General features: G+C 40.5%; 50 protein-coding genes and 1 pseudogene (1 of these 51 running past the window's edge). 29 read left to right on the top strand and 22 right to left on the bottom strand.

Features of this window, described 5'->3' with window-relative positions:
* From PSH48_RS07175 to PSH48_RS07165, 3 genes are all read right to left on the bottom strand, one after another.
* Positions 1-2,294: the 5' portion of a hypothetical protein gene (locus PSH48_RS07175; RefSeq protein ID WP_273611231.1), read on the bottom strand. 220 nt of this gene lie to the left of the window's left edge; the window shows 2,294 of its 2,514 coding nt (coding positions 1-2,294); its start codon is at positions 2,292-2,294; its stop codon lies beyond the left edge, outside the window.
* 1,195 nt (positions 2,295-3,489) lie between these two features.
* A complete protein-coding gene (locus PSH48_RS07170) occupies positions 3,490-3,681 on the bottom strand; it encodes a hypothetical protein (protein ID WP_273611230.1) in 192 nt (63 codons plus the stop codon).
* Positions 3,682-4,140: 459 nt separating this feature from the next.
* Entirely contained in the window at positions 4,141-4,326 is a 186-nt protein-coding gene (locus PSH48_RS07165; protein ID WP_273611229.1) for a hypothetical protein, read from the bottom strand.
* 311 nt (positions 4,327-4,637) lie between these two features.
* Here PSH48_RS07165 and PSH48_RS07160 point away from each other — a divergent pair, with 311 nt between their 5' ends.
* Positions 4,638-5,456, top strand: coding sequence for an AAA family ATPase (locus PSH48_RS07160; RefSeq protein WP_273611228.1), 819 nt, complete (start codon positions 4,638-4,640; stop codon positions 5,454-5,456).
* A gap of 61 nt (positions 5,457-5,517) precedes the next feature.
* Complete coding sequence (locus tag PSH48_RS07155) at positions 5,518-6,372, top strand: hypothetical protein (RefSeq protein WP_273611227.1); 855 nt, start codon at positions 5,518-5,520, stop codon at positions 6,370-6,372.
* Positions 6,373-6,431: 59 nt separating this feature from the next.
* Here PSH48_RS07155 and PSH48_RS07150 read toward each other — a convergent pair whose 3' ends face one another.
* The 3 genes from PSH48_RS07150 to trhP all read right to left on the bottom strand — a co-directional run bounded on the left by PSH48_RS07150 (position 6,432) and on the right by trhP (position 9,847).
* Positions 6,432-6,665 carry a hypothetical protein gene (locus PSH48_RS07150; protein ID WP_273611226.1) on the bottom strand — a complete coding sequence of 78 codons (234 nt, stop codon included), beginning with the start codon at positions 6,663-6,665 and terminating at the stop codon, positions 6,432-6,434.
* Positions 6,666-7,402: 737 nt separating this feature from the next.
* A complete protein-coding gene (locus PSH48_RS07145) occupies positions 7,403-7,795 on the bottom strand; it encodes a hypothetical protein (protein ID WP_273611225.1) in 393 nt (130 codons plus the stop codon).
* A 660-nt stretch (positions 7,796-8,455) separates the two neighbouring features.
* The gene (gene trhP, locus PSH48_RS07140) at positions 8,456-9,847 is read right to left on the bottom strand and encodes a prephenate-dependent tRNA uridine(34) hydroxylase TrhP (protein WP_273611224.1); all 1,392 of its coding nucleotides are present in this window, start codon (positions 9,845-9,847) and stop codon (positions 8,456-8,458) included.
* A 217-nt stretch (positions 9,848-10,064) separates the two neighbouring features.
* Here trhP and ndk point away from each other — a divergent pair, with 217 nt between their 5' ends.
* From ndk to der, 9 genes are all read left to right on the top strand, one after another.
* Positions 10,065-10,496: a nucleoside-diphosphate kinase gene (ndk, locus tag PSH48_RS07135; RefSeq protein WP_004586996.1), complete on the top strand. Its 432-nt coding sequence runs from the start codon at positions 10,065-10,067 to the stop codon at positions 10,494-10,496.
* Between the two features lie 183 nt (positions 10,497-10,679).
* Positions 10,680-11,810, top strand: a complete 1,131-nt coding sequence (locus PSH48_RS07130; RefSeq protein WP_273611223.1) for a bifunctional tRNA (adenosine(37)-C2)-methyltransferase TrmG/ribosomal RNA large subunit methyltransferase RlmN — start codon at positions 10,680-10,682, stop codon at positions 11,808-11,810.
* Between the two features lie 126 nt (positions 11,811-11,936).
* Positions 11,937-13,802 carry a type IV pilus biogenesis/stability protein PilW gene (pilW, locus tag PSH48_RS07125; protein ID WP_273611222.1) on the top strand — a complete coding sequence of 622 codons (1,866 nt, stop codon included), beginning with the start codon at positions 11,937-11,939 and terminating at the stop codon, positions 13,800-13,802.
* Positions 13,799-14,695, top strand: coding sequence for a RodZ domain-containing protein (locus tag PSH48_RS07120; protein WP_273611221.1), 897 nt, complete (start codon positions 13,799-13,801; stop codon positions 14,693-14,695). The genes pilW and PSH48_RS07120 overlap by 4 nt, the downstream gene beginning before the upstream one ends.
* A gap of 5 nt (positions 14,696-14,700) precedes the next feature.
* Positions 14,701-15,819: a flavodoxin-dependent (E)-4-hydroxy-3-methylbut-2-enyl-diphosphate synthase gene (ispG, locus tag PSH48_RS07115; RefSeq protein WP_138576648.1), complete on the top strand. Its 1,119-nt coding sequence runs from the start codon at positions 14,701-14,703 to the stop codon at positions 15,817-15,819.
* Between the two features lie 281 nt (positions 15,820-16,100).
* Positions 16,101-17,381 (top strand): histidine--tRNA ligase, encoded by a 1,281-nt coding sequence (gene hisS / locus PSH48_RS07110; protein ID WP_004586991.1) that lies wholly within the window; start codon positions 16,101-16,103, stop codon positions 17,379-17,381.
* Between the two features lie 19 nt (positions 17,382-17,400).
* Positions 17,401-18,021, top strand: a complete 621-nt coding sequence (locus tag PSH48_RS07105) for a YfgM family protein (protein WP_273611220.1) — start codon at positions 17,401-17,403, stop codon at positions 18,019-18,021.
* A gap of 10 nt (positions 18,022-18,031) precedes the next feature.
* A complete protein-coding gene (gene bamB, locus PSH48_RS07100) occupies positions 18,032-19,210 on the top strand; it encodes an outer membrane protein assembly factor BamB (RefSeq protein WP_004586989.1) in 1,179 nt (392 codons plus the stop codon).
* Positions 19,211-19,284: 74 nt separating this feature from the next.
* Positions 19,285-20,751 (top strand): ribosome biogenesis GTPase Der, encoded by a 1,467-nt coding sequence (gene der, locus PSH48_RS07095; RefSeq protein WP_004586988.1) that lies wholly within the window; start codon positions 19,285-19,287, stop codon positions 20,749-20,751.
* Between the two features lie 109 nt (positions 20,752-20,860).
* On the opposite strand, the gene PSH48_RS07090 is transcribed toward der, so the two are convergent.
* Positions 20,861-21,361, bottom strand: a complete 501-nt coding sequence (locus tag PSH48_RS07090) for a TFIIB-type zinc ribbon-containing protein (protein ID WP_273611219.1) — start codon at positions 21,359-21,361, stop codon at positions 20,861-20,863.
* A gap of 31 nt (positions 21,362-21,392) precedes the next feature.
* On the bottom strand, positions 21,393-21,980 hold the full coding sequence (locus tag PSH48_RS07085; protein ID WP_273611218.1) for a DUF4202 domain-containing protein: 588 nt from the start codon (positions 21,978-21,980) through the stop codon (positions 21,393-21,395).
* A gap of 217 nt (positions 21,981-22,197) precedes the next feature.
* On the opposite strand from PSH48_RS07085, the gene PSH48_RS07080 reads away from it, so the two are divergent.
* Positions 22,198-23,925 (top strand): DUF885 domain-containing protein, encoded by a 1,728-nt coding sequence (locus tag PSH48_RS07080; RefSeq protein WP_273611217.1) that lies wholly within the window; start codon positions 22,198-22,200, stop codon positions 23,923-23,925.
* Positions 23,926-24,068: 143 nt separating this feature from the next.
* Positions 24,069-25,364, top strand: coding sequence for a DASH family cryptochrome (locus PSH48_RS07075; RefSeq protein ID WP_273611216.1), 1,296 nt, complete (start codon positions 24,069-24,071; stop codon positions 25,362-25,364).
* 26 nt (positions 25,365-25,390) lie between these two features.
* Here the strand turns inward: PSH48_RS07075 and PSH48_RS07070 are convergent, their stop codons facing one another.
* Positions 25,391-26,467, bottom strand: a complete 1,077-nt coding sequence (locus PSH48_RS07070; protein WP_273611215.1) for a YeiH family protein — start codon at positions 26,465-26,467, stop codon at positions 25,391-25,393.
* Between the two features lie 137 nt (positions 26,468-26,604).
* Here PSH48_RS07070 and PSH48_RS07065 point away from each other — a divergent pair, with 137 nt between their 5' ends.
* From PSH48_RS07065 to PSH48_RS07050, 4 genes are all read left to right on the top strand, one after another.
* Complete coding sequence (locus PSH48_RS07065) at positions 26,605-27,483, top strand: LysR family transcriptional regulator (protein WP_273611214.1); 879 nt, start codon at positions 26,605-26,607, stop codon at positions 27,481-27,483.
* 249 nt (positions 27,484-27,732) lie between these two features.
* The gene (locus PSH48_RS07060; protein WP_273611213.1) at positions 27,733-28,623 is read left to right on the top strand and encodes a hypothetical protein; all 891 of its coding nucleotides are present in this window, start codon (positions 27,733-27,735) and stop codon (positions 28,621-28,623) included.
* A 14-nt stretch (positions 28,624-28,637) separates the two neighbouring features.
* Positions 28,638-28,994: an STAS-like domain-containing protein gene (locus PSH48_RS07055; RefSeq protein WP_273611212.1), complete on the top strand. Its 357-nt coding sequence runs from the start codon at positions 28,638-28,640 to the stop codon at positions 28,992-28,994.
* A complete protein-coding gene (locus PSH48_RS07050) occupies positions 28,985-29,584 on the top strand; it encodes a hypothetical protein (RefSeq protein WP_273611211.1) in 600 nt (199 codons plus the stop codon). Before PSH48_RS07055 ends, PSH48_RS07050 begins: the two co-directional genes overlap by 10 nt.
* Before the next feature lie 145 nt (positions 29,585-29,729).
* Here the strand turns inward: PSH48_RS07050 and PSH48_RS07045 are convergent, their stop codons facing one another.
* Positions 29,730-30,188, bottom strand: a complete 459-nt coding sequence (locus PSH48_RS07045; RefSeq protein ID WP_337946966.1) for a TlpA family protein disulfide reductase — start codon at positions 30,186-30,188, stop codon at positions 29,730-29,732.
* Positions 30,189-30,316: 128 nt separating this feature from the next.
* On the opposite strand from PSH48_RS07045, the gene PSH48_RS07040 reads away from it, so the two are divergent.
* The 4 genes from PSH48_RS07040 (at position 30,317) to PSH48_RS07025 (ending at position 35,546) form a co-directional block, all read left to right on the top strand.
* Positions 30,317-32,872: a CotH kinase family protein gene (locus tag PSH48_RS07040; protein ID WP_273611209.1), complete on the top strand. Its 2,556-nt coding sequence runs from the start codon at positions 30,317-30,319 to the stop codon at positions 32,870-32,872.
* A 77-nt stretch (positions 32,873-32,949) separates the two neighbouring features.
* On the top strand, positions 32,950-33,864 hold the full coding sequence (locus PSH48_RS07035; protein ID WP_273611208.1) for a polyphosphate polymerase domain-containing protein: 915 nt from the start codon (positions 32,950-32,952) through the stop codon (positions 33,862-33,864).
* A gap of 1 nt (position 33,865) precedes the next feature.
* On the top strand, positions 33,866-34,453 hold the full coding sequence (locus PSH48_RS07030) for a DUF4956 domain-containing protein (protein ID WP_029772252.1): 588 nt from the start codon (positions 33,866-33,868) through the stop codon (positions 34,451-34,453).
* 1 nt (position 34,454) lies between these two features.
* Positions 34,455-35,546: an OprO/OprP family phosphate-selective porin gene (locus tag PSH48_RS07025; RefSeq protein WP_273611207.1), complete on the top strand. Its 1,092-nt coding sequence runs from the start codon at positions 34,455-34,457 to the stop codon at positions 35,544-35,546.
* 396 nt (positions 35,547-35,942) lie between these two features.
* Here the strand turns inward: PSH48_RS07025 and PSH48_RS07020 are convergent.
* The 6 genes and pseudogenes from PSH48_RS07020 to PSH48_RS06995 all read right to left on the bottom strand — a co-directional run bounded on the left by PSH48_RS07020 (position 35,943) and on the right by PSH48_RS06995 (position 39,554).
* A pseudogene (locus PSH48_RS07020) lies at positions 35,943-36,824 on the bottom strand (NAD-dependent epimerase/dehydratase family protein).
* Positions 36,825-36,955: 131 nt separating this feature from the next.
* Positions 36,956-37,480 (bottom strand): hypothetical protein, encoded by a 525-nt coding sequence (locus tag PSH48_RS07015; RefSeq protein WP_096042694.1) that lies wholly within the window; start codon positions 37,478-37,480, stop codon positions 36,956-36,958.
* Positions 37,481-37,594: 114 nt separating this feature from the next.
* Positions 37,595-38,014: a DUF4262 domain-containing protein gene (locus PSH48_RS07010; RefSeq protein WP_273611206.1), complete on the bottom strand. Its 420-nt coding sequence runs from the start codon at positions 38,012-38,014 to the stop codon at positions 37,595-37,597.
* A 90-nt stretch (positions 38,015-38,104) separates the two neighbouring features.
* On the bottom strand, positions 38,105-38,749 hold the full coding sequence (locus PSH48_RS07005; protein ID WP_096042693.1) for a hypothetical protein: 645 nt from the start codon (positions 38,747-38,749) through the stop codon (positions 38,105-38,107).
* Positions 38,750-38,871: 122 nt separating this feature from the next.
* Positions 38,872-39,207: a hypothetical protein gene (locus PSH48_RS07000; protein WP_096042692.1), complete on the bottom strand. Its 336-nt coding sequence runs from the start codon at positions 39,205-39,207 to the stop codon at positions 38,872-38,874.
* Positions 39,208-39,323: 116 nt separating this feature from the next.
* Positions 39,324-39,554, bottom strand: a complete 231-nt coding sequence (locus tag PSH48_RS06995; protein ID WP_273611205.1) for a hypothetical protein — start codon at positions 39,552-39,554, stop codon at positions 39,324-39,326.
* Positions 39,555-40,262: 708 nt separating this feature from the next.
* Between PSH48_RS06995 and PSH48_RS06990 the strand changes: the two genes are divergently transcribed.
* Positions 40,263-40,748 carry a hypothetical protein gene (locus tag PSH48_RS06990; RefSeq protein WP_024032946.1) on the top strand — a complete coding sequence of 162 codons (486 nt, stop codon included), beginning with the start codon at positions 40,263-40,265 and terminating at the stop codon, positions 40,746-40,748.
* A gap of 27 nt (positions 40,749-40,775) precedes the next feature.
* On the opposite strand, the gene PSH48_RS06985 is transcribed toward PSH48_RS06990, so the two are convergent.
* Positions 40,776-41,981 carry an anhydro-N-acetylmuramic acid kinase gene (locus PSH48_RS06985; RefSeq protein WP_273611204.1) on the bottom strand — a complete coding sequence of 402 codons (1,206 nt, stop codon included), beginning with the start codon at positions 41,979-41,981 and terminating at the stop codon, positions 40,776-40,778.
* 147 nt (positions 41,982-42,128) lie between these two features.
* On the opposite strand from PSH48_RS06985, the gene PSH48_RS06980 reads away from it, so the two are divergent.
* From PSH48_RS06980 to PSH48_RS06970, 3 genes are all read left to right on the top strand, one after another.
* Complete coding sequence (locus PSH48_RS06980) at positions 42,129-42,617, top strand: GNAT family N-acetyltransferase (RefSeq protein ID WP_273611203.1); 489 nt, start codon at positions 42,129-42,131, stop codon at positions 42,615-42,617.
* A 177-nt stretch (positions 42,618-42,794) separates the two neighbouring features.
* Complete coding sequence (locus tag PSH48_RS06975; protein ID WP_273611202.1) at positions 42,795-43,823, top strand: NADP-dependent oxidoreductase; 1,029 nt, start codon at positions 42,795-42,797, stop codon at positions 43,821-43,823.
* Positions 43,824-43,871: 48 nt separating this feature from the next.
* On the top strand, positions 43,872-44,489 hold the full coding sequence (locus PSH48_RS06970) for a glutathione S-transferase family protein (protein ID WP_096042688.1): 618 nt from the start codon (positions 43,872-43,874) through the stop codon (positions 44,487-44,489).
* Positions 44,490-44,553: 64 nt separating this feature from the next.
* On the opposite strand, the gene PSH48_RS06965 is transcribed toward PSH48_RS06970, so the two are convergent.
* Both PSH48_RS06965 and PSH48_RS06960 read right to left on the bottom strand, forming a co-directional pair.
* Entirely contained in the window at positions 44,554-44,862 is a 309-nt protein-coding gene (locus tag PSH48_RS06965) for a YkgJ family cysteine cluster protein (protein ID WP_004586962.1), read from the bottom strand.
* Between the two features lie 45 nt (positions 44,863-44,907).
* Positions 44,908-46,836, bottom strand: coding sequence for a RecQ family ATP-dependent DNA helicase (locus PSH48_RS06960; RefSeq protein ID WP_273611201.1), 1,929 nt, complete (start codon positions 46,834-46,836; stop codon positions 44,908-44,910).
* Between the two features lie 503 nt (positions 46,837-47,339).
* On the opposite strand from PSH48_RS06960, the gene PSH48_RS06955 reads away from it, so the two are divergent.
* From PSH48_RS06955 to PSH48_RS06945, 3 genes are all read left to right on the top strand, one after another.
* A complete protein-coding gene (locus PSH48_RS06955; protein WP_029772829.1) occupies positions 47,340-48,644 on the top strand; it encodes an NAD(P)/FAD-dependent oxidoreductase in 1,305 nt (434 codons plus the stop codon).
* A 135-nt stretch (positions 48,645-48,779) separates the two neighbouring features.
* Complete coding sequence (locus PSH48_RS06950) at positions 48,780-50,870, top strand: cupric reductase (RefSeq protein ID WP_273611200.1); 2,091 nt, start codon at positions 48,780-48,782, stop codon at positions 50,868-50,870.
* A 111-nt stretch (positions 50,871-50,981) separates the two neighbouring features.
* Positions 50,982-52,481 carry a phospholipase effector Tle1 domain-containing protein gene (locus PSH48_RS06945; RefSeq protein WP_273611199.1) on the top strand — a complete coding sequence of 500 codons (1,500 nt, stop codon included), beginning with the start codon at positions 50,982-50,984 and terminating at the stop codon, positions 52,479-52,481.
* Between the two features lie 138 nt (positions 52,482-52,619).
* Here the strand turns inward: PSH48_RS06945 and eat are convergent, their stop codons facing one another.
* The 3 genes from eat to PSH48_RS06930 are packed head-to-tail and all read right to left on the bottom strand — an operon-like array spanning position 52,620 to position 56,325.
* Positions 52,620-54,023, bottom strand: a complete 1,404-nt coding sequence (gene eat, locus PSH48_RS06940; protein WP_273611198.1) for an ethanolamine permease — start codon at positions 54,021-54,023, stop codon at positions 52,620-52,622.
* Between the two features lie 20 nt (positions 54,024-54,043).
* Entirely contained in the window at positions 54,044-54,922 is an 879-nt protein-coding gene (eutC, locus tag PSH48_RS06935) for an ethanolamine ammonia-lyase subunit EutC (protein WP_273611197.1), read from the bottom strand.
* On the bottom strand, positions 54,922-56,325 hold the full coding sequence (locus tag PSH48_RS06930; RefSeq protein WP_273611196.1) for an ethanolamine ammonia-lyase subunit EutB: 1,404 nt from the start codon (positions 56,323-56,325) through the stop codon (positions 54,922-54,924). Before PSH48_RS06930 ends, eutC begins: the two co-directional genes overlap by 1 nt.
* Positions 56,326-56,544: 219 nt before the next feature.
* On the opposite strand from PSH48_RS06930, the gene PSH48_RS06925 reads away from it, so the two are divergent.
* Positions 56,545-57,507, top strand: coding sequence for a helix-turn-helix domain-containing protein (locus PSH48_RS06925; RefSeq protein WP_273611195.1), 963 nt, complete (start codon positions 56,545-56,547; stop codon positions 57,505-57,507).
* Positions 57,508-57,671: the final 164 nt, after the last annotated feature.

Here is a 57,671-nt window from a genome sequence, read left to right as displayed (position 1 = left end):
TCATCTTCATTAAGGTCCTCAAGGAAAAATTCGTTTGTTATTGAGCAAAGCGTAATGCCAAAAAACACTAAAATTTCGTATGTGCTCAAGCTGCAATGAGAAAAAGTTAATGGCTTTAAATTTAAGGTAAATAATAAAGCCTGCCTCATATCATCATATTGCTCTTTCGAAGCAATACTTTCCCAAACATAAATTTCATCAACATTAATAACAACTTGGCAAACATCATCCTCACTTTGGTAGTTTATTTCTAGCGAGTCACCTAATCTAACAATTTCTATTGTGTTACTTTGGTAGCTGATGGTTTGAATTGATTCATCTACATTATTTTTAATTCCCAACACTCTTAATTCTTTGATTGTGTTTGCTAATTGATAATGAAGAACTTCAATAATTTTAAAAAAGTCTTTGGCTAATTGTTTGCCCTTTCTTAGTTCGTAAACGTGAGTAATAACGTCACCCTTCAATAAAAAAACTAATTGAAGAAGGTTGTTTTCATCAAAAATTAAAGCTTTATTTTTGTAAGCCTTGTATTTATATGGCGTTCCTAAAATATTTTCATCAGGAATAATTCCATTACCGTTTTTATTTAAAAAACTATCATCTACATAGTTGTCTTTATGTCGAATGCTATGCTCTGAGTACATATCAGAATAGCTATTCCAGGGGATATTTTGCATCATTAATTCGTATGCTTCAGGGCTATTACCTGGCGCTTGAATTTTAACGTCATGCTTTCTTGCTGATAGCTGCCTGACTAAACAGCCAGCTTTAAGTTTATTGTTATATGTGCAAATTACTTGTTTAGTCTGTAATGTGTCAAGGTAATCATCTACGCCTCTTTCGTATACTTTAATTCGTTGATCTTCTGATTCATCAATTAGTTGCCACCCTTGCTTTGGGTTTAGAACTTTTCCGTTAAAAATAGTAGGAGTAAGGTGTACATTTCCGGTTTGGCTGTGCATCAGATCAGGAAACGCATCAATATGTTTGCAAATAAATTTAAGTTCGCTATTTCGTTGTTCTTTACTTGCATATACTTGAGCAAACCTATTTCTGTTATCCACAACGTGTGAGCCATCTAGGTCATGACTGATTAATTTTTTTACCCACCCACTAGAGTAGCTATACCATAGCTCACCGTCTAACTCTGAAAATACAAAGTTACAATCTGTAGAAAATTTATTTGCTGTTGGGTCTTTCCAATATAAACCACTGCTTGAAAACTCTTGTAATTGGCTAATATCAAACCACTCTGGCGTGATTTTGTTATCGTAAGCTTGAATTAACGCTAAGCAAATTTCATCTATTACCTCAGGGGAAACATCTCTATTTAGTTCATATTCAATATCAAACTGAAGTGAAGGTACTGATCGTTCACAAATAGAGTCTAACTGAAGGGGGATGAGACATTTAAGTAATTTAGAATATATTAACAGTGTCTGTTCTTTTTCATCGAACATGGCATAAGCCGGACTATCGTCGTTATATATTTTTATATCTGTTTGGCCGTGTATTTCCAAAACCTCGATAGCATCTTCAGATATGGCGCTGTAATTATTAAACTTAATAAGCTCAAGTAACTGTTCTCTATATTGAGCTGCATTTTCTAATCGTTCATCGCCATCTTTACCTTTGCTCTCAAAATCCGCTAACTGATTATCCATAAAAGCAGCTACAGCTAGTAAATTTTCAGAACGAGAAAACAGCCCCCAAATTTCAACTTCACCATCTTCAAGCTCATCATGGTAATGGCCATCTGCTAAGCAATTTCCTCCCAATCGCTGGCCCCAACGCTCTATTTCTGAAGTTTGACTTGCAGGTGACCAAAAGTAATCCCCTAGGTCCAAGTCTTTCTTTGCTTCGTTTGTATTTTCTAAAAATACCTTACGGTCAATATTTCTAAACCAATCTTCAGCAAGTTTTAATAAGCTTTTTAAATGGGAGTGTTCAATGGAGCGCATGTTTTTTAGTGCTTTAGTATGCAAACCTCCTCTAGTTTTCTTTTTACTAATTTCAACGAGTTCATTGATAAACCTTGTAATTTTATGAAGGTCTTTTTCTAGTTGCTCATTAGGTTTAAATCGATGTAGTAGCTCTCCATTAGTCAACAATCGTTTTGCCCAATCCGGTAAATGGTCTTTGCTTATATGTGAAGGCTCAGCAAAAGAATTAGTTGTTTTTATATACTTAACAACTTTTGAGATGATTAAGTCACGAAAATCACTTGGTAATTTTTTTAATTTAGTTGCGACATAGCTTTCGATTGCTTCAGGATAGATGTAATTTGGCATGAGAAACATTGCTTCCTTGTTATTTAGTAATACTACATTTATCTCATAAACTTATCCTACTTACACTAATAATTCATGAATTTAAAACAATTTTAATCTATTACTTTGAATACTTAACGAGCCCCTCTCGCTTATCTTTGTTTAAAAATAACTAAATAACACAGTGTAATTTGCTTTAAATGTTCATAAAACGGTTTAACTTATCAGCTTGCAACAAAAAACATCTATTTCCTTCGAAAAAACCATTAAAAACCTACAAATATTGCCGTTCGTGTTATTTTTAAATTAAAAACAACTAAAGGCTTGCATTATAAAACAGGAGCATTTAAAGTTCGAAACATAAGAGGTTAGCAATGTTATTCCTCTGCAGTCTCCGTGGTAAATGGAGAATAATAAAAATATACAATTAGTTCATAAAAAATTAGTTAGCCTGTTGTGCTACTAAGTTGGGTTCCCCGCTTTGGCGGGGGTGAACGGCAAATGCCGTAGTAAAAAATTTAGTTAGACAGTCGTGCTGCTAAATTGGTTTCCCCGCTTTTACGGCGGTGAGCGACAAAACACTGTAGTAAAGAAAATTTAGTTAGAGGGTCGTGCTGCTAAATTGGTTTCCCCGCTTTTGCGGGGTGTGCGACAAAATCACTGTAGTAAAGAAAATTTAGTTAGCAATTGTAACTACTAATTTTTACCCTCCGCGCAAGCAGAGGTATATGAAAACTAACCTGTATATTCCTTGTGGTTGGTAGGTATGTATTTTTACATATCTATCGACTCATTGAACCACTCTACCTCTAAGTTACTTCCTCCTATTAAGTCGTATTTAATAATTTTAAAAACTCATTTTTATATACACCTTAATCTTTTTTATCTGGTGATAGTCTAATTAATGCTTTCAACAAAAAAGCGCCCTAATAAAATCAGGACGCTTTGCGTTTAGGACAAATAAACAAGGATTATACAAATTTAAATAACAAATATTTGAGCGCTACATTCATACTACGCTTATTACTTTGACAATATTTCTCGTAGTTAATTATGCCAATAGCAATTTTAGTGCAAAACAAACTCAGGGCGATAAACCAAGCAAAATTTTGAGTCGATTTATACTGTAAAAATAATATAGTTGAGCCACTAAATGCGATAATCGAATAGACAACTTCTATTCGATACCGACTAATTGCTTTCAAAATTTTGGGCATTAAAAACCATCATCAAAGCAGCCATCATCGTTTAAATCCGCTATCGATTCTTCAATCTCATAAACAGTCATCACTCTATTAGGCTGGCCCACCACATTGCCACCAACATCAACGATGCTAGCGCTCGCATTTGTGATAGGTAATCCTGTTGTTGGATTAATAGCAATATCATTAGCGTCATTATTTTTCATTTTTTAACCTTAGTAGTCATTAATTTATACTTTCAAATTTAATGATTTCGTGATAAAAAACAAACTTGTTTGACTGCGCAGCTCAGCAACAAACAGTTTGAATTAAGTTACTCGCCCTTCCCTTACTCCACCTAATTTTTATTAAGCAAAAATCCTTTCCTCTTTATCTAAAAAGTTCATTAATACGTTTAATTTGAAGGCGTTTTTTGTCTGAAAGACAGGTTTTAAAATGGCATTTTTCGGCACGAAAAACTGCAAAAAAAGCGTCTCAGAATGAGACCAACAAGCGCGTAATGTGGCATAAGCGAAGCTTAGGACACATGGAGTTGCGCGAATGTACAGCTGGTCTGTACTAACCGCGATAATGTTTCGCATCAGCGAAATTCGATTAAAATTTGGCACAAATTGAGATCGAACCATCTATTTTCGTAGAAAATAAAAGCAGATGAAAAATGCAAATTATGGGGCACCCATTGCATTGTAAGGCGCGGCAGTATGGCGGTTAGTACAGAGCGTAGCGAGGTGCATTCGCGCTGGGTCTTCAACGCTAGCGCGGTAGCGCGTTGAGTCAGCTCGTTGCGGAGCAATACCAGAGCTGGCGTGCGTTTTAGGCCCAATGGTTGAGTAGCGAAGCGACGAAGCCATCCGCTGAAAGCGGCTTTTCTCAATGGTTTCATCCCTCGTTTCATTAAAAGAGCAAACGCACAACGTCTTGCAATGAATACCGTAATATTTTTGCCTAATTGAAATAAAGAATAACCTATAAAGTAAAGCCTCCTCTTAAAGAGGAGGCTTTACTTTATAGGTTTAATTCACACAAATTTTCTACGTTTAAAAACACGCTTAATAAAAATAAAAAATAAATTGGATAATTTTACATAAAACGCAATTAGTTCGTTTTCCGACATCCTATTTAGAAATTCCGAAATATCGCAACCTCATAGGAGTTTATAAATATGAATGACCAAAAACATACCCAACAATTTTCAACAAACACACCTAATCCATTACACCAATTAAGAAAATCCGATAGCGTACTTAGTATTGTTCAGGCTGACATTCCTCAACCATGCATCATTGTGCCTTCGATATTAACGGCCGGAGAGGCTACGCTACTTGCTGCCGGAGCCGGCTCTGGAAAAACCTATATTTCTCAGTATATCGCAGCGTGTGTTGCTGCTGGCACTACTAGTTTTGGTAATGAACCGTGCGAAGCTAAAAAAGTTTTGTATATTGATGCTGAACTAGGTTTACACCAGATAAAGCAGCGGTTTGCTTGTATTTTTAGCGCGATAGGCGCTGGGCCTGGTGACCCATTTTTTAGAGTAATTCATAGAAAAAGTATTCCAGGAGGAATGCCCGACCTTGCAACACCTGACGGTTATGATGCACTAGCTAGTGATATTGAATGGGCCGATGTAGTGATTTTCGATAACCTATCAGCACTGTATACATCCGCAGAGGAGCTCAATCAAAACGACTGGAACTATTACAACAAATGCATTGACGCATTGCGAAACGAAGGTAAGGCGATTTTGATACTGCACCATACAGATAAAACAGGCAAAAACTACCGAGGCCATACTGAAATTGCGCGTGCTGTTGATAACGTGCTCATCGCAGCAAAAGATTTAAAACTGAGCACTAACGCAGTGACTGTGGTTGATATAGCGCAGTCTAAATCACGTAACGGCGCCAGTAGTGAAAAGCTTATGAGTATCGCGTTTGGTGATGTATATAACGAGGGACGATTTTTGATGATTCGCGCTAAATAAGCGAGCAATTTTGCATACTCGGGAGTTATATAAATTATGACTCCTGATTTAGTGAACCCGAATGCAAAACGATAACGACTATACTCATCAATACGCCCGCTATTTTGACATTGATATGCGATATAATGTAGGTGCTAACAACTACCAAAAGGGTATAAACCGCGCCGCTCTAACAGTCCTCATTGCGGTCAGGTTTTCTATTGTTGCGCCAGTGATTATTCGCTGGCTGTATAATATTAGTCAACCTCAAGCGCTTGCCCATTTAAATAAGTTAGTAGACGAAAAGCTGTTAACGATGGTCCCTACACATAGAAGCCCTGATGGGCGGGTTTATATTCCAACTTACTCAGGAGCTAAATACGCACAAGAGCAAACCAGCATTGATACTTACTTTCGCTCAAAATCAAACCCAGCACTGCAGGTTAACCACAACCACATAATGCACGACTTAATGAACACATTTATAGCCCTTCGTGGTTTACATAACCATACCTCAGATGGCGTTTATAGGCCGCTATGGGCAGGGTTTTTATCTGAGCCAGAATTCAAAAGATTATATAACCAAAGCAGTGCGCGAATTGTAGACGGTGTGGCCGTATTACCAGATAGAACCGTCGTTGCCATCGAGATTGAAAATTCATTTAAAAGTAAATCGACGCGTCAGACTATTCTGCTCAAGTACCTAGCATCCCTTAAAGCGGGCCATTACCAACAAGTATTTATATTTTCACAATCTACGCAAATATTTGATGATATAAAAAGATTGCACACTCAGTTAATGACAGAGCTCCCAAAGCGTATAAATAAGAAGACCCAACAACCATTTATGACTCACGAAGACGCTGAGTTACTAGAATCTGCGATTGTGTATCGCACAAAATTTTGTGATGAAATTACAGCGCTGTTTTATTCCTAAGTCGAAATATGAACGTGAAATAATATGTTTACCTCATAAAAAAAGCATCGTTTGATGCTTTAGTGTTTTTTATTGCAGTTACAATACAGCGCAATTGTTTTAAATGTTAAATGCCCTATATAGCAAGCTGCTACAGTGAGCGTATAAGATTGAATAGTAGGTAATATTAAATAGGTTTTATTTATTAGCCCATTATAGTAAAGCCAACCGAAGGCAATAAATATAAAGCCAAACATACTAAATATTTCTGCTATAGCGTTAGCGATAAACTCAATCCATTTCATCTTAGTCATAGCTATTGTCCTTTTTGTCCTTGTCACTTTATATAAGTACATAGCAGAGGAATTATTAGCCTTTTCGACTTACTTTAAACACCAATAACAAAAATAAAAGAGAGCGAACTAAGTTCGCTCTCTTTGTTATTTTGTCAGGTTACATTATGCAATTAAGGCAACGCATTCGTGCCCTACCGCCAGGTCAATCGCTATATTGCCCTCCCCCTGCACAACCATCTACTGAGTAGATAGCATGACGAGACTCATTTGATGTGCAGTGAATCACCTTTAAGCTCTTCAGATTATGTAGCTTGTATAGCGACAAGCTGAGTGCAATTTTTTGGGGTAATGGATATGCAGGTATGTTTATGGCTTTACATTAATAATTACATTCGCTGCAGGAGAATTACAAAGAGTACCCAGTAGTTCACTTAGGGTTTGTATATTTTCAATATATTTCAAGCCACTACTTTTCTATTGCGCTAAAGCAACTTTTTAAAAGATAAATTTAATCTTCGATAATATTTTCTTTATTGAAATCAGAAAAAATATCCGTGCTTGCAAAGTACACGTCAAACATTATTATTAATAATAACTTATAGTCGGAGAGTAATTATGACTGAATTTTTAATAATGATTTTTCCAGCGATAGTCCTCACTATTGGCTTTGCATATATCGCGATGAAGCACGACAAAGAAAAGTAAAGTTAAGCTCATTTATAAGCATAAAAAAGCGAGCCCAGGGCTCGCCAGAGTTAAGAGCTTTCAATTAACCGTAACCAACTGTCTTCTGCAGCTGCAAAATATACATCGGGTTTAATCATAAATAGCTGCTTAAATTCTGCACTAAACAAGCTACAGAAGTTTGTTATGTCTTCAATATGTATGAGTAAAAAGGCATACATCTCAACACCTTCCAAATACCGCTCTGAGAACTCAGGATTAGCAGCTAATAACTGTTGAGAAATACTAATACCCAGTACACTCCCCACGCTATCTCGGTGTAAATAAATGTAGTTTGTGAAGCCCAGCTCTAGTGTTTTCTTATCAATAACATCAGCAAATAGCAAAATTGTGGAGCTATCATCCCAAGGCGATTTACTAGCGCGTACATATTGGCGTATAAACGGTGATTTTTGGTCTTTCATGATTTTTCCTCATTAATTTGTCCTACAACTAACTAGGCATAAATCAGGAGAAAAATTGAAAGGTAATAGATAAGAGACGTAAATTTACAAAACACATCAAGAACATTAAGATTAAGAGATTGTTTCAAGTATTGAGGGTTAGAAATGAGTGATTTTATATGGTTATTACCGGCTGCTGTGTTGACGATAATTCTAATTAGACTTGTTAAACAAGCTAAGGAAGTAGATTAAGTAAAAGCAATACTTAACTTTTTTGCTATAACCGCTGGCAGTTAAAGTGACCTATATGTCACTTTAAGGCCCAAAATGCAGCTTAATGATCCCTATAAGGCACTTTAAAGTGAGGATTAAAAAAAGAAAAATCTAAGTTTTACTTTTATTAACTACCAATTATCTTTTCCAAATTAATTCTATAACATACAAAACACAAATATAAGATTCAAAGACTCTACAAGTCTTAAATTTCAACTATTCAGTTAATACAATTTGCCTTTTAAGGCTGTTTTTAAGATACTAGCTAGGTGCTTGTGAATTACTAAAAATCGTAGCACAAACCATAGCACGACAAAGCAACACCTTGTTTTATATGGATTTAATTGAAAGCCTTATAACCATCGCAGTTAATGCATTTATTATTTATAAATAGTGCCATGCTAGCGCTTACTCACTTGCTAATTTTTTATAGGGGTTGCGGGTATCTTGGTGCTCATCTAAATTGCGCATTAATATTGCGTGCTCTAAATTAATGCGTGTATCTAATCGAATTTTAACGTGATGCCCAGAGCCTTTGGCGTCGGTAATACTTTCGCCCTTTTTGTTTTGCATATATTCAAGCTCAAAAGTAATGTTACCTTGTGGTGTCATAAGCTCTAAAGAATGCCCAACGCAGAATTTATTTTTTACCTCTATTTCAACTAAACCATCAGCATAGCGCCCTATTACTTCCCCAACAAATTGCTGCTTAGTAGATACAGAGTGACCGTATTCGTAGTTTTGATAATCTTGATGGGCATGGCGCTTTAAAAAGCCTTCGGTATAACCACGATGTGCTAAGTTCTCAAGTGTTTTAAATAAGTGAGTATCGAATGGTTTACCCGAAGCCGCATCGTCTATGGCTTTACGGTATACTTGCGCGGTGCGCGCTACGTAATAAAACGATTTAGTCCGCCCTTCTATTTTTAAACTATGGACGCCCATTTTTGTAAGCTGTTCAACATACTGCACGGCGCGCAAATCTTTTGAGTTCATAATATAAGTGCCGTGTTCATCCTCAAAGGCTGGCATATACTCACCAGGGCGCCCTTGCTCTTCAAGCATAAATACATCGTTACTTGGCGCACCTTCACCAAGGGTAGGAATAACCTGTTTCGGATCAATTTTATGCACCATCTCACCCGTTTCGTTTTCAACGCCCGGTTTTACATCGTAATTCCAGCGGCAGGCATTCGTGCAGGTGCCTTGGTTTGGGTCGCGCTTGTTAATATAACCCGAGAGCAAACAGCGCCCAGAATACGCCATACATAACGCCCCATGTACAAACACCTCAAGCTCAGTATTTGGGCAAAGCGTGCGTATTTCTTTTATTTCTTCAAGCGAGAGCTCGCGCGATAAAATAACCCGCTCAATACCTTGTTTTGCCCAAAACTGAACACTTGCATAATTAACTACATTTGCTTGCACCGATAGGTGAATAGGCATGGCTGGCCACTTTTCACGTACCAGCATAATTAACCCAGGATCTGACATAATCAGCGCATCGGGCCCCATAGCAATCACAGGTTCTATATCACGTAAATACGATTTAACCTTTGCGTTATGCGGAGCAATATTAGAGACCACATAAAACTTTTTATTTTGCGCATGGGCTTCATTAATCCCTATTTGTAATGTCTCTAAATCAAACTCATTATTACGTACCCGCAAACTGTAGCGAGGCTGGCCGGCGTAAACAGCATCAGCTCCATATGCAAAGGCGTAGCGCATGTTTTTTAAACTCCCCGCAGGGGATAACAGTTCAGGAATAAAAGAGGTTACAGAAGAAACAGCTGGCATATGCGCTCCGTACAGCTAACCGAGTATAAGTCGGTTGCATGATTAATTAATTTACAAGCGCGGCATTATAAATGCGCTAAACATTATGCTTTTGATCAAGATCATAAAACTGCAACCAAACTGGTTTTTAATAAAATTAGGTTTTTTCAATTAAAACGCGTATAATTCGCGCCCGTAAATATTCACACTTTTATTTAAAAATTATTGGAGCATAAAGATGGCTTTAGAGCGTACTTTCTCAATCGTAAAACCTGATGCAGTAGCAAAAAACCACATCGGCGCAATCTACAACCGTTTCGAAACTGCGGGTCTTAAAATCGTTGCAGCTAAAATGGTTCACCTTTCAAAAGAGAAAGCTGAAGGTTTCTACGCAGAGCACAGCGAGCGTCCTTTCTTCGGTGCTTTAGTATCTTTCATGACATCTGGTCCAGTAATGGTTACCGTTCTTGAAGGCGAAAACGCTGTTCTTAAAAACCGTGAAATCATGGGTGCTACTAACCCTGCTGAAGCACTAGCTGGTACTTTACGTGCAGACTACGCTGATAGCATCGACGAAAACGCTGTTCACGGTTCTGACGCTGTTGAATCTGCTGCTCGCGAAATCGCGTACTTCTTCGCTGACGAAGAGCTTTGCCCACGTACTCGTTAATTCGAGTTTTACAGTTAACGCTGTAATGCAAAGTAAGAAAAGGGCTTTCGAGCCCTTTTTTAGTCATTACGTAAAGTATCCTTAAGTGCATTTTGATATTTTACTTAATGATTAAAGTGGGTGAATTGTGTACAATTCGCCCTTGTAAATTTTATCTCCACCGTCACCGATTGAGGTTGTTTCATGACCGAGCAAAAAAAGATTAACTTATTAGATTTAAACCGAGATGCAATGCGCGAGCTATTTGTATCATTCGGTGAAAAGCCATTTCGTGGCGACCAGGTGATGAAATGGATTTATCATTTTGGCGTTGATAACTTTGACGACATGAGCAACGTTAATAAAAAGCTTAAAGAAAAGCTTAAAAACGAATGCGAAATTGTTGCGCCAGAAATCTCTGTTCGCCAGCAAGCAAGCGACGGCACAATTAAGTACGCATTAGTGCTTGATGGCGGCCAAGAAGTTGAAGCTGTATGGATCCCAGAAAAAGACCGCGCCACTTTGTGTGTATCTTCGCAAGTGGGTTGTGCCCTTGAGTGTACGTTTTGTTCAACTGCGCAACAAGGCTTTAACCGTAACCTTAAAGTGTCTGAAATTATTGGCCAAGTTTGGCGTGTAGCTAAAGACATAGGCCTTGATGGCAATAGCGAAAAACGCCCAGTTACCAACGTAGTAATGATGGGTATGGGCGAGCCTCTACTTAATATTAAAAACGTAGTGCCGGCAATGGAACTAATGATGGACGACTGGGGCTTTGGCTTATCTAAGCGCCGCGTAACATTAAGTACCTCAGGGGTTGTACCTGCGCTTGATTTATTAAAAGAAAAAATAGACGTAGCACTTGCTATTTCTCTTCACGCACCCGATAACGCTCTACGTGACGTACTTGTACCAATTAATAAAAAGTACCCAATTGAAGAATTTTTAGCCGCGTGTCGTCGTTATATCGATGGCTCTAAAGCAAATAAAGACGTGACCATTGAATACGTTATGCTAAATGGCGTTAACGACAGCACCGACCAAGCACATGAGCTGGTTAAAACGCTTAAAGGTACACCTTCTAAAGTTAACCTTATTCCGTTTAACCCGTTCCCGGGTAACGAATACACACGCTCTAGCAACAGCCGTATTGACCGTTTTTCTAAGGTTTTACAAGCTGCGGGTATTACGTGTATTGTTCGTCGTACTCGTGGTGACGATATTGACGCCGCCTGTGGGCAATTAGCCGGCGATGTTGTTGACCGTACTAAACGTATGGCGAAAAAGAAAATGCGCGACGATAACGTAATTAGCGTAAATATCCAGCAAGCATAAGCCTGTAACCACCCTGTGTATATTCCCTATGCAGGGTGGTTAAGTTGTTTATTTTTAAATAAATGATGCAACACTAAGGGTTTTAGGTAAGATAGGCGCTATGGATAGAAAAACAGAGACAAGGTAATGCGATCTTTACTTGCTTTAACACTTTCAACACTTGCCCTTACAGGGTGCGTAAGTGAAAGTAGTTATAACGGCAGTGACAAACCCGTCGTCGAAAACAAAATCAATAATGCAGGCGCAGCACGCACTCGTATCGCCCTCGCTTTACAATACTTAGAAACTGGCAACAACTCGCAAGCAAAGTATAACCTTGAGCGAGCTATAGAATTTGCCCCAAATCTACCTGAAGTACATTACTCTCTTGCTTATTATTACCAACAAGTAGGCGAAAAAGAGCGTGCCGATAAAGCCTATCAAAAAGCATTAGCAATTAAGCCTGACGATCCGAACACGCTTAATAACTACGGTGTGTTTTTATGTAGTATTGAAGAGTATGACCGCGCGACCGATCAGTTTTTAAAAGCAATTGATATTCCAAGCTATATTCGCGTTGCCGAAAGCTACGAAAACCTTGCATTATGTGCCATAGAATTTAACGACTTTGAAAATGCAGAGAGTTACTTTAAACAAGCACTTAATCACAGCTCGCAACGTACATCGACCCTAATAAGCTTAGCCGCCCTTTTTTATGCTAAAAGCGATTTACATAAAGCCAGCGAAGTATTAAAGCGCCATGACGACACCGGCCGAGTGTCTGCACGTGCTTTATTGCTTGGTTATTTAATTAAGCAGCGCATGGGCAGAATAGAAGAAGCAGAAAAAATTGCCGCCACCATAATGCAAACTTACCCAACAAGTAAGCAAGCCTATGCTATTCGCGATAATCGTACTAAACAAACTGAGTTTGAAATACTGCGCGAAAAATACCGTAAAGCGCAACTCGAAGAGCTTCAGGAGCAGTATGGCGAAGAGCAAATCAGTGTTGAGCAACCAAAAATTAAAATTATCCGAAAAAAGCGCCCAACTACCGATAATTCGACCAGCTTAATTTCTCCAGGGGTTGAGCCTTCAAGCCCAGTATTAAATGAGACGGCAAAAGCACAGGCAACCATTGCCGCAGCAAACAAACAAAAAACCGTAGCTGAGCAAAATGATGACGCTGCCACTCTCACGCCTGCGGCTCAACCAACGCAGGCTGAAGTAGTTACAACAACAAAAGCAGTAGTGCCAGCTGCGGCAGCGGCTCCAACCGTAACAAATACTGCCCAAGTAGCAACTACAACATCTGCGCCTGCAGAATCTAATACAGATACCGCAGCGGTGCTTTTGGCTTTAACAACGGATCACCAAGCGCAACAAACGTCTACACCCACAGCTGAGCCGCCAAAAGCCGTCGCTAAACAAACACCCAAAGATGATGACGAAGTAAAAATAATTTCATTTGGTGCGCCCAAACAAGCTAACTTTAACACCCCACAAAATACACGCCCTGCTGCAAATGGCCCACAAAATACGGGCTTAAATAATTCGGTAGTATTTTATGAGGCTAAAAAAGACAGTGCGGTATTTAGTAATAACCCATACAGCGACAGTAACGACATTACACTGAAAAACTACCAACCAAGTGTAAAACAAGAGCCCCCCATGCTTAATCCAAAAGTACCCCCTTTAAAGGTGCCTTTTCATATTATTGAGTTTGGTGAAAACCTATTTAGCATTTCAGTGCGATACAATGTTAAACTACAAAAACTCCTGCAGTGGAATGGTCTAAAGGAGTCGGATCGTGTTATCAACGGAAGTAAAATTTACTTAAACGATCCTAATATTTATTACGAGATTAAAGCTGGCGATACCCTTTACGACATAGCTACCCAGCGGCATGTATTAATTGATGAATTAATGCGATGGAATAAATTAAGCCCAGATATAGAACTTACACCTGGGCACAGACTATTACTAGTGGATCCAAATTCGTACCTATTATGACAGAAGAAACTACGCAACAAAGCGATGAGCCAAGTGTTGGGCAACTATTAAAAGCGCACCGAGAGCAGGCTAATGTAAGCTTAGAGTCACTTACTGGCCCACTTAAGCTTTCTATTTCTCAGCTGCAACGCTTAGAAAGCGATCAGTACCAAACGTTAGGCCCTATTACCTTTGTAAAAGGCTACATTAAAAACTATTGCCGTGAACTACACCTCGATAGCGCCCCTATATTAGCTAAATTGCCAGCACCGCCCGAGCCTACAAAGCCGGCTAACATGCAAAGCTTTTCGCGCCGCACAGAAAAAGAAGCCCACGACAGCCGCCTAATGCTGGTGAGCTACATTATTTTAGCCATTGTTATTGGCTCATCTGCCTTATGGTTTTGGCAAAATGCTACGCCTATCGATGAGCAAACAAGCACAATCAATCTTGAAAATTCAATTTTAGATAACCAGCAAAATAACAACGCGCTAAATAACGAAAGCGAGAACACCTCGCAAATGCAAGCAACACAGGCAGTTGAGCGCACACCGGCTGTAATGCCTATAAGCGCTGAACAAGTCCCCTTAAGTGAAGCCGTTAATGCCACGGCGCCTATTGCCGCTAGCACCCAAACAGCCACTAACGAGCCCGACACGCAAAGTAACATCAGTACAATTAACATGGTGTTTAACGATGAGAGCTGGGTAGAAATACACGATGGCGAAGGTGAGCGCATTGCATTTGGCGTAAAAAAAGCAGGCTATAAAATGGCTGTAAGCGGTACCCCGCCTTTTTCAGTTGTGCTAGGTAAGCACGACGTAGTTAGTGTTTCTCTAAACGGCGAACCAGTTGATATTTCTGGTTATCCTAAAAATCGTTTAGCCAAATTTAAATTACCATTAGCAGAGTAGTCGCTATGTTTTCAGAATCTCCAATTAAACGCAGAAAATCAACCCGCATCAATGTAGGCAACGTACCTATTGGTGACGGTGCCCCTATTGCCGTGCAGTCGATGACCAATACCGACACCATGGATATAGATGCCACGGTAGCGCAAATCCAAGCAATACAAGATGCCGGCGCCGATATAGTGCGTGTATCTGTACCAACTATGGATGCAGCAGAAGCGTTTAAAAGTATAAAAGAGCAAGTTAGTATACCGCTTGTAGCCGATATTCACTTTGATTACCGCATAGCGTTAAAAGTGGCAAAATACGGCGTGGATTGCCTACGTATAAACCCAGGAAATATAGGCAGTGAAGAGCGTATTAGAGCCGTTGTAGACTCAGCGCGCGAGCATAATATTCCTATTCGTATTGGTGTAAATGGCGGCTCATTAGAGCGCGACCTACAAGAAAAATACGGCGAGCCAACTCCCGAGGCATTACTTGAATCAGCAATGCGCCATGTAGATATATTACGCCGCCTTGATTTTGACCAATTTAAAATATCGGTAAAAGCATCAGACGTATTTTTAGCTGTAGGCGCTTATCGCTTACTTGCTAAAGAAATAGATCAACCCCTGCATTTAGGGATCACCGAAGCCGGCGGTATGCGCTCAGGCTCGGTTAAATCGGCTGTAGGTTTAGGCATGTTACTTGCCGAAGGTATTGGCGATACGCTACGTGTATCACTTGCTGCCGACCCAGTTCAAGAAATCAAAGTAGGTTTTGATATTTTAAAATCGCTGCGTATACGCTCTCGCGGTATTAACTTTATTGCCTGCCCTAGCTGCTCACGTCAAGAGTTTGATGTAGTGGGCACCATGAACCAGCTTGAAGAGCGCCTAGAAGATGTTGTTGAGCCAATGTCTGTTTCGGTAATTGGCTGTGTAGTTAATGGCCCAGGCGAAGCCCTTGTTAGTGATATTGGCCTTGCCGGTGCAAACCGCCGCTCAGGTTTATACATTAATGGCGAGCGTCAAAAAGCGCGTATTGATAACAACAACATTGTTGACCAGCTTGAAGGCTACGTGCGCGACTTTATTGCTCAAAAAGAGCAGCAAACACCTATCGACATTAAAATAGTCGAATAAATACCGTATAAAGCGCCAAACCACGCTGTTTGGCGTTTACCTTTATAGCTAGAGGATACCCAAACGACCCCAAGATACAGAATTCAGCGATTTATACTGCGTTATTGATTTTAACAATAGAACCACTATTACTTTCAATCAATGCCTTGCCTAAATCGCTTTTAATTCCAACGACGCTCGCATCATGGGGTCATTTGGGTATATAATGACGGGTCAATTTTTAGCATTCTTGTTGTGTAAGCATTTTTTTATTACACATAAACAGTAATTAGGATTTATCAGTGGCAAAACAAATTCAGGCAGTTCGCGGTATGAACGATTGTCTGCCGGGCGACACGCAAGTTTGGCAGAAAGTAGAAAACATTTTACGCGAGACAGTAGCATCGTTCGGTTATCAAGAAATTCGTTTTCCTATTGTAGAATCAACCGACTTATTTAAACGCTCTATTGGTGAAGTAACCGATATAGTAGAAAAGGAAATGTACACCTTTGCCGATCGTAACGGCGACATGCTAACCCTTCGCCCAGAAGGCACCGCAGTGTGTGTACGTGCAGGTAACCAAAATGGCTTGCTTTATAACCAAGAGCAGCGCCTGTGGTACATGGGCCCGATGTTTCGTCATGAGCGCCCTCAAAAAGGCCGCTACCGTCAGTTTCACCAATTTGGTTTAGAAACATTTGGTATTGCCACAGCCGACATAGACGCAGAAGTTATTTTACTTACCGCGCAATTATGGAAAGCATTTGGCATTAACGAACACGTACGTTTAGAGCTTAACTCGTTAGGCTCTAACGAAGCACGTGCTGATTACCGCGATGCACTCGTTGCCTACCTTGAACAGCATACCGACGTGCTTGATGAAGATTCAAAGCGCCGTATGTACTCAAACCCATTGCGTGTACTTGATAGCAAAAACCCAGACGTGCAAGCAATCTTAGTGGATGCGCCTAAATTGTCTGAGCATTTAGATGCTGAATCAAAAGAACATTTTGCAAATTTATGTGAACGTTTAGACGCAGCTGGCGTCATATACACGGTTAATGAAAAGTTAGTACGTGGTTTAGACTACTACAACCGCACAGTATTTGAATGGGTAACAGATAGCCTAGGCGCACAAGGTACAGTGTGTGCTGGCGGACGCTACGATGGCTTAGTTGAGCAACTTGGCGGCAAAGCAACGCCCGCAGTTGGTTTTGCTATGGGTCTAGAGCGCTTAGTACTGTTACTACAAGCACTTGAGTGTGTAGGTGACATTCGCCGCAATGCTGATGTATATTTAGCGGCAATGGGCGACAAAGCCAGCGTACAAGCCCCTGCCATTGCAGCGCAACTGCGTAGCGACGTACCCGGTTTACGCGTTATGGTGCATGCCGGCGGCGGTAACTTTAAAAAACAACTAAAACGAGCTGATAAAAGCGATGCACTAGTGGCTGTTATTATTGGCGAAGATGAATTAGAAAAAGGCGTTGTGACCATCAAATATTTACGTGAGCGTAAAGAGCAAGTCACACTAGAATTAGAACAAGCTAAAGCGCTATTAGCTGAGCTTATCAATAGCTAAGCTAACTTAAGAGGTAATAATGGACATTTATTCAACAGAAGAACAACAAGCAGAAGCCATTAAGCGCTTTTTTCGCGAAAACGGTATTTCACTTGCGCTAGGTGTAATTGTAGGTTTAGGCGGCTTATACGGTTGGAAAGCATACAACCAAAACCAAATTACAACTGCTGAGCAAGCGTCTGACGAATATACAACACTTGTACAAAGTGACAATGTACTTGGCGCAGCCGATACATTCATTAAAAACAACCAAGACACAAGCTATGCAACTTTAGCCGCTTTTGTTGCGGCAAAAGACGCTGTTGATGCAAAAAAATTAGACCTTGCTAGCGAAAAACTTAGCTGGATTGTTACAAACGCCCAAAGCGAAGAGCTTAAAGCCATTGCCATTACGCGTTTAGCACGTATTCAACTTGCGCAAAGTAAATTCGACGAAGCCCTAAGTACATTAAACTCACCCCTACCAGAGGCATATAACGCCAATGTAGCTGAGCTAAAAGGCGATATTTACATTGCACAAGGTAATAAAGACCAAGCTCGCACTGCGTATCAAGCAGCTGCCGATGCTGGCGGTTTAACTACAAACCCTTTATTACAAATTAAATTAGACGACCTAGCAGTAACTAGCCCAGCGGCATAAGGTTTTAGGTATGAAAAAAATAACAACAGCAACTCTCGCACTGTGCATGGCAACGCTAATGGGTTGTTCATCAAGTGATGACGAAGACGAGTTAGTACTTCCTGAAATTGTTAATCAATTTGAAACAGACGTAGTGTGGCAAGAGTCGGTTGGCAGTGGTGTAGAACATTATTTTTCTCGCTTATCGCCTGCTGTATACAAAGACACTATTTATGTAGCTAGCCGCGAAGGCCAAATTGAAGCGCTTTCGCTTACCAATGGCGACACGTTATGGGAAACCGACGTACGTGAAGATTTATCGTTTTGGCCATGGTCAGATAACGGCACAGCTAAATTATCAGGCGGTATATTACAAGCTTATGGTAAAATTTACGTAGGCTCTGAGCACGGATTTATTATTGCCCTTGACCGCGAAACGGGTGAAGAAGTATGGCGTAAAAATGTGCCAGGCGAAGCGTTATCAAAACCAGCTGCTGGCGATGGCCTAATTTTTGTTAATTTAGGCTCGGGTAAACTATTAGCACTGCACCCAGATACAGGCGAAGAACGCTGGAACTTCGAACAAGAAGTACCACCGCTTACATTGCGTGGCCAAAGCTCGCCAACAGTTGCAAACGGTGGTGTGTTAGTAGGCTTAGAAACAGGTAAATTAAGTGTACTCATTTCTGAGAGCGGTTATTCAGCATGGAGTGCAGAAATTGCCGTTGCTAAAGGCGCATCAGAATTTGAGCGTTTGGTTGATGTAGACACACAACCTATTATTAGCGGCCCTTACGCTTATGCTATTGCATACAACGGTAACCTAGCAGCGGTAGATATTCGCTCAGGCAATGTTGTATGGAAACGTGAATACAGCAGCTACCGCGAAATAGCGATGGATGCACAAACTATTTACCTAGTAGATAGCGAAGGCGTAATTTACGCATTAGATAAAAATTCAGGTATTGAACGTTGGAGCCAACCCGCTCTACGTGGATGGTACCTAACAGGCCCTGCAGTTGCAGGTAGCCACTTAGCTTTAGGTGACCAAGAAGGTAACCTACATTGGCTAAACAAAGACACTGGCGAGTTAGTATCTCGTGAAGAATTTGACAGCTCAGGCTTTTTTGTTGAGCCGGTTGTAGCCGACGACAAGCTAATTTTATACACCCGTGATGGTGAAGTTAGTGTGGTAAACACCCCTAACTAACTAGCTAACACTTAAAGGTTTTTTGTAAGGCTTCGCACTGCGAAGCCTTTTGTTGTTTTTTAAAGAGGTAGTTTATGCTTCCCGTGATCGCTCTAGTTGGGCGACCCAATGTGGGCAAATCCACATTATTTAACCGTTTAACACGTACTCGTGATGCACTCGTAGCCGATTTTCCAGGTTTAACACGAGATAGAAAATATGGCCAAGCTAATTACGATGGCTATGAATTTATCGTGGTAGACACGGGTGGTATTGATGGCTCTGAAGAAGGCATCGAAACCGAAATGGCCGACCAGTCGTTACTTGCCATTGAAGAAGCCGATATTGTGTTGTTTTTGGTTGATGCCCGCGTAGGCATGACCGTTGCTGACCAAGCCATTGCTAATCACTTGCGCAAGCAAGAGAAAAAAAGCTTTGTGGTTGCCAACAAAACAGATGGCATTGACGCCGACTCAAACTGTGCAGAATTTTATCAATTATCATTAGGTAATATTCACCATATTGCAGCAGCACATGGGCGTGGTATTACTCAGCTTTTAGAGCACACTTTACAGCCTGTAATTGCAGAGCTTGCAGCACTAGATGAAGACGTTGCTGATGACGATGAAGAGTTAATCGACCTTTATCAAGAAGCTGAAGGCGACGATACAGACCATCAAGCGTTTGCCGATAAACCAGTAAAACTGGCTATTATTGGTCGTCCTAACGTAGGTAAGTCTACACTTACAAACCGTATACTCGGTGAAGAACGTGTAATTGTATACGATATGCCAGGCACCACCCGCGACTCTATTTATATTCCGATGACCCGTAACGACAAAGAATATATTTTAATAGATACCGCAGGTGTTCGTAAGCGTAAAAAAGTAAGCGACGTAGTTGAAAAGTTCTCAGTAATTAAAACGCTTCAAGCCATTGAAGATGCCAACGTAGTATTACTGGTTGTTGATGCTCGCGATGGTATTTCTGATCAAGACTTAAGCTTATTAGGTTTTGCGCTTAACTCAGGTCGTTCATTGGTTATTGCCGTGAACAAATGGGATGGGCTTGATGATTACGTTAAAGATCGAATTAAAACAGAGCTTGATCGCCGTTTAGGCTTTATTGACTTTGCACGCTTACACTTTATATCTGCACTTCACGGTACAGGTGTTGGTCATTTATTTGAATCGGTTGATGAAGCGTACGAGTCAGCAACTAAACGTATTAGCACCGCAATGCTACGCCGTATTATGGACATGGCACAGGCCGATCATCAGCCGCCACTTGTTCGTGGTCGTCGTGTTAAGCTTAAATATGCGCATGCCGGTGGTTATAACCCGCCACGTATTGTAATTCACGGTAACCAAGTTCACGATTTACCAGATAGCTACAAACGCTACCTTATGAACTATTACCGTAAAGCACTTAAAATTATGGGCACCCCGATCAAAATTGAATTTAGAGAAGGTGATAACCCATTTGCAGGGCGTACTAACAAAGTAACGCTTTCGCAAAAGCGTAAAATACGTGCCTTTGCAAAAGAAAACCGTAATAAATAAACTGCATAAACGTTAATTTATTACAAAAAAACGGCGTACTTTTTAGTACGCCGTTTTTTATGCTTTATACCAATTAGCTTAATTAAGTGATTTATTTTGAGGCTGGGTATTAAAGATTAAGTAATGCCAATTGCACCAACCGCTCAACGGTGGTGTCTTGGGTATTTTTAGGCGCTTTGGGGTAATACTTAGATTTTGGCGGCTTAATAGATATAAACCCATGATTGGTGGCCATTTCGTGGGCTAACAGCTTTCGCTCTTTGGGTGTTAAATGGTTTTCGTGTATTTTTGCAAGCTCGCCGCTATCAAGCCATATGCCAGCGCAACCTGGGCACTCGTCTATCTCAACCACTTTGAGCGGTGAAAAAAACCGGCGCATCATTACTATGCTTGGGCACTTTGGGCAATTTACTCGCGATGAGACTTCGCCCTCGCCTTCGGTATAGTTACTCAAATACTTAAGTAGAACCTGACCATGCTTTAACTCAGGCGAGCTAAACTTAAAAATTTGGCTGTTATCAAAAAATACGCCGCCTTGCGCTGACGTAAAAACAGTAATGCCGCCAACAAGTAAAGGTTCAAGTGGCGTATTACTACGAGGACAATACATTTAAAATTCCTTTTTATTTATTTATGTTCTTTTACTCAAGCGCTTTATGAATAAGCCCAACAAGCGGCGCTGGTAATGTAATATTACCTGCAAGTACAAACTCATGCGCGTCATCTGACATTTTTTGCCATGTACGGCGAATAATACCTATCCATTTTTGCTCATCGTAATCAGGCTTACTATTAGCAAACCCGAGCATGTAATGCTCAATAAATACCAGGCTTGCTACGTCTTCTACTAATTGGCTATCAGGGTTACGTTTAATATTTTTTTTAGCAACTGCATCGTACACTCTGTTTTGCTCAGCATCGCTGTATCCAGCTTGCTGCATAAGCGCAACAACACTACTTGCATGAAATATATAAAGAGCACTGCGCCACTGATGATAGCCTTGCTTGTTCATTGCAAAGTCGCTACGCGGCGACTTCCAACGTTGTATATGCTGCCCACGCACTGCAATTTGCATAAGCTCGTCAGCACCTGGGTTAAAACGGCTAAGCATTTCGCTCATACGCTGTGAGTATAAATACTCTTTTGGAACACTCTCCCCATTAAACTGCTCACTGTTTGGGTCTTGGTTGTTTGCTTCATCAATTAAGGCGATTACTTTATTAAACATGACGGTCATTTTTTATAGTAAGTTTTAATCATTCTAAACGCTGATAAAACAATAAACTAGTGCGCCACTCAGTTACGCAGTGAAATTTGTTCAATCAAAAAGTAAAGCCTAGAGGTACAAGTTATAAAAGTAAGCGCATTAATAAAGTTAACTTGGTACTATATTGAGCACAAATTAAAATAAAAAAGCGCGACTAACTCGCCAATAACGGATAACTATGTTTAAAAAACGTATTTTAGCTATTTGCTTAGCAGCCACCTCGCTACCAAGCCTTGCCGACAGTAACAGCGATTTAAAAACCATTATTGATAACCACTGGCAAAATGCCAAAGCTGAAAAAATATTTTTTCGAACCGATCCAGACGGTTGGAAACCAAACGGCACATTACCAAATTGGAGCGAGCAAGCCATTGCAAAGCGCCAAGCTTATAACAACAGCGTATTAAAAAGCTTAGCCAACATTGACCCTAAAACGCTCAACAAGGATCAGCTAATGAACTACCGCTTATTTAAATATGAGCGAGAAACCGAGAAGCAAAGCTACCTTTATCAAGATAAGTATTTTCCGGTAAATTTTTTAAGTGGCTGGCATACCTACTTTGCAGAAGCGCCCGCTAACATGGCTTTTTTAACAGCTGATGATTACAACGCATTTTTAATCAGCCTTGCCGACTACCCGCGCTTTAATCAGCAAAATATTGATTTAATGAAAGAAGGGATAAAAACAGGATTTACCCATTACTGTAAAACCTTTGAAAATTACAGCCAAAGCATTAGCGCGCACATAGTTAACAACCCCGAAAATAGCGCCCTTTACGAGCCCTTTACGCGTATACCTAATACCTTTAGTACAGCGCAAAAATCAAACTTAAAACAAAAAGCTCAAGCCGTAATTAAAAATAAAGTAATTCCTGCCTATCAGCATTTTTACGACTTTTTTATAAACGACTATATGTCACATTGTAGAGCCCAGCCGGGCATAGCAAGCGTTAAAGGCGGGCTTGATTACTACAAATACACGGTTAATTACTACACCACAACAAACGCCACACCTAAACAAATACACCAACTAGGCCTTAAAGAAGTCGCGCGTATTAAGGCGCAAATGCAAAATATTATTGATGAAGTAGGCTTTGATGGCACCTATAGTGAGTTTTTAGAATTTTTAGCAACCGATGAGCAATTTTACGCAAAAGATGCGCAAGACTTGCTAGAAAAAACCGCGTTCATCACGCAAAAAATGTATGGTAAATTGCCCACTTACTTTGGCCACTTACCGCGTAACACCTTTACTATTAAGGGCTCAGCAAGTCGTGGGGCGTTTTATATGCCACCGCCAGATAACCGCTCTCCTGGCACTTATTTTTTAGCCTCAACACCTAAACTGCAGCCTTTATATAATTTAGAAGCTCTCAGTCTGCACGAAGCCATACCCGGGCACCATTTACAAAACGCCATTGCTATGGAGCTAAATGTCCCCGAATTTAGACGCACACTTAGCCACTCTGCATTTGGCGAAGGTTGGGCACTATACACAGAACGCTTAGGTAAAGAGGCCGGCTTTTATCAAAGCCCGTACAGCGACTTTGGTCGTTTAGGCTACGAAATGTGGCGTGCAGTGAGGCTTGTTGTTGATACCGGTATTCATGCCTTTGGCTGGAGCCGCCAAAAAGCAATTGATTACTTAGCCAGTCACACTGCTTTACCACAAAGTGCGGTGGAAGATCAGATAGATCGTTATATTTCATGGCCAGGCCAAGCGCTCTCTTACAAAATGGGCGAAATAAAAATACGAGAGCTTCGCACAAAAGCCGAAAAAGAGCTTGGTGCTCAATTTGATATACGCAGCTTTCACGACACTGTAATTGGCCAAGGCTCATTGCCTATGGCAGTGCTTGAGGACGTTATAAACGATTGGATAGCAGAGCAAAAACCAGTAAGTTAAAACAATACTTTTAAACACGACTTTTAAACACTAAAGGGCGGTAAGTTTATCGCCCTTTTCAAAACCGCATTAAACACCTCAAAACTAATCCCTACCCGCTTTTGCTTCGTAAACTTAATGATTACAAAAACCAGAGCATGAGTATGAGCAAACGCATTTTATATTGGCTACAAAACGATTTACGCCTAACCGACAACCCAATTTTTAGTGACCTTATGTTGCAGCAATGCGCGCTTGATATTGTATTTGTTATTAACCCGCACTGGTTTAAAAATAATAACTATCAACAAAAACCTTACGGCATACACAAACAGCAATTTTTAATGCAAAGCTTGTACGAACTACAACAAGCACTTATTGAGCGCGGGCAAACCCTGCATGTGCTTGAGGGCGAACCCGTATCGCTCTTAAAAGCGCGTATTAATGAGCAAAATATTGATGAAATTGTATACAGCGAACAATTTGGCGTGTACGAGCAACGCCAAATAAGCTTACTCAAAGCACATTGCCTCAATACACAATTTACAGGAACGCAGCAAGACACGCTCTTTAAGCAAAGTGACCTCCCCTTTGATTTAAGCGAATTACCCAAACACTTTACCCCGTTTCGTAAAAAGGTAGAGGCCGCTAATAGCCCTATTACACCAACAACTTTGCCAAACGGTTTGCTCCCTAAGCCAATAACTTTATGCGCAAAAAAACCTATAGAACGTATAACAAATAAAGGCGTAATGCATGGCGGGTTTAACAGTGCGCAAGCTCATTTAAAGCAATACTTTGCAGGCGCAATGCCAAGTACTTATAAAACGACTCGCAACGAACTTGATGGCTTTAACAACACCACCAAATTTAGTACTTGGCTTGCCTTTGGCTGTATAAGTGCAAAACAAGTTTACAAAGCCGTAGAAAATTACGAGCAATGCAATACGGCAAACGAGTCTACTTATTGGATTAAATTTGAACTGCTATGGCGAGAGTATTTTAAATGGCACGCACTTAAAGCAGGTAACAGCCTGTTTAGCTTTAAAGGGCAAAAACAAACTAAACCGCTTACTACTCGCTTTGCTGCTTGGTGTAACGGTACAACGCCTTACCCGCTTGTAAATGCCATTATGGAAGAACTAAACACTACGGGTTACATTTCAAACCGAGCACGACAAATTGCAGCAAGCTGTTTAGTAAACGAGCTTGCCCTTGATTGGCGATACGGCGCAGCCTACTTTGAACAACAATTGATTGATTACGATGTAGCAGCAAACTGGGGCAACTGGCAATACATAGCCGGTGTGGGGGTTGACCCACGTGGCGGCCGCCACTTTAATATACAAAAGCAAACGGCGCAGTTTGATCCAAATGGTATTTATACCAATAAATGGCACGGGCACAGTAATAAAACACAGCAGCTCGATCACTTAAACGAAGTAGATTGGCCTATTTAAGCCAATCTACCTCCACCAGGTTATATTTAAAACAGCTGCGCAATGCCTATATTAATGGCAAAGCCAGCTAAGGTTAAAAACAAAAATAAACAACCTGCTAATAACAGTGGTTTTATACCCGCTTGGCGAATAGCGCCAACATGTGTACGCAACCCAAGTGCGACCATGGCAATGGTAAGTAGTATATTGTCAAACCATATAATGGCGCTTGTAGTACCTTGCGGAATAACCGATAACGAATGCACGCCACTTGCCACTATAAATAACACTGCAAACCAAGGGATTGTAATACCCGCTTTTTGCTCGCCGCCCTGTGCGTTTATGTTTGCATGCTTTTTACTTTGCCAAAACGATAAGCCTACTAAAAATGGCGCAAGCATCATTACGCGTAGCATTTTTTCTATCACGGCGGTGTCAGCCGCATTGGCACTTACCGCAGTCCCTGCTGCTACCACTTGAGCAACTTCATGAATAGTTGAACCAACAAAAATACCGTACGCATGCTCACTCACACCCATATATTCAAACATAATTGGGTAGGCAAACATACTTAACGTGCCAAACACCACAACCGTTGCCACCGCTACCGATACTTTATGCGCTTGTGCTTTTATAACTGGCTCAGTTGCCATTACCGCTGCGGCGCCACAAATAGAGCTACCCGCACCTATTAGTATGGTTGTTTGTTCATCAAGCTTAAAAACGCGCTTACCTAGCTGTACTGCTAATATAAACGTACCAAGCAGCATTACCACATCGGTTAATAGGCCATGCCAGCCTACACCCGCTACTTGCGCAAAAGTAATTCTAAACCCAAATAAAATAACGCCCGCTTTAAGTAATATACTTTTAGCGTAATCAACGCCTACATCTGTACGCGTAGCAATGCGCGCAAACACGCTGTTGCCTACAATAATGCCAAGCACAATACCAATTGTTAAGGAGCTAAATTGCGCACTTTGCATTATAGGTAACTTACTTAATGCAACAGATGCCCCCGCTAACACAACCACCAGCAGCATACCTAACCACCAGCGCGTATCGCCGTATTGCTTAGTATTAATACCTATAGGCTGAAAACTATTTTTAATAGCGCTAAGCATAATATTCCCTCACTTAAACCAAGTTGATGTGTTGACTTAATTGTAAGAAAGCTCAAAATATAACTCCAATATATTAAAATCATGATTTGATAACCTAAAGTTATACAATTTAGAGTTATGCAATTTAAGGTTATACAATGAACTTACATGCGCTTAGGGTGTTTTATACAGTGGTTAAATTGGGTAGCTTTTCAGGCGCAGCCGAAGCGCTTTTTATAAGCCAGCCCGCTGTTTCTAAAGCGCTAAAAGAGCTAGAGCATCAGTTAAATATGCAACTTATTGAACGTGCATCTAAGGGTAAAAAGCTCACCTTAAGCGAGGGCGGCCAAGCTTTGTATGATCACGCCCGCAGTATTTTTGCTATCGAAAAAGCCGCCATTGACGATATAAAATCGCGCACAGGGCTTAAGCGCGGTACATTAGTTATAGGCACCAGCACCACCATTGCCAGCTATTGGCTACCGCCTTATTTAGCCAAATTTTGTGCGCAGTACCCGCATATAAAAGTAGAAGTACAAGTGGCTAATACCGCGCAAATTGAGCACGCATTGCTAGAATGCACTATCGATTTAGCACTGGTTGAAGGCACACCTACCGAGCCGCACATTATTAGTAAGCACTGGCAAAATGATTTAATGAGTGTGGTTATACCGAGCAACTTTAAGCCCACTAAAGACTTAAAAGCATGGTTAAACGAGCAGTTTTGGTTATTACGCGAGCCAGGCTCTGGCACGTTAGAAATGTCGGTAAAGTTATTAGCAGAGCATGGCGTACAAGCAGAGCAAAGTATGCAATTAGGCAGCAACGAAGCAATAGCAAGAGCTGTTGCTCAAGGTATGGGGGTCGCTTTATTGCCAAACGTAGTCACAGAAGATTTAGTGCAGTTAGGTAAATTAACGCGCCTGAGCCAAAAAAATAACGAGCAACTCTCTCGCCCTCTTTATCAACTGCATTATAAAGACAGACCGTCTTCGCATGCTGCGCAAGCATTCGAAAAAAGCTTGTTTAGTGAATAGAACGTAAATCTAACCGTTATATTTATGCTGCGTATAAGCCAATTGCGTACGCTATTGATTTAAAACGAATGAAACCAAGGTTTAACCTCTTTGGATTCTTGACCCATTGGGTTCTTAAAAGTTAAAAACTAACAAAACAATTAGAATTCATGGAGCTAAAGCTGCCTTTTGAATACTGACTGATGTCTTTATAGCTAGCTTTGCTTACCCTAATCAATTATATTAATTATGTTTATATCAGGAGAAGCCATGGAATGGGTTACAATCAAGGCACCAAAAAAGCTGTGCTTATACGACATAGATGAAAAAGCAACATTAGAAACGTACGCATTCCTATCTCAACTAGATAGATTACCTAATGATAATTATGTCAAGTTAGATCTTTCGGATGTCAAAAAGGTAACGGCAGCTGCTGTCCTTTACTTATTTGCAAATGTAATTAGTAAACAGTTATATATTTCAAATAATTTTTATAGCGTAATTCTTCCAAAAAATACAGATGTACAAAGCCAATTTGAATGTACAGGATTACAGACAGCACTCAAACAAGGAGGAACTAAAAAAATAGAGAGAATGTGGTGCGATAAAAACTCTAATTTTCTTTGCGGAAACAACAAAAACATCTCAGGATTTTTAGGTAAAATCAGAAAATTAACTGGATTAAGCACATTACCTCAGAACTTGGGGACTGCTTTAAAAGAAACATTTTTAAACATTAATCATCATGCCTATAACGGACCTACTAACCTTGTGGACGTAACTTGGTTTAGTTATTTTGATCAAGGCGAAGATGATAAAGGGAAATATATTACAGCGTTAATTGCGGATAGAGGACGAGGTATACCACAAACAATTAAGCAAACTTTCCCTGACTTTAACAATAAAAGAGATTGTTTCTGCATAGAGCATGCTATGTTAGCAGGTGTCACATCTACTTTAGAGGATGGACGAGGTGAAGGTTCAGTAAACATACAAAGACCTGTTGAACTTGCCAAACAAGGCCAAAAAGATAGCCTGCTATTATTATCAGGAAAAGGGCATTTTTTCTTGGAAAAACAAAAAAACACCCTACCGCTCACTTTAAAAGAGATGGATTATAGCTTATTTGGCTCTATAATCGAATGGAGGTTATATTACTAATGTCTGGAGTAATTATGTCACAAATACTCATAAAGGTTAGAGATTATACATTAGAACCATTCGGTCGTTATGAAACCGATGGTGAGGGGAATGGAGAAGAATTTCGAAAAAAATATATACTACCGGCATTAAGAGGTGGTGATGACGTTCTTGTAGATTTAGATGGTATTAACGATGGCTACGGCAGCTCATTCATCGTTGAAGCTTTTGCAAATCTTATTAGAAAAGAAAATTTTTCTTATGCCGAAATTAAAACTAGGTTGAAATTTAAGTCTACAAATACAAAATGGATAAAAGAAATAGAGTCTTATATTGATGCGACTAAAGATAAAGATAATAGTGTTATAAACTCGGTTCTAAAATGGAAATAAAAGGCTTTTTAAAAGACTATGGTATATTTGTCTCCATAGGGTCCAGCATTCTTTTAGTCATGTTAGGCTGGTATGTAGTCTATAATGGCTCTAAGTATATTGCTACACGCTCAGAAGGGAGAGCTATCTTTTTAACTTTTTTAGAAAAGTTATCATCTATCGTTGATGAAAGAATTAAATTTATCACAAATACGGCAAATTTCGGGAGTTCTTCGCTTGTTAATTATACAGCAAAACAAAATGTAATTGCTGTAGAACGATTGCTTAACTACCAATCAGTTCTATTACGTTATGGAATTTCTAATTTTTTTAAAGAAGATGATTTTTTAAATTTAAAATTTCTATTAACCTATGCTCCTGCAAAGGAAGACTATAATAATAACTTTGTAAAATTTAATAGTTCAATAATTGAAAACCTCCATAAAGTTTCTGCTGCAATTGAAACTCAAGCTCATGAATCATATTTAGATACACATAAACCAACAGTTACCCCTTTTATAAAAAAGCTATCTCCATCAATTCTAGGGTTTATTTTTGCTATTGTAATATTGTTCACTTTTAGCTTTTTTATAAGATCTTTTTCATCTTAAGCTATAGCCCATCGAGAAAGGACTTAGCTAAAGGAGTCAAATCTGACTTCAAACTAAAGTATTAAGAGACTATTCATAGCGGCCCACCAGCTAACTTATAAGTCTATTAGCTAAATTGGTAAACTCTCATAGCCCCAAGCTCTACTCACAACCCCTGAGTTAAGTCTTGCGCCAATGTACCCGTTGGTTTTTCAATTACGCGTACTAACTCTTTACCATCGTCTTTTACTATAAACGTTGGCGTGTATTGCAAGCCGTGCGCTAGTGCTATTCCGGCGTCGTCTTGCTTGTTGTAACCCACGGCCACATATTTAACGCTTGCAAGTTTTACCTTAGACGCATCAAGTAACTTAATAAGCTTTGGTACTTCGCGTTGGCTGTCGTGACACCAAGTGCCAAATAATACAACTAATGCCTTGCCTTCTAGCTTTTGCATTAAGGCTATATCTTGCTCGGTTGGCGTAAATGCGTTGTACTGCTTATTAAACTTATCGTAATCGCTTAATAGTACATCAGTTGTAATATCGCCCGAAAATGGCGCAGTAGCGGCATTACTTACAAGCGGCATGCTTAACGCGCACAATAAAATTAATTGTTTAAACATAAGGTTAAAGTAACTTTTAAAGTGAGTAATTAAGCTCACTATACTGAATATTACTGAATGTTTACACATTGTTTGCACCTTCTATTTTTATAGTTTGCCCACTTTAATAAAATAATAAGCGTGCATACATGAATATAAAACCTTTTATATTTTATTCAGTTATCGCCTCTACTACATTTTTATATGGCTGTGGCGGTACTGAGCAAACAACCGATAGCAGCACAGAGCAAACTGACTCATCATCAACAACCACCTCAACGGGCTTAGTTATTAACGAAATTGTCGCAAGCCCAAGCGATACCACCTACGACTGGATTGAGCTATACGCCACTGAAGATATAGCCGACCTATCGGTATTTTCACTTGTTGATGATAACGCCGACAGAGAGCCTCAAGCTTTACCCGCAGTAGCGCTTTCCCAAGGTGAGTTTATTGTTATTCAAGCCATTGATGAAACCGATACACCGCCCGATAACGGTTATTACGTTACCTTTAAACTAGGGAGCGACGATGCGGTTACGTTATACGAGGACGGCACTGCTATCTCTGTACTTGATTGGGAAGAAGGCGAAGCCGCTGAAGGTTTTAGTTACGGCTTATACTCCGATGGTACAGGCACCGCGCAAACCCTAACGCCCACAGAGGGCGCAGCTAACCAAACAGCCGATACCTCTACACTTGTAACAACCTTAATTGCTGAAGATGCACCACTTCGTATAAACGAAGTAGTAGCAAAAGACAGCAGCGGCGGCGAGGACTGGATAGAGCTTTATGTAACAAGCAGTAGCGATGTTTATTTAGCCGACTACACACTAAGTGATGACAATAACGAGCAATTTGCTCTACCTGATATTACGTTATCGCCGGGTGAGTTTTACCGTATTTACGCAAGCACCGATGATTTAGGCGACCTGCCAAGCGTAGCGTTTAAATTAGGCGCAAGCGATACCGTAAGCCTTTACAGTAACAATGTAATTATAGAGCAGTTATCGTGGAATAAAGGCCAAGCGCTAAGTGGTTACAGCTATGGCCGCTACCCAGATGGCAGCGATGCAACTACAGTACTCACTCCAACAGAGCTTAGCTCAAACAGCCAAGCAACCCACGGGCCACTCGTTATTAACGAAGTGGTGGCAAGCGCCGCAGACGATGGCAACGACTGGTTTGAGCTATACAACAACAGCGAAAATACAATTAACTTAGCCAACTACCACGTTATTGATGAAAGCGACGACATAGACCCCGTAACCCTTCCCGACATAGATTTATACGCAGGTGAATACATTACTATTTATGCCACCGATGAAGACCCAGGCACTTACTACGTACCTTTTAAACTAGGCAAAGAAGACGAGCTAAGCTTAATACTCAACGATGAAGTAATTGACTACATTGACTGGGATGAAAGTGATGTAGCCACAGGCTTTAGTTACGGCCTAAGTAGCAGTACCGATTTTACCCATGCATTTTTAACACCTACCCTAAGTAGTGAAAATACAGTTGCAACCGCCTTTACACCTACAGCGGTTAATACGCTTTCTATTACAATTAGCGACGAAAACTGGCAAGACATTCTAGATAACCCACTTGATGAGCAGTACCACGAAACCGCTATTACCTTTAACGGGGTAACACTCGATAGCGTGGCTATTCGCACTAAAGGCGGCTCAAGTTTAAGCAGCGTTGCCAACTCTAGCAGCGACCGTTACAGCTTTAAGGTTGATATTAACGAATATGTGTCGGGGCAAAAGTTTTTTGGGCTAAAAAAATTCACACTACAAAACTCGTTTAACGACCCGTCGTACATGCGTGAAGTAATCGCCTACGAGCTAATGGATGAAATGGGCGTGCCAACGCCTGAGCATGCTTACGTTAACTTTTATGTAAACGGCGAACTATTTGGTTTGTACTTAATGGTAGAAGCCGTAGATGGCGAATTTGTAGAAAAACACTTTGCCAACAGTAACGGCGATTTATACAAGCCAGATGGCACAGGCAGCGATTTACTATGGCTAGGTGACGACATACAAAGCTACACCGATATAAACCTGCAAACCAACGAAGACACCACAGATAACGGCGCATTTATTAACTTTGTTGAATCGCTCGATAAAGGCGAAACCAGCGCCATAGATATAGACACGCTGCTGCGTTATATGTCGGTAAGCACTTCACTGTCTAATTTAGATAGCTACCACGGGCCGCTTGCACATAACTATTATATTTACGATGACGATGGCGTATTTAGCATTTTGCCGTGGGATTTTAACGAGTCATTCGGCACATTTAACATGGATTGTAATGGCGTAGATGTAAGAGATCTCTACATTGATGAGCCTGTAAGCGGCGCATTAAGCGAGCGCCCATTAATTGCTAATGTATTTGCCGAGCAAAGCCACCTCAATACGTACCACAGTTACTTAACGCAGCTTATTAATGGCTCACTTTCAAGCGACACATTTAACGCACGCGTAAATGAAATAGCCGATTTAATTCGTGAGCACGTACAAAACGACCCAACTAGCTTTTATGGCTCAACCTACTTTGAGCAAAACCTAACCTCTACAACGGGGCAGTTTTACGGCTTAACCTCGTTTATGGAGTACCGCGTAGCAAATATGGCCGCGCAGCTAGATGGCACATTGCCATCAGCGGGCGATGGCAGCGGATTTTGCGCTAGATAAACAACCCATCCTTGATGCGGTGTCAGCACGCTGGCACTGCACTCTATAACTTTGCAATTTAATAATCTGAGAAAATTATGACAATTCAAGCACGTTTTAAGGATGAACTTTTTGAAAAGGATACTTCAATCTCACCAGTAGCAATTACTGCAATAAACACTAAAAATAAGCAGGCTCAGCCTGAAAAGCCAGATGCGCGAGGCTCATTAACAAGCTTAATTAACGAGTTGCTCGCCCCATTTGAAGGTTACGGATTAAACGATCTTAATAACGCTAATTTAATGAACCGTGTAGACAGCAAGTTTATGCTGCCACTATCGTTTTTACCTGAGCTACTTACTCATATACAAGGCCAGTACCGGGTACTTGATATACAAGGCAAGCGTTTATTCTCTTACTATAATCAATACTTTGATACGCCCGAACTCGATTTATATAAAGCCCATCATAACGGTAAGCTTAATCGCTACAAAGTACGCCAAAGGCGCTACGTTGATACAGCCACCGAATACCTAGAAGTAAAACTAAAAAACAACCAAAGCCGCACTGTTAAAACACGTATAAAGCTCGAAAAAAACAACGAGCAAGCCCATTGTACTGCGTTTATGAAAGAGCAAATGAAAAACAGCTTTGCACATTTAAACGTAACCCAGCAAAGCGGCTATAAACGTATAGCGCTAGCTAACGAAGAAAAAGCCGAGCGTTTAACGCTTGATTTTAACCTGTGGTACAACACCCCAAAAGGCGATAACAAAATAACTCTACCAGGGTTTTTTATTGCCGAGCTTAAACAAAGTAAAAAAACAAAACGCTCGCCATTTTATAAACTTATGAGCAAACACCACATATTCCCAGCCTCGTTTAGTAAATACTGTATTGGCTGTGCTTTGCTCTACCCCGAGCGTTTAAAAGTAAACCGCTTTAAACCTGTTTTAGCCCGTTTAAAACACCTTAACCGCACTAACCCGCTTTTACCTTTAGAGAATAATTAAAATGACCAAATTAGATCTTATTTTTCTTTCCCGCTTTTTAGTAAACATCCTATCGCTGGCTGTACTTTGCTATGGCTGTTATTTTCGCGTAAGTAAAAATGCAGTGGTAGCAGGCTCGTTTATTTTATTTGGCGTAGGCGTTTTTATTATTACCTTTTTGCTGCACGGCGTTGATATGTCGATGGAATTTGCATTCGGCCTATTTGCCGTATTTACCATGCTAAGGTACCGCACTGAGTCTATTTCGATTAAAGAAATGACCTACTTATTCCTTGTTACTGCCATTGCTTTACTGACCTCTGTAGGGCAAATGAGCCTAATTGAGCTAAGTATTCTTAATGGCATTATTTGCTTAATTGCCTTTTTGATTGACTCAAGCGTATTTGTAAAACGCTACGAAGTACAAAGCGTTTGCTACGAGCGCATAGAAAACATAACCCCACAAAACCAAGCCATTCTCATCAATGATTTAAAACAGCGCACAGGCCTAAACGTCGTTGCTGTAGATATAGAACACATCGACTTTTTAAGAGACGTAGCGCAACTAAAAGTAAGTTACTTAGCCGAAAAACAAACAAAGGCAGCCTAACATGACCTCTAAACAAACGATGACTTATGCGGCACTTTCAGCGCTTTGCCTTGTTAGTAACGCAAGCTTTGCCAAAATTAACGACGATATAGACCTAAGCGGCTATATCATGCTCGACTACAACAAGTTTGATACCTCATTGTTAGAGGGGCAATACGACAGCAAAAGCTCAGAAAGTACCTCAGAAATACGCCGCGCACGCCTAAGTTTTAAATCAGATATAAGTAAAGACTGGAAAAGTAAATTTCAGCTTGGCTTTGCCGATGGCGAAACCGAAATAAAAGACGCCTACCTAGAATACTCAGGCTGGAAATATGCTGATTTAACCATAGGCCAGCAAAAAGAAAGTTTTGGCCTAGAAAAACTAACTAGCTCTCGTAATTTATTAATGCTTGAGCGAAGCATGATAAGCGAAGCGTTTTCACCAGGGCGCAGCTTAGGTATTAGCCTTTCCGGCGACATAGCCTCAGTAAATTGGCAGTTAGGTTATTACGAGCCCGATGAAGACGAAGCAACGTCTGCTATTACAGGGCGCGTAGCCTGGGTGCCATGGCAGCAAAACACCAACCTTTTACACCTAGGCGTCGCATTTAGTGAGAGGCAGTACGACGGTAACGAATTTAGAGTGAATGAACCTCTTGAAGTTTATACCGCCGACTCATTAATAGAAGGCGATAAAATTAATGCCGATAACCTCTCGCAGCAAGGTATAGAGCTGTTATGGATTAAAGACAGATTGACCATGATGGCCGAGTGGCAACAAGCACAAGTAACCAGTATTGAAAATACAACCAATGATTACGAAGGCGGCTATTTGCAATTTGGTTATCAACTATCAGGCGGATACCGTAAGTATAAAAACGCAAAACTAGGCGCAAGCTCAGAGCCAGGCTGGGAAGTTACAGGCCGCTACAGCCTACTTAAGCTCAAGCAAGAAAACCAAGACGCAAAAACCTACGCCCTCGGCGTTAACTACACCGTAAACAAAAACATAAAGTTTATGGCCGACTACATTAAAGCCGACTACTTTGAAGCAGGCGGTACTATCACATCGGGCAATGCAATCTCATTAAGGCTGCAGTATTCGTTTTAATGCGCTTTGCATGTTAAGCCGGTTAGCCTAAAACTATAAAGCCCTGTGTTAAACGTAACGTTTAACACAGGGGCTTATTTTAATAGAGCTGTTATAAACTCTCTAAAGGTTACTTATCAGGCTTGTACTTATTCCACTAATTACAGTAAGGGATTTAAGTTTACCTGTTCACTAATTAATATCGTTCAATAAAAATGAACACCAGCATTTAGTGAACAAAAGATGGACAAGGGCTAATACAGGCAGCTATCGAAAAACTAAACTTGCAAACGAGTTTAGGCACAAAGTATGAAACTTTTAAAAAAGAGTGTACTGAGGGCGAACTCGCTTTGCCTAATGTTAAAAGCAATGCATAGTAAAAACGCTGCCCACGCCGAATCACTCTTAATTGCTTTGTTAGCTGCGTTTCAAAATTGGCAATACTTCAGGTATTTCAGTATCTAGCATTTCCAAAACGCTTTTAAAACCATGTATAGGTGACCACCCTAATTTGTCACATGCAGATGATGAATCATATACGCGATCTAAGCTTTGAGGTAGTTGCCAATCTCTTTGTTTAAATGCTAGCGCGATGTCAGGACATTGACGCTCGATGACAGATGCTGCATCAGTATATAGAGCTTCACAATCAGAAAGTTGAAAAGGTGTAGCGCCTGAGATTATAAAACGATTAAAACCACTTAAGCGTTTTTCCACAGAACATAAATGAGCGTTTGCTACATCACGAGCATCTATGCCACGAGTAAGGCGAAATACTGCCATTAAATCCGCAGGTTCAGGAAAACATCACGACATTTGCAGCACAGTAACTGGAAGCTGAAACAACTTTGAAATTTCTTCTAGCCTAGCTTCAGCCGCAATTTTACTTTTATGATAAATCGACTTGGGTTGAGGAGTAACGTCTTCATTTATCCAACCTGCAATACCTTTAGGTGTTGAAGCATAGCCGTACAATGCAGTAGTGCTGGTAAAAATAAAGTGCTTAATACCTGCTTTTAATCCAGCCAGAGCGAGTTTCTCGGTCGCGTCTACGTTGATAGACTGAAACTCTGAATCAGGTACTAAACCAACATGTGGAGCGTGAAGAGCCGCTGTATGAATGATGACATCAACATTTTTAAGAGCCCGATCAATCAGATCACTATCAAGAATATCACCAATGTAATCGGCTGTTGAGCAAGGCGTTTTATCAATGCCGACCACGTCATGGGTGCGCATTAATTTAATATAGATTGCACGCCCGACTCTACCGCCAGAGCCTGTTACTAAAATTCTCACTATGACACCTTACTAATGATTGACCTCAAAGCAGCTAACGCTTTGCCAAGGGGCAAATGCGAACGTTGTTGGGCGAAGCCCAGTGAGTATTTGTCCCAGCCGCGCTTTTTGCGGCGAACTTTGGCAACTTGTTAGGTTCCGGTTTTAGGGATGTTACATTTGATCATAAACCAATTCTTTTCGCTTTCGTTAAGCATAGCGAACCCCATATTTTCTTCGCCGAAATGGCAAATTCTTGTTTTTGATGGATTACCAAAAGAAAAATAGCCTTCTCGACGCTTTCCGCTGTCTTCATAAGAAAATGCCTTCATGACAAACCAAACACCATCAAAGTACTGAAACCAAATTAATTTGATTCCTTTACTTTTAGCGAATGAAATGAATTCATCAAGTCGGCCATCAGAAACTTCTACTTTCTTTTTAGTCCCTTTTATTGAAACGACATTTACCGGCAGGTTTTTACCATCATCTTCATCTATCCACTGAACAAGCTCAAATTTTTCTTTCTCAGCCAACTTAATCAAATGCTCTAAGCTACTATGATGTTTCGACAAAAAGCCTTCTGCTCTTTTTTCTACCCTGTTTTTGAAAGGATTATACTCGTCAGAACACCCCAGCACTAAAAATCCAACAGCAAGAATCGTGAGTAATCTCATAGGAACCTAACTTTTAAATAAGGGGCGCATACGCGTGGGCTATAATGCGAAGCAGCCCACGTGTATGCGTCCCAGCGAACGAAGTGAGTGACTTAATTTTTTTGTTATACGCAATCACGATAAGACCTCTTGAGCGGTGTTACTTTCTTCTTGAAATTTACCTTCTTTATCAGGCCAAATACATTGAAAAGCGTCAAACTTTTCAATGCTATAAATACTAACAGCCGCCCTTAAGTATTCCTCTTTGTTGAGTTCGCTAATTTTACTAAATTTGACCGGATAGCCTTTTATAACTTCTTCACTTAATTGGTTATTGGTAAATCGTTGACCGTTCTTGATTAACTGTCCAATATCGTTGATTAGTGAGTGCATCAATGAGGTATCCAACCCAGACATGATGATTTCAGGATGATCAAGCGTTTCAGTAAAACCTATTGAATATGAAAAGCTCGGAGCATCCTTGCTAAAAACAGAAAGAACATGCCAACCATGTTTGTTAATGTCATCTTCTACTTTTTCCATTACATCCGACATATTCACAGATTCCTAGTTTGCGTATAACGCCCCAATAATGGGCGAATATCAGTTGGTTAAAATAAGCGACGTAGGAGCAAAAACCAACTGTTATTTGTCCTGATTAATTGGCTTGTTAGCAGTACTTTTAACCTTGCTTACAGTTAGAAGAGCACCAATGAATATTATTGCAATAATATCAATTGAGAACGACTGCATAGGTAAACTTGAAGTAAATTGATTAAAAGAGAAGCCAGGCAAAAATGATGCTGTTGCCCCAAATGAAAACTCAGTCCCCCAACTCAGGTAAACATAAGCACCACCTAACCCAGAATAAGTAGTTGAAATACTACCGATAGCAATGCTAGGGATTTGAAGTGACTGATTTAAGATAGAAAGCCAGTAGTATTTATGGTTTTCTTTTAATGCAGTATAGCCAGCTAAAATATTAAGTACTATAAGTGGAAGCGTAATCACCGTACTAAGTATTGAAACTGAACCATCGGCAATAGAGCTCAAATAATACAATATAATAAATACGGCTGCTGTAAGTTGGAAATAACCGATGATCTTAACTCTATTTTCAGCTAACGAAAAAGCTTCAGTTTGGGAGTTAGCCATTACTATAGCTATTTCGTCTTTTCTAATTTCGAGCTCTGTCAGGAATGAATCATAATTACTAGATTCAGGTGAAATTTTATCTTTAACTTCAAATAACTCATTTATAGAGTATTTAGAATAATCGATAGTGCTCATATGCATCCTTGTACTGCTAACGCCCTCGTTAAGGGGCTTTTTATTAGTTTGCCATAATTGTGTAGCGAAGCGAAACTCGGCAAACTGTAAAAAGTCCCGCTTGAACAGCTTGTTATGTGTATTTAAAACAAATCTATTTTTTGATTGACGTGTTCCATTATTTCATCGTATTTAAATTCGTCAATCTTACCTGCAACAACAAAACAAAATAGATAAGAAGAAACATAATTAAATTTATATTGTTTAATAGAATTAGGATCGAAAGAGCAATCTGTTTGAACTTGTTGTTCATTAGCTTCAGACATTTCCTCAAGTAAACTGACTCTTTTTATATTTTGCCTTTCTGCAAAAAATAGTGGAGCTAATTTATACATATTTTCTTTAGGGATCTCACCACTACTTACGGCTGTAATTGCAGATAAAAGAGATTCTTCTGTTTCTTGTAGCCATTCATCCATTTTTAAATACACCTGAGATACACATAACGCCCACATTAACGGGCAAATTGTTGCTTGGCTATAATTTGTGACAAAGGAACAAAGCCAAGCGTTATTTGTCCCTGTTTAATTGCTTGTTATGTGGTTGTTACGCATTCTAATTTTTTAATCAAATAATAAATTAGAAATGAATTTATACCACCAAATATGACAAGTAATGTAGCTAAGATATTTAACTGTGGGGCATTTGCATAAATAAAGCCAATTGCAAAAAAAGAAATAGCCACTAATACGAATGCTAAAACCATGACCATTTTGAAGTCACGCTTTTTATCTTGATGATTAATTGTATCCATTACATTAGACATATTTATCCTTAATATGAGAAACACATAACAATTTAATAGTGCGCTCGTCGCGCATATTTCTACCGACTTAGCGCTCATTTATCTACTTTATATAGTTTTAACAAATTACCTAAGGTATTACTATCACTAAGTTTTCTAAAGTTTTTAGGTAAACTTAAATAATCCAATTTGCGCGCAGCGCTCATTTTCATGAATATATGCGCAAAGTGCAGTTTAACCAATCAATTAACGACGATATTTAGCCAATCTCAATGAGCGGTTATCACTGATAAACGCCTTACTACATTTTTAACATCAGATAGCTTAGCTTTCAGAACATTCTTTTAGTACGAGTTTAAACAATAAACGCTATCCATACCGTATTAAATCAAAAAAGATAAGTATGAAATTTTAATTTGGAATCTCTATTTAATGCTTTGATTAGGTAAAGCCTAAAAACCAAATTCTATTCCCTATGAAGAGAAGCCTATGAGAAAAACTCAAATAAGGAACAACAACACCATCGCTACAAGCCTTGCCACATAAGGCTCTTTATTCTAGATGTGTGACAAACTATTCCAAAGTTGAATGAGAAAGAACATATAGCGATCTTTTTTGATCAAAATACAGCGATTATCCGATTAAGTGCAACTTGTCATAAAACTGCAATCAAAATAGGTGATAATTTAAACTCGAACTGTATTTTTTATAATCTAGAAGTTGAAGTAAATGAGCACACCAATGACGCAACTCACATTTGCGTTACAATCGTTTGAAGATCCTCTCTCTGCGGCTATGGGCCACACAATGGAATACGAGCAGTTAACCTTGCAAGCCAGTGCTATGCATGAAATAACGCTGCAATGCGTATTGCCTGACGACGCCCACGAAAACGATATTATTTCGCTGAGCGCAACGTATCCCAGTGCCCGTGATGCACAATACTTTACTGAAAAAGTACTCACTAACGCCGACTTAGAGCGTGGTTATGTGTATTTAACATTAAGTAAAATTACCCAAAGCCACTGCTTAGTAATGCAATTGATGCTGCATGGCTTAAATGCCACTTTAAAAAATAGTTTACAGTTTGATATGCAAGTAAATGCGTTTGAGGCTGGTTATAAAAATCAGCAAGCCCTTAAAAGCCAAACTAAGCCACACGGCGTTAAAAAATACTTTCGTAATATGAGCTCAAGTTTATTTTCGTTTTTTTAATGTGTTGGTATACAAATTTATAAAAACTTAATCAGCAAAACTCACTTTACCCATAGTGACCCCAGCAATACCCTGCGCAGTATTATTTAGGTGCTGTTGCTCACCTGCTAGGCATTCGTTGGCTAAAATGGCAAATAGTACGGCTTCTTTGGCATCGGGGTTTATGCCTAAATCGTCGGTATTTTTAAATGCTTTAATGGTCGGGCACAGCGCATTAAGGTGCGCCATTAATAATGAGTTATGAATACCGCCACCACTTGCGTACACCACACACTCTTTAGCACTTTGCCCGCATTCATTTAACGCATTTGCAATTACCCTTGCGCTAAACATATTTAAAGTTGCCATAACATCTTCATGGCTTAAGTGCTGTGTATTTGTTTGCAGCTGAGCTCCATGCAAATACGCTAAATTAAATACTTCAGGCCCTGTTGTTTTAGGCAGCGCAAGCTCAAAAAAAGTGTTGCTACACAATGCATTTAATAAGAGTGAATTAACCTTGCCAGCTTTAGCTATTTTAGCGCCATCATCAAAGTGCATGCCTTTAAAATTCTGCTGTACGTACGCATCCATAATGGTGTTACCTGGGCCTATGTCGCTACTAAATACGCTATTTGCATCACCGCTTTTAGGTAAAAACGTTAAATTAGCAATACCACCCATGTTTAATAAAATGCGGTTCTCATTGGGGTTTGCAAAAAATAAGTAATCGCCATATACCGCAAGCGGTGCACCTTCCCCTCCTGCGGCTATGTGTTTTTGCCTAAAGTCGCCAATCGTTGTAATACCGGTAGTAACGGCTATTTGGTCGCTATCGCCAATTTGTAATGTGCCATTAGTAAAGCTTTTATGATTATGCTGCGACTGTGGGCAGTGGTAAATTGTTTGCCCATGACTGGCTATTACATCAATACTTGCTGGATTTACCTGCCAAGTATGTAAGCACTGATTAACCATATCGCCATGGAGTTTACCCACCCACGGGTGTAGTAAAGTAACAAGTTCTAAATCACACTCTCGTTTGGCAAATACCTGCTTTATTTTGCTTTTATACTCGTTGTTATAGTCAACGGTGGTAAAGTTAAGCACTTCAATTTGCGTATTTATACCTGCGCCCGTTACCTTACACAGTGCTACATCTAGCCCATCTAACGAGGTACCACTCATTAAACCTATAATTAAACGGCTTGGTTTTTGGGCACTATTATAAAGGGCGGCTATGTGTGGGTGCATAAAAGTATCTTAAACAGGTATCATATTTTGCTTATATTAGAGTACTTTAAAACAAAGTTATAGGCGTAAACGGTTAATCTTTGTGATTGTGCAATCTCTAATTGCTTGCTAAGTTGACCCGTATGCAACATACACTTAATTAAAACAATGATCACCCTAAGAGACTTTAAACCAACAGACGCGCCACATATTATTAATACCTTAAACGATGAACAGGTTACGCGCTTTTTATCGTCTAAAATTCCATTTCCGTATACTCAAGCCGACGCCGACTGGTGGATAAACCAAGGCTCTAAAAGTGGAATAGTTAAGGCCATTGTTGTAGATGAGCAATTTGCGGGGTGTATTGGTATAACGCCGGGAGAATTTGAATATAGCCGCAGTGGCGAAATAGGCTATTGGCTTAATAGCCACTTTTGGGGGCAAGGAGTAATGACTCATGCTATTTCGCAAATTTGCGATGACGCATTTAAAAGCTCAAACCTAAACCGTATTTTTGGCGCTGTATTTGCTGGCAATACAGGCTCTATAAAGGCACTCACTAAATGCGGCTTTAAAGCTGAAGCCGTTCTCAAACAGGCCATTTATAAACATGGTGTATTTTACGATAGCCATATTTTTAGCAAGCTAAAATAAACCGTTTAGAATAAATACTCTGCAAAGCTTGAATTACCAGCCTCGCGCCCAAAGCTCGTGTATTAAGGTACAAATTTTTATTTTCGTAAAACTTAGCGCGCATTATTGTTTAGGCTCAACCTGGTTTTAAACGCGTAAACATTCGCTAAGTAAATTCACTCTTAAGAGGAGATTTTTATGTCTGCAACTAGTCGTCAACTTACTTTAGCATCACGCCCGCACGGTGCCCCTACCGATGAAAACTTTGAACTTAAAACAGTAGATTTACCAGCGCTTAAAGATGGCGAGGTGCTGCTGCGCACTATTTACCTATCACTTGACCCATACATGCGTGGCCGCATGAGCGATGCAAAGTCGTACGCCGATCCGGTGAATGTGGGCGATGTAATGGTAGGCGCTACCGTATGCCAAGTAGAAGAGTCTAAAAACGATAAATTCAGCGAAGGCGAATGGGTACTTGCTTACACCGGTTGGCAAGATTACGCCATTACTGACGGCGAAGGCCTTATGCAATTAGGTAAAGAGCCAGAAAACCCATCGTACGCACTCGGTATTATGGGTATGCCAGGCTTTACAGCCTACATGGGCTTACTTGATATTGGCGCACCTAAAGAAGGCGAAACCGTTGTAGTAGCTGCAGCAACAGGGCCGGTTGGCGCAACCGTTGGCCAAATAGCCAAAATTAAAGGCTGTAAAGTGGTAGGCGTTGCTGGTGGCAGCGAAAAATGTACACATGCTGTTGAAAAGCTGGGCTTCGATGCCTGTATTGATCACAAAGCCGATGACTTTGCAGAGCAGCTAGAAAAAGCCTGTGATAACGGCATAGATGTTTATTATGAAAATGTGGGCGGTAAAGTGTTTGATGCCGTATTACCTCTACTTAATACCGCAGCCCGTGTGCCACTGTGTGGTTTAGTGTCGCAATATAATTCTACCAGCCTTCCAGATGGTCCTGATCGTATGGGTATGCTAATGGGGCAGTTGCTTACTAAACGTATTAAAATGCAAGGCTTTATAATTTTTGACGACTACGGCCACCGCTACGACGAATTTGCACAAGACATGCAAAAATGGCTACAAGATGGCAAAGTACAATACCGCGAACACATGGTAGAAGGTATTGAAAACACCATTAGCGCATTCAACGATATGCTAAACGGTAAAAACTTTGGTAAAACCGTTGTTAAAATTAACGAGCCACTTTAAATTTTACAAAGCGTTACTGCACATGCAGTAACGCCAACAAGGACTGACATGATTAAACTACACCATTTAAATAAATCGCGCTCAAAACGTATTATTTGGCTTTTAGAAGAGCTGGATGTTGATTACGAAATTGTTGCCTACCAGCGCAACACAGAGACCTTTTTAGCGCCTGACGAACTTAAAAAAGTACACCAATTAGGTAAGTCACCAGTGATTGAAGACGATGGCTTAATTGTTACCGAATCTGGCGCGATCACCGATTATTTAATTACTAAATACGGTAACGGTAAATTTGCGCCAAAAGCAGGCACTGCCGAATATGTTGAATATCAACAATGGCTTCACTTTGCCGAAAGCTCAGCTATTTTACCGCTGCTACTTAAAATGTTTGTTTTAAAAGATGGCGCTAAAACAGAGTTTTTAGAAAATTACGCCGATGCAGAAACCGTGAAAGTAATTAGCTACTTTAACGACCGATTACAAGGTAAACGTTATTTAGTCGGCGACACGTTAACCGGTGCCGATATTATGATGTCGTTTATTGTAGAAATAGTTAAAAACTCAGGCCAGCTTGTCCACTTTAAACACCTTGTAAAGTACGATGAGCAATTACAAAGCCACGAGAAGTTTCATACAGCTAATGAGTTAGAAGCTAAATACGATTAATTAGTACAAAACACAGATAAACCAAAGGGGCTTTTAAGCCCCTTTTTTAGTGCATATGTTTTTATTAAATACCCGCTATTTCGCGCTCTGTAATACACTCGTTTGAGGCCATTTCAAACTCGCGGCACGTAAGTGGGCGGTTTTCGTAAATAGTACACATTAGGGTATTGCGGTCGAGTGCTTGGCACCAGCCGTCGTCTGCGCGTTTCATTACTTCGCTGCCCCATTTGTCGTAATCAATGTACTGAAAAGGCACGCCGGTGTCGGTCACTATGCGCACTTCTAATTGGCAGCAACATGCCTGGCAATTAGCGCAGGTTACGGGCTCAGGTGTAGAGGAAATAGTTTTACTTGGAATAACAGTATTAGGCATAGTGACTTACTTTTTTTAATAAGCCACTAGGATACAGTAACTAATTTAACGCGCTAGTAGTTTTGCTTTTATATCGCTGTAACGCATCTGCTCACAAAGCGCAAAACCACTCAGTTGGCGTACTTTATTACGTGCAAATAATGGCACGCTCATGCCCGCTAAAAAGCGGCACTGGGTTTCAATACCTACACTGTGAATACCTTTTGTTGTCATGTGCGCTAAAAACTCATCCACTTTTTGATAAACAACGTCATCGGCAATGTGAGCAGGCTCTATTGAATATTCAAGTTTTACAGCATTACCACGGCATACACTACAATGCCCGCATTGCGCTGGCGCATTTTGGTCGTCAAAATAACGCGCCAAGTTATAGCTTAAGCAACTTTGTAGCTCAAAAAAGCGTACCAATGCAGCTATACGTTTAATCTCGGCTTGTTCTTTTTCGATAAAATAACTGTGTAATTGTTTTGCAAGTTCAGGGTTATTTATAACCTCACTATGCACTTTGTAAACTTGGGTAATACGTTTGGTTTCAAGGGTTATTAGGTTTTTTTCGGCTAGGTAGTCAAGCGCGGCCACAACCCGCTTACGGTCAACTTGGGCGGCTTGGGTAAGGGTGTGAAAATTAAGCGTGCCCCATATTTTTTTAAAATCGGTGTGGCTAAATATTTGCGTTAAAAAGGCTTGGCGCTGGTCGTCAAACTGGCTAAGTAGCTCGTTTTTATCAACCAAAAACTTGTATTTAAAATCGGCGTAGTAAGCATATTGCGGCGTTATTGCGCCTTGCATTTCTAGTTGTACCAGCAAGGTTTTAAGCGCTAATTGGCGAATGTTACTTTCGCTCGATAAGCTGTACTCTTGCATTTCCCATTGCTGCGGCTGGGCTTTAATATCGTTAATTACGTATTCAATGCCGCTCAGCTCAGGGGTGTCGCCATACACAAAGTTTTCAACTGTGTTTAGGCCATCTAAATTAGCCAAGGTGTAGCAGTTTGATGGGTTGCCATCGCGCCCTGCACGGCCAATTTCTTGGCTGTAGTTTTCAATTGATTTTGGTAAATCGTAATGAATAACAAAGCGAATATCTGATTTATCAACGCCCATACCAAAGGCTATTGTTGCCACAACAACGTTAATTTTACCCGCCATAAAATCATCTTGAATTTGCCAGCGTAGTGTATCTTCAAGCCCTGCATGATACGCAACCGCCTGAATACCTTGCGCACTTAGCGTATTAGCCACTTGCTCAGCACTTTGCTGAAGCGTTACATACACAATACCTGGGCCATTTTGCGCACGCACTATGTTTGTAAGCTCAGTGTTTTTATCAGCCGTTTTTACACTTAGCACGCTTAAATCGAGGTTAGCGCGGTAAAAGCCGGTTTGTACAATACACTCAGGGGCAATATTAAAACGCTCGCTCATGTCGCGTTTTACTTTTTTAGTGGCTGTGGCGGTGAGTAATAGTACCAGTGGAATATTTAGCTCTTCGCGGTATCGCGGTAGTTTAAGGTAGTCGGGTCTAAAGTTATGGCCCCATTCAGATATACAGTGCGCTTCGTCTACCACCAGCATAGACAGCGCAACTTGGCTTATAAACTCTCTAAAACGCTCGTTTTTAAAACGCTCAACCGACACCATTAATACTTTAATTTTACCATTTCGCACATCGTTCATTACGGTGCTGCTTTGCATTTGGTCTTGGCTCGAATCAAGGCTTGCCGCGTAAATACCTTTGCTATTTAAAAAGCTAATTTGATCTTTCATCAATGCAAGTAAAGGCGACACCACCAAGGTTAAGTTTGGTAAATGCATAGCTGTTAGCTGATAACACAACGACTTACCCGACCCCGTAGGAAATATAGCCAGTGACGATTGCCCATTTAAAAGCTGCTCAATGGTTTGCTGTTGCCCTGCTCTAAATTGGCTAAAACCAAAATGCTGCTCAAGTGATTTAATTAATGGCGTGGTCATAAATATCCTTTTTGGCTAGGGAATGGGCTTTAACAGCAAAAGTGCAACGTAAATGAAATATTTGCATATAGCCCAAAGCATCTCAATATAAGAGTGTCTGTTGGCATTAAAAGCAATTTAGATAAAGCATAGATTGCAAGTATTAGCGGCTTTATTGCAATAATCAACAAATCACTAAAACATACTTTAAATCAATAGATTAAAATACTTAAAAGCATTTAGTGTCAGCGTTATACCCTATTAAAAGCAAGCTGCCTTTTATGTAAAGTAACGCCTTTATATTAGGCCCCTGTAAAGCGCTAAATTTTTCATATTGAGGCAATTTAGACCTTAGTATACAACAAATAAGCTTATCAATTGCTGACATATGTTTTATTTAGGCGCAAAATACGCAGCAGATGCTCAATGGTGTTAACAGCCAAGCTAATTTTGTATACCCAAGTGATTTTTTATAAGCGTTATAAGCAGATTATTTGGGTATATTATTTTTTAAGGGCATTGCTATGAATATAACTAAACCTAAAATCGTCGTTATTGGCGGTGGCGCAGGCGGACTAGAGCTGGCAACACAATTAGGGCATAAATTAGGGAAGAAAAAACAAGCCGAAATTCTTTTAATTGATAAAAACCGCACCCACATATGGAAGCCGTTACTACACGAAGTAGCGACAGGTTCTATTGACCCCGATTTAGATGGCGTTGTGTATTCAGCCCACGCTGCAAAACATCATTATAATTTTCAGCTTGGTACATTTTGCGATATAGACCAAAGCAATAAAACCATTACCCTTGCACCGCACCTTGATGAGCTAGGCCACACTATTTTGCCGCAGCGCAGCGTACGCTACGACCACCTTGTTATTGCCATTGGCAGCGTAAGCAACGACTTTAATACCCCAGGCATAAAAGATCATTGCTACTTTTTAGACTCAAATCAGCAAGCTGAGCGTTTTCAGCATTCTCTACTCGACAGCTTTACTCGCCTTCACCAAGACGACAACCAACAGCAATCATTAAATATTGCCATTGTGGGCGGCGGCGCAACCGGCGTTGAGCTCTCGGCAGAGCTTTACCATGTATCTGAATTATTAAAGCTTTACGGCCTTACAAATATGTCGTCTAAGCGTTTACATATTCATTTAATAGAAGCGGGGCCCCGTATTTTGCCCGCCCTACCCGAGCGCATAGCCGATAGCGCAAAGCGCGAGTTATTAAAACTCGGCGTAAACGTACGAGAGCAAACACTGGTAAAAGAAGCCACCGAACAAGGGTTTATAACAAAAGACGAAGAACACATAGACGCAGATATAATGGTATGGGCTGCAGGTGTAAAAGCGCCAGATTTTATTAAAGATTTAGGTATTTTTGATCTTACCCGCAGTAACCAAATTCAAGTAAACGAGTTTTTACAAAGCACCGTAGATGAAAGCATTTTTGTTATTGGTGATTGCTGCGCCTTTACCCAAGAAGACGGAAAGCTTGTTCCACCGCGTGCGCAATCGGCGCATCAAATGGCGCTATGTGTAGAAAAAAACCTCATTGCCACGTTAAAACAACAGCCATTATGCGGCTTTAAATATAGCGACCATGGCTCGCTCGTTAACTTATCGCGCTACAGTACGGTAGGTAATTTAATGGGTAACTTAACCAGCAATACCTTTTTTATAGAAGGTAAAATTGCTCGCTTTATGTATATATCACTGTATCGCATGCACCAGCGCGCCATACACGGCAGCGCAAAAACCTTTGCATTATGGATAAGCGAAAAAGTACTACGCGTAGTACGCCCTAAAATGAAACTGCATTAATACATAAACAGCAGCTAAATAGTCAAAAAGCTTTAATAGGTAATGTAAGTTATCCTTTAAAGCTTTTTTGCATTATGCGTATCTAAAATAGTACCATGCAGTTAGATGTAATTGTAATTCAAGGGATTGACGCTAATGAAAAAAATACTTTTTGGGATTGTAATAATCACTGCTTTAGCTGTTTATTTTTTTCAAACTCAACCGCACTCTGTAGCTGTAGAGCAAGCAGCTCAAGTGAAACCAACCACCTCTCAGACCAGCGTAGTTAATAAAAAGCAGCCAAATGAGGACTCACCGCTACAGGTAGTAAATAAACTAAAAAAACAGATTAGCCTGTGTAGAGATCAGTCACAACAACAAAGCAATAAAGTACAAACATTGAATCAGTCGCTTGTTTCATTTTTTGTAAGTGAACTTAAAAAAGGGACATCGGTATCCACGCTTTTAAAGTATACAGATTTATCAAAAATCAATCAGCGTACATACATTGCCCTTTTAAAAGATGCCATTATTGCAGAGCAAAAGCAGCAACTTAACATTACTAGCTCTTTAAACGAGTTAGCTAATTGGCAAGGTATTGAGGCTATTAAGGGCTTCACCAATGATAAAGTAAAAGAAATGATACAACAGCTTGGAGATAATAAGCATAACCCTCCAGGACTTACTCTGAGTGTACCCCTTGATGAAAATGTACAAAAAGAAACGCTTTACGCTTTATTAAGCAACACCGATACATTTACCACTTACTCTAAAACGTTTATTAAACTTGAAGGCAGTGAGGTAATTTCTCCGGCGACATTGTTTGTGCTTAATGCAAATAAATTTACGCCAAAAGAGTTTGAGCAGGCAATTTCATCTAACCAATTTACAGTGAATGAAGTGGCTACCGCTATAAAAAACGATATTCCAAATGAGTATATTATTGCGCTTTTACAGCAAGTTCCCGTGCTAGATGCCATGCCGTTATACGAAAAAAACACTGTTTTATATAACTTAGCCGATATTGCGGTCAGTAAATTTAATTTACCTCTTGTAAAAGCACTGCAAACAAAAGGCGTTACGCCAACCAACGAGCCAGGCCTATTTACAGGTTTAGACGTGGCTATTGTAAACCTGCCTAAAAGCGGTAACTTAACCCTAGCCCCATTAGATACTAAGCACACCCAGCTTTTAGATTATCTTAAAAAGCGTGGTTACAAAGCACATAGCGGCAATGCGAATGAAGACCTAAATAGCAAAGGGGTATTTTTTGTAAATGACTTTATTTACCAGCAAGGGGCCTATATTAATAAGCAGGACAACCCAGCGCAATACGCTTACTTTAGCCCTATTGGTAAAATTAACAATAACGCGTTACCCCAAATAACTGAGCCTGATAATTCTGATGTTGCCCTTTTTTTAGTAGATTTAAAGCAGCAAAAAGCGCAGCTAAACAATAAAAGGCAAAACTGTGAGCTGTTACAACAACAGTTAAAAGATACAGAGCAGCTGCACACAGTAATGCAAGCTTATGATAAAGTTCAACAGGTTAAAAATAAGCACGGATCTAACTTTGTACGTGTTTTGCACGATATAGACCCTGTTTTAGTCAATTATTGGTGGAGTAGTCTGAGTAACCAGCTTTCAAACGATAGAAGCCAAAGCACATTTAACGAATATTTATCTAAGAAAGAATATCAAAAAGCTTATGAATACAGCCTCAGTACGGTATTAACTCAAGCCGAAACCGATACGCTTTTTTCTTTATTACTCTTAAACCCTGATGATTTAATCACTACTTGGCAAAACCGCATAAACCCTAAGCCACCGCGTGAGTTAACACGATTAAGCCGCTTTTCGCTAAATCATTGGCAAGCACTCGCACAGGCGGGTTTTGATTTTTCGATTACCGATATACATGGGCGCGACGTTTATACACAAGCTGCATCGTCTTCTTCTGAGGCAGTACAATTTTTAATTGATAATAAAATACCGGCTGACCCAAGTAAGCTTGGCGTAGATATACTCGACTTAGCACTAGAGCAAAGTTATACAAAAGGGGAGTTAAGCCCAATGATTCCTTTAGCTTTGCAGCTTGTGGAAAAATTTGAGCCAAACCACTTAGCCCGCGTAGCACGATTAAAAATGTTTTACCCTGAGGTTTATCAGCAGTTAATTCAGCTAAACCCAGCGCTTAAGCCTGCCCAGGGCACAGAGCTAAATCATTATATGTTTGATAATCACTAAATAACCCGCTAAGCACGCTAACGCCTCTTAGCGTGCTATTTGAAAAATTAATGTCTTTAATATTTAACATTGCCTGTGTAGAGTATTTAAAACAATTAAAGGATTAGGGCTATGACGGGTAAAACGCTAATTTTTAATTTTGATGGTACTGGGGGCGAGCCTCGCGATGCAGAGCAATTTAGCTCAGACCATTTTAAAGAAGACAGTAGTATTTCTAATATTCTTAAGCTGCATTTATTATTAGGCGGCAAACTCGATGACTCCCCCACCACTCCATTTACAAACCAACTTAGTTTTTATTATCAAGGTATTGGCACTAAAGGTAGCCGCTTAAAACGTATTTTGAACCAAACTTTAGCGCCACGTGGTGACGATGTTGCTAGTATTTTAAATCAAGCCATGAGTGATTTTAAAGCGCATTACCAACTCGGCGATACCCTTTTACTTACCGGCTTTAGCCGAGGCGGCGCGCTCGCTCGGCGTTTTGCAAAAATCCTAGAGCCTTTAATTAACGATAATGTTTACGTATGTGTATTTGATACCGTGGCCTCAATAGGTTTATCAAAAGTCAGTAAAGCAACGCGCGGTGCCGAGCATGTAATATTTGAAAACCACACCATTGCTAATAATATTTCGCAGGCACTGCACTGCGTAGCACTTGATGAAAAACGCCGTGCGTTTGAACCCACCCTAATGAACCATCAAAATAATATTACCGAGCTTTGGTTTGCAGGGGCGCATTCAGATATTGGCGGCGGTTATTACCGCGATGGCCTAGCTGATATTTGCCTGCGCTATGCGCTTGAATGGTTAATTGAGCAACCACTTAATATTAGCTTATTAACCAGCCACGACATTGACTACGAAACCTTATTGCCTGGCAGTAAATTAGTTGACCAAGACGATGTAACCGTAACGCCCGATCCTCTGGCTTTAAGCCATCAGCAAAATTACTTTTGGTTTAATCCCTTTTTTAAATTGGTGGATAGGGAGTGCTATGTACTTATTGATAACGAAGCCAGCAACCTAGAACCACATATACATCAAAGCGTAGCTACACGAATTAATAAACTAACTAGCTATCGCCCAGAGTCGCTTAAAAACCTGCATTACAAAATTAGGTATAACGATAACAGCACATTAAGCTTTACTGGTTTAAGCCAACACATTGCCCTTGAAAACCAAAACATGAGAGTATTACAAGTTTCGCAAAGCCAAGATGTAATAGTGTTTGCCAGCGAGGCACATAACAATACCGGGCTTATGTTAGTTGAAGGCGCAACTTATAAGTTTGAACCCTACCCTAATCAATTTTGGTATGACGACGGCATAAAATGCACTGCAAGCGGCTGGCACCGCGATAATGTGCAATTAGGGGTTAAAGAAATCCCCATGGCATTGCTTGAACCATTTAGACGACTTCCAAGAGCGCAGTGGTTCTCTTTGGTTGGCGCAATTAACAATAACGACGAATATTTATTTGAAATAGCCAATGGCGCTACAGTAACCATTACTAAATCAGGTGAATTTAGCCCCTTTGCCAATGACTTAAGCCGATTTTACGGCGCCAATGCAGGGAAAATAAAAGTAAAAGTAATCCGCATAAGTTAAATGAGCTGTAGGTGCGCAGCTTGCTGGCGTGACGAGCGATAGCTCGTAAATATAACCAATGCATTCACAAAGATGTTAGTTGCTTCGTTTTTAGAGAAGCAACTAGCATTTTGCGCTTTCACCCTAGTGTTAACCCCCTTAATTTGAGGCGGCTAAGTCAGCTTCAGCATCGGCAAGCATAGCAAACTCTTCATCTGCACTTTTAGCGACTAAATGCTTAGCGCTATAGCCAAAGTAATAAGCTGCACCAATCACAAATAGCACTACGGTGTATAAAAATGCACGAGGGTCAAATGCATACACACCCGTTAATGCAATAAGCGATAACACTAACGCAATACCCGATGTAACCACGCCACCTGGCGTTTTATACGGGCGAGCTAAATTAGGTTGCTTAATACGCAACATAATATGGCTCAGCGCCATTAACGCATACGATACCGTTGCACCTACCACCGCCATAGCTAGCATTAAATCGCCCTCGCCACTCAGTGAGGCAATAAATCCAAAAATAGCGGGTACAATTAACGCACGCGCGGGTACTTTGCGCTCTGTAGTAATTGATAACGAACGCGGTAAATAGCCCGCACGCGAAAGCGCAAACACTAAACGGCTATAACCATAAATAATCGAAAAGAACGACGCGACCAATCCCGCTAAGCCTAAAATATTTACCGCAGTGGCTAAGCTTGTATTGCCCGTGGCGTTAAGCGCATCAACTAAAGGAACTGCACTGGCGCCCATTGCGTTTGCACCACCGGCAGCAGGAACTAATACCACAACAAGTAAAGCGGTAAACAGTAAAAATAACATAGCGCCAATAATGCCTTTAGGTACATCTTTAGCTGGGTTTTTAGCTTCTTCGGCTGCAAGCGGCACGCCTTCTACTGCTAAAAATAACCACATAGCAAAAGGTAATGCAGCCCACACACCATACCAACCAAGTGGTAAAAATTCATTTGCACCTGCGGCATTAGTTACCGCAACATCAAATAAATTAGCCGCGTCAAAATTAGCAATTAACGCCACGGCGGTGGCAATAATAGCCAATACTGCTAAACCACTTATCACCATCATTACTTTTAGCGCTTCACCCACACCCGCTAAGTGAATACCCACAAACGTTAAATAAAACAGTGCATATACCCACGGGCCATTAAAACCCGTTAACGCCTCAACCGCCGAGCCAATAAATATAACAATGGCGGCGGGGGCTAATGCATATTCAATTAATACCGCAAGGCCAGTTAAATAACCCCCGGCAGGGCCCATTGCTTGACGCGCAAAACTGTAACCGCCACCCGCAGCAGGAATTGCAGCCGACATTTCAGCAAGCGATAACACCAGCGTTAAATACATTATTGCCATTAACACCGCAGCAATGGCAAATCCGCCCCAGCCGGCTTCGGCTATGCCAAAGTTCCAGCCTGCAAAGTCGCCCGAAATTACATACGACACCCCTAGCCCTGCAAGCAATAACCAGCCCGCAGTGCCACTTTTTAACTGCCTTTGTGCAAGATACTCTTTATTGTTATTAGACATATTGACCTCTTTTTATGGTTTTATTCCGCGATTAAAAAATTTGTGGTTTGAACCTGATGCTCTATTACATCGTCTTGTGTTCTGTCTTTTAAGTTAACCCCAGTAAGCCCGCACTTTTTGGCCTCTTGCAGTAAATATACGGCTCTTCGGGCAGCCTCAAAGTAACTAAGCCCTGCAGGGCGAATGTTAGAAATACAATTACGACAGGCATCATTTAGCCCCGTTTTAGGCTCCCACGTTAAATAAAGGCCAAGGCTGTCGGGGGAGCTAAGCCCCGGGCGCTCACCAATTAATACCATTACAACTTGTGCATTTAGCAGCTCGCCAATGTCATCACCAATCGCTACGCGGCCTTGCTCTACTAGGGTAATTGGCGCAATTTTGTAAGGTGAGGGCTCAGTAGGAAGCTGCTTTAAAAGCTCGCTTATAAATGGCGCTGCGTTTTTTTGTACCGCCAACGACGAAAGCCCATCAACTACCACAATGGCTAAATCGTATTGCGCCTGTGTACTGCTTTGCCTACTTTGCATAGTATTTAAAAGCGTTGTACGCCCTGCTTGGTTTAGCTTTCGGCCTAAATCGGGGCGCTGTAAATAGGTAACACGATCAACAGCCTCACTTTGTACACTTAGCGGTTTTTCAACCTCGCTAAGCGCATCAATAGCACTGAGAGTTTTTGTCATTTCGCTAATATCTAACGGAAAGTTAACCGCATCGCGCGCCTGAGCATGCGATAGCTGAAACGCTAGCATTTCAGATGTAGGTAAACTAATGCCTGCGCGGCCAAGGCCTATACGGGCATCGGTAAAACGACGTAAATCGCTCCATGGGTTTTCAACCACTTTGCCATTATCGTGATCGTTGATGCTTTGCGTGTTTATGCTTTTAACCGCTTTCATTACATCCCTCCTTGTACTGCTTTTAATGGCTTAGCAAAGGCAGTTGGTAAGGTGTTTGATAAAATAGTCTCGGCGGTATTTTCCATAATTTTCATTTTGCTAAGCCACGCTTCAAACTCGGGCGCTGGGCGCGAGCCTAAAACTCGGCGCACATATAAGGCATCATGAAATGAGGTAGTTTGGTAATTAAGCATAATATCGTCCGAGCCTGGAATCCCCATTACAAACGAGCAACCCGCCACGCCTAATAAGGTGAGTAAGTTATCCATATCGTTTTGGTCGGCCTCGGCGTGGTTGGTGTAACACACATCGCACCCCATAGGTATGCCTAAAAGCTTGGCACAAAAGTGATCTTCAAGCCCTGCGCGGGTAATTTCTTTACCATCAAATAAATACTCAGGGCCAATAAAGCCTACAACGGTATTAACTAATAAAGGGTTAAACTTGCGTGCTACAGCATAAGCACGCGCCTCACAGGTTTGTTGGTCAAGCCCATGGTGTGCATTAGCCGAAAGCGAGCTGCCTTGCCCGGTTTCAAAATACATTACATTATTGCCAACCGTGCCACGCTTTAAGCTCAGCGCAGCATCTTGCGCCTCAGCTAGTGTATTTAAATTAAAACCAAAGCTTGAGTTTGTGGCTTCTGTACCGCCTATAGACTGAAAAACTAAATCAACCGGCGCGCCTGCTTCTATGCATTCTATGGTGTTAGTTACATGGGTAAGCACGCAGCTTTGTGTCGGAATTTCGTATTTTTGAATTACATCATCCATCAGTGTCATTAACTTAATGGCTTGCGCTACGTTGTCGGTGGCGGGATTAATGCCAATTACCGCATCGCCATTGCCGTATAAAAGGCCATCGAGCATGCAGGCAGCTATACCATTTATGTCATCGGTTGGGTGGTTAGGTTGCAAGCGGGTTGATAAATGCCCAGGCAAACCTATGGTGTTTCTAAACGCGCTTTTTACGTGGCACTTTTTAGCAACAAGTATGAGATCTTGATTACGCATTATTTTACTTACCGCAGCGGCCATTTCAGGGGTAATGGCTTGCCTAACACTTGCAAGTACCGCAGGCGTTGCAAAATCACTTAATAACCAGTTTCTAAAATCTCCCACGGTTAAGTGCGATATAAGCTTAAAAGCGTTTGCATCGTGCTCGTCAATAATAAGGCGTGTAATTTCGTCTTGCTCGTAGGGAATAAGTACATCGTTTAAAAATGTTTTTAGCGGTACTTCGGCCAATGTCATCTGCGCTACAGCGCGCTCTTGTGCCGATTGTGCAATAACTCCCGCTAACCTATCGCCCGAGCGCTGCGGCGTAGCTTTAGCCATTAACTGCGCTAAGCTCTTGAATTGATAAATATGTGTTCCTAAAGTATAACTGTACGTATGCCCCATGATTTACTCCGCATAACTAATATTACAAACCTTGGTATAGGTCTTGCCTCATATAAGCTATAAATCAATTTTGAATAGTCACAAGAAGGCTTAATTTGTACCAAGTGGCTATCGAATTTTGGCAAATCACGTTTTATTATTTTATTTCAGTAAGTTAACGCCTTTATTTGGCATTCACTTAAACTAAAAATATGTTTACTTTAAAAGAGCATCACCTATATGGCGCAGCAAGGCAGCAACAACGCACCACAAAAGAGCAAGGTATACACGCACGATATTGACGAGCAAGCCCATAACCTCACTCAATGGCAGCAAAAGTACGACCAAGTAAGCGATGGCCGCTTTTATGGCTGTATAGAAGGCGTAAATTACAACGATATTCATGCTTTTAAAGAATACACCGAGCGCTCACTTCGCCAGCAATGCAACATAGCGCCTAACTCTATTTGGCTTGGCATACCGAGTCAGTCGCAACAAAGCAAAATTAATGGCCTTGATGTAGCGAGCAATCAATTTATGTGCCGTACCAGCAGCAGTGACTTTGAGCTAATTACCCCTGAGCAATTTGATATTTACGGTTTGGTTATTGATTGGCATTCCATTGAGTACATGGCGCAGTTACAAGGCGTAACAATTAAAAACCTATCATCTGCACAATCTGCTCGTTTAACGGTTAGTGACTCATCGCTGCAAACAGCAAGGCAAATTATTAACAGTATGGTTATAAACAAAGGCTTTGGGCTTAAACCAGAGTCACAGCAAGATATGCTTAGTATGTTAGCACTACACTTATTGCAAGCCGATAACCCGCAGCAAAACATAGCCCCAAGCTACAAACACCGTAAAGCGGTGGTCGATAAAGTAAAAGAGTACGTGGCAGCCAACCCACAAAAAACAATAACCATAACCGAACTTTGCGAGCTTACTTTTGTTAGTAGGCGCACGTTGCAGTACAGTTTCGAAAGCATTTTAGGTATTAACCCGCTTAGGTTTTTACGTTTAACTCGACTTAACAATGTAAGGCGCGAGCTTAAAGTGGTTGGACAAACTAAGCCTATATCAATCATAGCGGCCAATTGGGGGTTTTGGCACGCAGGGCAATTTACTAAAGATTACACGCAGTTATTTGGTGAAAACCCCTCTCAAACCATCGCCAATAATTTAAAAGAAAGTGGCCTTTGAGTATTAAATGCTGCGCATCGCGCGCGAGCAAGCTTCGCGCCTTGTATCTCTCGTTGATAAATGATTAGCTATCATTTATCACATCGAAGTCAGTGAGCTTGCCTTTGCGCCTAGTATTTAATACTGCTCCGTAGATAAAGCCCTGACTTTCTATTCTCACAAAC

The organism is Pseudoalteromonas sp. Angola-4 (genome assembly GCF_028599265.1).
Lineage (GTDB): Bacteria > Pseudomonadota > Gammaproteobacteria > Enterobacterales > Alteromonadaceae > Pseudoalteromonas > Pseudoalteromonas atlantica.
The sequence above is the reverse complement of the archived record's forward strand: the minus strand, read 5'-3'. Positions and strand labels throughout refer to the sequence as shown.

Bases quoted from the DNA above. Each gene is read 5' to 3' on its own strand.
- ispG (WP_138576648.1), top strand. From the start codon at position 14,701: ATGTTTTCAGAATCTCCAATTAAACGCAGAAAATCAACCCGCATCAAT.
- eutC (WP_273611197.1), bottom strand. From the start codon at position 54,922: ATGAAAGCGGTTAAAAGCATAAACACGCAAAGCATCAACGATCACGAT.
- PSH48_RS07090 (WP_273611219.1), bottom strand. From the start codon at position 21,361: ATGTATTGTCCTCGTAGTAATACGCCACTTGAACCTTTACTTGTTGGC.
- PSH48_RS06925 (WP_273611195.1), top strand. From the start codon at position 56,545: ATGGCGCAGCAAGGCAGCAACAACGCACCACAAAAGAGCAAGGTATAC.
- PSH48_RS07120 (WP_273611221.1), top strand. From the start codon at position 13,799: ATGACAGAAGAAACTACGCAACAAAGCGATGAGCCAAGTGTTGGGCAA.
- PSH48_RS06990 (WP_024032946.1), top strand. From the start codon at position 40,263: ATGAGCACACCAATGACGCAACTCACATTTGCGTTACAATCGTTTGAA.
- PSH48_RS07075 (WP_273611216.1), top strand. From the start codon at position 24,069: ATGAGCAAACGCATTTTATATTGGCTACAAAACGATTTACGCCTAACC.
- PSH48_RS06930 (WP_273611196.1), bottom strand. From the start codon at position 56,325: ATGGGGCATACGTACAGTTATACTTTAGGAACACATATTTATCAATTC.
- PSH48_RS07040 (WP_273611209.1), top strand. From the start codon at position 30,317: ATGAATATAAAACCTTTTATATTTTATTCAGTTATCGCCTCTACTACA.
- PSH48_RS06980 (WP_273611203.1), top strand. From the start codon at position 42,129: ATGATCACCCTAAGAGACTTTAAACCAACAGACGCGCCACATATTATT.
- PSH48_RS07150 (WP_273611226.1), bottom strand. From the start codon at position 6,665: ATGACTAAGATGAAATGGATTGAGTTTATCGCTAACGCTATAGCAGAA.
- PSH48_RS07070 (WP_273611215.1), bottom strand. From the start codon at position 26,467: ATGCTTAGCGCTATTAAAAATAGTTTTCAGCCTATAGGTATTAATACT.
- PSH48_RS07060 (WP_273611213.1), top strand. From the start codon at position 27,733: ATGGAATGGGTTACAATCAAGGCACCAAAAAAGCTGTGCTTATACGAC.
- PSH48_RS06965 (WP_004586962.1), bottom strand. From the start codon at position 44,862: ATGCCTAATACTGTTATTCCAAGTAAAACTATTTCCTCTACACCTGAG.
- PSH48_RS06975 (WP_273611202.1), top strand. From the start codon at position 42,795: ATGTCTGCAACTAGTCGTCAACTTACTTTAGCATCACGCCCGCACGGT.
- PSH48_RS07000 (WP_096042692.1), bottom strand. From the start codon at position 39,207: ATGGATGAATGGCTACAAGAAACAGAAGAATCTCTTTTATCTGCAATT.
- pilW (WP_273611222.1), top strand. From the start codon at position 11,937: ATGCGATCTTTACTTGCTTTAACACTTTCAACACTTGCCCTTACAGGG.
- PSH48_RS06985 (WP_273611204.1), bottom strand. From the start codon at position 41,981: ATGCACCCACACATAGCCGCCCTTTATAATAGTGCCCAAAAACCAAGC.
- bamB (WP_004586989.1), top strand. From the start codon at position 18,032: ATGAAAAAAATAACAACAGCAACTCTCGCACTGTGCATGGCAACGCTA.
- PSH48_RS07015 (WP_096042694.1), bottom strand. From the start codon at position 37,480: ATGAGATTACTCACGATTCTTGCTGTTGGATTTTTAGTGCTGGGGTGT.
- PSH48_RS07030 (WP_029772252.1), top strand. From the start codon at position 33,866: ATGACCAAATTAGATCTTATTTTTCTTTCCCGCTTTTTAGTAAACATC.
- PSH48_RS06970 (WP_096042688.1), top strand. From the start codon at position 43,872: ATGATTAAACTACACCATTTAAATAAATCGCGCTCAAAACGTATTATT.
- PSH48_RS07085 (WP_273611218.1), bottom strand. From the start codon at position 21,980: ATGTTTAATAAAGTAATCGCCTTAATTGATGAAGCAAACAACCAAGAC.
- PSH48_RS07005 (WP_096042693.1), bottom strand. From the start codon at position 38,749: ATGAGCACTATCGATTATTCTAAATACTCTATAAATGAGTTATTTGAA.
- PSH48_RS07160 (WP_273611228.1), top strand. From the start codon at position 4,638: ATGAATGACCAAAAACATACCCAACAATTTTCAACAAACACACCTAAT.
- PSH48_RS07155 (WP_273611227.1), top strand. From the start codon at position 5,518: ATGCAAAACGATAACGACTATACTCATCAATACGCCCGCTATTTTGAC.
- PSH48_RS07050 (WP_273611211.1), top strand. From the start codon at position 28,985: ATGGAAATAAAAGGCTTTTTAAAAGACTATGGTATATTTGTCTCCATA.
- PSH48_RS06960 (WP_273611201.1), bottom strand. From the start codon at position 46,836: ATGACCACGCCATTAATTAAATCACTTGAGCAGCATTTTGGTTTTAGC.
- PSH48_RS07170 (WP_273611230.1), bottom strand. From the start codon at position 3,681: ATGAAAAATAATGACGCTAATGATATTGCTATTAATCCAACAACAGGA.
- PSH48_RS07130 (WP_273611223.1), top strand. From the start codon at position 10,680: ATGACCGAGCAAAAAAAGATTAACTTATTAGATTTAAACCGAGATGCA.
- PSH48_RS07145 (WP_273611225.1), bottom strand. From the start codon at position 7,795: ATGAAAGACCAAAAATCACCGTTTATACGCCAATATGTACGCGCTAGT.
- ndk (WP_004586996.1), top strand. From the start codon at position 10,065: ATGGCTTTAGAGCGTACTTTCTCAATCGTAAAACCTGATGCAGTAGCA.
- PSH48_RS06955 (WP_029772829.1), top strand. From the start codon at position 47,340: ATGAATATAACTAAACCTAAAATCGTCGTTATTGGCGGTGGCGCAGGC.
- PSH48_RS07165 (WP_273611229.1), bottom strand. From the start codon at position 4,326: ATGGCTTCGTCGCTTCGCTACTCAACCATTGGGCCTAAAACGCACGCC.
- trhP (WP_273611224.1), bottom strand. From the start codon at position 9,847: ATGCCAGCTGTTTCTTCTGTAACCTCTTTTATTCCTGAACTGTTATCC.
- PSH48_RS07025 (WP_273611207.1), top strand. From the start codon at position 34,455: ATGACCTCTAAACAAACGATGACTTATGCGGCACTTTCAGCGCTTTGC.
- PSH48_RS06995 (WP_273611205.1), bottom strand. From the start codon at position 39,554: ATGTCTAATGTAATGGATACAATTAATCATCAAGATAAAAAGCGTGAC.
- PSH48_RS07080 (WP_273611217.1), top strand. From the start codon at position 22,198: ATGTTTAAAAAACGTATTTTAGCTATTTGCTTAGCAGCCACCTCGCTA.
- PSH48_RS07010 (WP_273611206.1), bottom strand. From the start codon at position 38,014: ATGTCGGATGTAATGGAAAAAGTAGAAGATGACATTAACAAACATGGT.
- PSH48_RS07045 (WP_337946966.1), bottom strand. From the start codon at position 30,188: ATGTTTAAACAATTAATTTTATTGTGCGCGTTAAGCATGCCGCTTGTA.
- PSH48_RS07105 (WP_273611220.1), top strand. From the start codon at position 17,401: ATGGACATTTATTCAACAGAAGAACAACAAGCAGAAGCCATTAAGCGC.
- der (WP_004586988.1), top strand. From the start codon at position 19,285: ATGCTTCCCGTGATCGCTCTAGTTGGGCGACCCAATGTGGGCAAATCC.
- eat (WP_273611198.1), bottom strand. From the start codon at position 54,023: ATGTCTAATAACAATAAAGAGTATCTTGCACAAAGGCAGTTAAAAAGT.
- PSH48_RS07035 (WP_273611208.1), top strand. From the start codon at position 32,950: ATGACAATTCAAGCACGTTTTAAGGATGAACTTTTTGAAAAGGATACT.
- PSH48_RS06945 (WP_273611199.1), top strand. From the start codon at position 50,982: ATGACGGGTAAAACGCTAATTTTTAATTTTGATGGTACTGGGGGCGAG.
- PSH48_RS07065 (WP_273611214.1), top strand. From the start codon at position 26,605: ATGAACTTACATGCGCTTAGGGTGTTTTATACAGTGGTTAAATTGGGT.
- PSH48_RS06950 (WP_273611200.1), top strand. From the start codon at position 48,780: ATGAAAAAAATACTTTTTGGGATTGTAATAATCACTGCTTTAGCTGTT.
- PSH48_RS07055 (WP_273611212.1), top strand. From the start codon at position 28,638: ATGTCACAAATACTCATAAAGGTTAGAGATTATACATTAGAACCATTC.